This window comes from Ramlibacter aurantiacus (assembly GCF_016722895.1).
Classification (GTDB): Bacteria; Pseudomonadota; Gammaproteobacteria; order Burkholderiales; family Burkholderiaceae_C; genus Ramlibacter; species Ramlibacter aurantiacus.
Genome location: NZ_JAEQNA010000003.1, coordinates 111,059 through 167,120, shown reverse-complemented (window position 1 = coordinate 167,120; position 56,062 = coordinate 111,059). Strand labels below are relative to the sequence as shown.

Sequence of the window (56,062 nt, the reverse complement as noted above, 5' to 3'; positions counted from 1 at the left end):
TGCGGCCTACGAATCGAATGCCCTGGCGCGCTGCGACGTCTTCAAGGAAGAACAGGACAAGCGCGCGTGTCACGCGCGCGTGCTGGGCCCGGGCGAAACCAGCGGAAGCGTCGCCAGTGGCGGCATCTTGCGCAGCTACGACTACACGGTGCCGGCCGGACAGGCGATGGGTGCCGGCACGGAGCCCGCCGCCGCGCCGCCCACGTCGCTGGGCGCCACCCCGATCCCGCCGCTGGGAACTGGCGCGCTGCCGCCGGCCTTCCCTGTCTTTCCCAAGTGAAGGGTTGCCCATGGCCATCGATTCGTCCGAGCAGAACAAACCCGCCGACAAGGCGGCGCATGGCTACCGCAACGAGGTGAGCTGGGAGCACGGCAAGGGTCGCCAGCCCTACGAGAACCAGCGTGATGCGCCATCAGAGTCGCCGCCGGGCAGCCCCGAATGGGCCGAAGGCGACCGCGGCACCCACTCGGGCGAGAACCTCCAGCAGCTCGAAGACGTGAAGCGCAAGCCCTGAGCTTCAACCAGGAAGCACGTGTATAAGAGCGGTTCCCGAGCGCTTGCGGGGCCCGCGCGCCCTCGTACGAAACACCCCAGACGTTTGCATCCTGTCACAGCGAATCCGCGCTCAACGGCTGAAGAATCCCGCCGAGCTTGAGTTTGTACGGAGGAGCTGATGAACAGGACTCGAATCCCGGCGGGGCTTCGCCCGCTGGCCGGCGCAACGCTGCTGCTCTGGCTGGCCGCCTGTGGCGGCGGCGGCGGCACCGATGTGAACGCCTCGCGCGGCACGGTCGACGCGGCCGCACCGCCTGCCGCCGAGGCGCCGGCCACGCCCGTCGCGCCACCGGCTCCGGCCGCCAGCGATGCCGCCGCGCCGGTCCCCGCACCCGCACCCGCGCCCGTGTCCGTCACCGCCCAGGCGCCGTTGCTGGGCGATTGCGAGCTGTTCCCGGCCGATGCGGTGTTCAACACCCGCATCGACGACGCCTCGCGCTTCCCCGCGCATGCCGACAGCGCCCGCTGGATCAACCTGGTCGGCGGCTCGACGCGTTTTCGCGCCGACTGGTGGCGCAGCGAAGACCCCACCCAGCGCGATGCGTACTACGGCATCCCGGTCAACCTGGTGGACGGCACGTCCGCCAGCACCGACTGGGCGCCACTCTCCTATGACTTCCGCAGCTCCGGCGTGAGCAGCGACGTGGGCTGGCCGCACGAGAGCGACTGCGCCGTGGCCGAGGGCGATGGCTTCGGCATCGCCCGCAACTGCAGCAACGTGCCGTCGGGCTCGCGGCGCTTTCCCATCCCCAAGTTCGACCTGAAGAACGAGGGTGGCACCTGCAACGACCCCAACACCTGCGGCGACCACCACCTGCTGGTGGTCGAGCAGGGCGCCTGCCGGCTGTGGGAAGGTTTCGCCACCTACAAGCTCAACGGCAGCTGGTACTCGCTGGCCACGGCCGCGTGGAACCTCAAGTCGCTGGACCTGCGCCCCGACACCTGGACCGCCGCCGACGCGGCCGGCCTGCCCATCACGCCCTTCCTGGTGAAGGCGGCCGAGGCTTCGGCCGGCGAGATCCGCCATGCCTTGCGCGTCACCTTCCGCGACGCCGTGCTGGCGCGCCAGCACACCTGGCCGGCGCGGCACTTCGCCGGCGGCGACACGCCCGGCGGCATTCCCTTCGGCGCGGTGCTGCGTCTGAAATCCGACTTCGTCATCCCCGACCACTGGACCACGCAGGCGAAAGCCATCGCCACCGCGGCCAAGCGCTATGGGCTGTACGTGTCGGACATCGGCATGGACTTCTACGTGCAGGGCGAGCCCAGCGTGCAGTGGGACGAGCGAACCTTCGGCCAGGTGAGCGCCATCCCGCTGTCGCAGATGGAGTTCGTGGACCTCGGCGCGATCACGCGTGATCCGCGTTTTTCGAGGGACTCGATGGCGGCGCAGTGGCGGTGAGGCCAAGCCGAGAGAGCTTTCAATCCGACGGCCGGCCAGCCGCCGCTTCGCGCGCGCCCGACTCTGCGACCGCGTGCTCGCCGGCCGCGCGAATCAGGTTGGCATCGACGCCATCGGGGTGCGAAGTGCGAGTTCGGCCTGGCCGCCGCGGACCGTCCAGTCCGGGACGATGCGCAGCGATCGGAACAAGCCGATGAAGCCCTGCGTGGCGGGCCACGGTAAACCGCCGAGTCGTAACCGACTCCTGCGACCCCTTCCCAGCCGCACCTGCTTACCAGCCGCCGGGGTTTTCGGCGATCTGGGTGAGGACGTGGCGGACTCGCATCTGGATCAGGGACATGTCCACTCCGCCGCTCCTGACCGCGATGTCGCTGGCTACCCGTCGGGAGAGTCTCCCGACATCTTCCGGGCCGATCTCCCCACGCTCGGCCGCCTGCGCGAACAGGCGCGACACGTACGCCTCGACGTCTTCAAGCCCGAGCTTCCCCGGAAGCGGCGGGGCCGAGGGTCGGACCGGAGCAGCCGCCTTGCTCTCCCGAACAGGAGCGGCCGGCCCAGGCTCGCTCGCGGCGGCCGCCTTCTGCCGGGCCTGTCGTGACGTTGACTCGCTGATGCGCGCGGCGACCATCGCTTGAATCACGCTTGCATCGAGGCCGCGAGTGTTCACAAGAGCCAACTTCCGGACGTCCCTCATCAGGCTGTTCGAGATGCCCGGATCCACGCCGCCCCACCGGTGGACGAGCCGGGTCGCGTAGGCCTCAGCACGGTAGGGCGCGAGCAAACCCTGGTCCTTGAGGATGGCGCCGGGAACGAGTCTTTCGACCACGCTGTCCACCGCGCCCTGGATATCCCAGGAATTCATGGCGCTGCGCGGTGCCGCATTGACGTCGAGTGCCGTGCGGATGGCTTCTTGCGCTTGATCCTTGATCCCGGCCTCGGTGAAGACGAACTGAGCGTACTGGCGCCGGAATTCCTGAAATTTCTGCGCCGGGATCTTCCGATTGCCCGCAAATAGCTTCCGCAACTGCTGGGTTGCTGTTCGCCCGATTTCATCGTCGCCCTGGGTACCGGCGCGCCGTCCTGGTCCCTCTGCGGCGCCGCCGGCCTTGCGGTCGTCGCCGCCCCACGCCTGGGTGGGGGCCCTCGACTCGCAGCTGCGCGAGGTCACGGTGCGAGCCGGTGGTGCCACGGGATCCGCCGCCATTGCAGGGAGCACCTGTCGCCTGAGTGGTTGGGGCGTCACGCGCACTCGCGCCTGTTGAGGCGCGGCACCCGCGGGCGGGGGAGAAGTTCGGAAGCAGCAGAACATGTCTATGAGCCTTCAAGTAACGAGAGGGCTCGCGCCGACGCGCCCGTCGCGCCAGTTCAGCCCGCCTCCTGGGTGCCCAGGCCAGCCTGCGAAGCTGATGAGGGACTGACGCAGGGCAGCTCTCAGATCGCAACCAGCTGCCGCACGCCCTGCATCTGCGACCCCGGCCCCCGCGCGATCACCTCGCCACGCTCCATCACCAGGTAGTGGTCGGCCAGTTCCTCGGCGAAGTCGACGTACTGCTCGACCAGCAGCACCGCCATGGGCCGGCCGTCCAGGCCCTCGCGCGCCAGCCTGCGGATCACGCGGCCGATGTCCTTGATGATGTTCGGCTGGATGCCCTCGGTGGGTTCGTCCAGGATCACCACGCGCGGGTTCGCCGCCAGGGCCCGCGCGATCGCCAGTTGCTGCTGCTGCCCGCCGGACAGATCGCCGCCGCGCCGGTGCAGCATCTGCTTGAGCACCGGGAACAGCTCGAAGAGTTGCGGCGGCACCGGCGTGCCAGAGGGCTGGCTGGCCAGGCCCATGCGCAGGTTGTCCTGCACCGACAGGCGGGCAAAGATCTCGCGGCCTTGCGGCACGAAGCCGATGCCGGCGCGGGCCCGCTGGTACGGCGTCCAGCGCTCGATGCGTTGGCCGTCCAGTTCGATGGCGCCGCTCTTGATCGGCACCAGGCCCATGAGCGACTTGAGCAAGGTGGTCTTGCCCACGCCGTTGCGGCCGAGCAGCACGGTGACCTGGCCGGCGGGCACTTCCAGGCTCACGTCGCGCAGGATGTGCGAGCCGCCGTAGTACTGGTGGATGTTCTTGGCGATCAGCATGTCACCTCCCCAAATAGACCTCGATCACGCGCTCGTCGGCCTGCACCTCGTCCAGCGTGCCCTGCGCCAGCACCGAGCCGTCGCACAGCACGGTGACGATGTCGCTGATGCGGCGGATGAAGCTCATGTCGTGCTCCACCACCATCAGCGAGTGCCGGCCCTTGAGCGAGAGGAACAGCTCCGCCGTGCGCACGGTCTCTTCGTCGGTCATGCCGGCCACGGGTTCGTCCAGCAGCAGCAGCCTGGGCTGCTGCATCAGCAGCATGCCGATCTCCAGCCATTGCTTCTGCCCGTGGCTGAGCGTGCCGGCCTGGCGCGTGACGGCGTCGGCCAGGTGGATGGTGTGCAGCACCTCGGCCAGCCGGTCGGCCTGCGCCGAATCGATGCGAAAGCGCATGGAGGCCGCCACGCCCTTGTCCGTCCTGAGCGACAGCTCCAGGTTCTCATAGACGGTGAGTTGCTCGTAGACGGTGGGCTTCTGGAACTTGCGGCCGATGCCCAGTTCAGCGATCTGCGGTTCGGTGTGGCGCAGCAGGTCAATGGTGCTGCCGAAGTACACCGTGCCCGCGTCGGGCCGGGTCTTGCCGGTGATGATGTCCATCATCGTGGTCTTGCCGGCGCCGTTGGGGCCGATGACGCAGCGCAGCTCACCGGGCGCGATGTCCAGCGAGAGCCGGTCGATGGCCTTGAAGCCGTCGAAGCTCACGCTCACGTCTTCCAGGTAGAGGATGCGGCCGTGCGTCACGTCCACTTCGCCGGGTACGGCGGGGCGGGCGAAGCCGGCCTGCCGCCCGCCTGATTCGGTGGCATGCCGCGCGGCGGCTTCGTGGGTGGCCAGGCGCTGTGCGCCGGCTTCGAGCAGGTCGGGGGTCATGAACGATCTCCCCGGCGCAGCAGGCCCATGAGGCCGCGCGGCATGAACAGGGTGACGGCGATGAAGAGCGCACCCAGGAAGTACAGCCAGAACTCCGGCGCGGTGACGGTGAGCCAGCTCTTGGCGCCGTTGACCAGGAAGGCGCCGACGATGGGCCCCACCAGCGTGGCGCGCCCGCCCACGGCCGCCCAGACGGCGATCTCGATCGAGGCGGCCGGGCTCATCTCGCCCGGGTTGATGATGCCCACCTGCGGCACGTACAGCGCGCCGGCCACGCCGCACATCATGGCCGAGATGACCCACACCGCCAGCTTGTAGTGCACGGGGTTGTAGCCGGAGAACATGACGCGCGTCTCCGCATCACGCACGGCCTGCAGCACGCGGCCGAAGCGCTGCGTGACCAGCCAGCGCGACAGCAGCAGGAAGCCGAGCAGCGCGATCCCGGTGAGGACGAACAGCACCATGCGCGTCTGCGGCGTGGCGATGGCAAACCCCAGGATGCGCTTGAAGTCGGTGAAGCCGTTGTTGCCGCCGAAGCCGGTCTCGTTGCGGAAGAACAGCAGCATGGCCGCATAGGTGAGGGCCTGCGTGATGATGGAGAAGTACACGCCCTTGATGCGCGAGCGGAAGGCGAAGTAGCCGAACACGAAGGCCACCACGCCGGGCACCGCCAGCACCAGCACCAGGGTGGCGGCGAAGCTGTCGGAGAGTGCCCAGTGCCAGGGCAGCTCCTTCCAGTCGAGGAACACCATGAAGTCGGGCAGCTCGCTGCGGTAGTTGCCCTCGCGGCCGATCTGGCGCATGAGGTACATGCCCATGACATAGCCGCCGAGCGCGAAGAACAGCCCGTGGCCCAGCGAGAGGATGCCGGTGTAGCCCCAGATCAGGTCCATGGCCAGCGCACAGATGGCCAGGCACATGATCTTGCCGACCAGGGCGACGGCGTAGTCGCTCAGGTGCAGCGGGCTGTCCGGCGGCACCCACAGGTTCGCCACCGGCGCCAGCGCGCAGACCACCAGCAGCGCGAACAGGAAGGCCGCCCAGGCCGGCTTCGACAGCAGGGGCGCGCGGGTGGGCAGCCCGGTCGCCGCGCTCGGGGTGTTCACGATCCGGTCGGGAGCACGGTCCATGGTCAGGCCTCCCTGCCCTTGAGGGCGAACAAACCTTGCGGCCGCTTCTGGATGACCAGCACGATCATCACCAGCACCGCGATCTTGGCCAGCACCGCGCCGGCCCAGCCTTCGAGAAACTTGTTGATAACGCCCAGTCCGAGCGCGGCGTAGACGGTGCCGGCGAGTTGGCCCACGCCGCCCAGCACCACCACCATGAAGGCATCGACGATGTAGCTCTGGCCAAGGTCCGGTCCCACGTTGCCCACCTGGCTCAGGGCGCAGCCGGCCAGGCCGGCGATGCCCGAGCCCAGCGCGAAGGCCAGGGTGTCGGTGCGCGCGGTGTTCACGCCCATGCAGGCGGCGATGGGCCGGTTCTGCGTGACCCCGCGCACGAACAACCCCAGCCGCGTGCGCGCGATCAGCCAGGCGACGGCGGCGAGCACCGCCAGCGCGAAGCCGATGATGACGATGCGGTTCCAGGGCAACTGCAGGCTGCCCAGCACCACCACGCCGCCACTCATCCAGCTGGGGTTCTCCACGCCCACGTTCTGCGCGCCGAACACGCTGCGCACCCCCTGCATCAGCATGAGGCTGATGCCCCAGGTCGCCAGCAGCGTCTCGAGCGGACGGCCGTACAGGAAGCGGATCACGCCCCGTTCGAGGATGGCCCCCATCAGGGCCGAGGCGCCGAAGGCCACCGGCACGGCGGCCACCAGGTAGAAGTCGAACGCGCCGGGCGCGAAGCGCTGGAACAGCCCCTGCACCACGTAGGTGGCGTAGGCGCCGATCATCATCAGCTCGCCGTGCGCCATGTTGATCACGCCCATCAGGCCGTAGGTGATGGCCAGTCCCAGGGCCACCAGCAACAGGATGGAGCCCAGGCTGATGCCGGAGAACACCTGCCCGGCCCGCTCGGCCCAGGCCAGGCGCGATTCGACGCTGCGCAGCGCTGACTGCATGGCGGCGCGGGCCGCCGGGTCCCGTTCGGCCGCGATGCGTTCGAGCAGCAGGGTCCTGGTCGCCGGGCTGCGGCTCTCGGCCAGCGCCAGGGCGGCTTCGCGCCGCTTGGCGGCGTCGTCGCTGGCCAGCATCACGGCGGCGCGAAGCAGCTCGAGCTGCGCGCGGATGGATGCGTCGGTCTCGGCCTGCAGCGCCTTGTCGATGAGGGGCAGGCGGGACTCGTCGGGTTCGCTCGCCAGGGAACGAACGGCCTGCGCACGCTCGCGGGCATCCGTGGAGAACAAGCGGATGCCGGCCAGCGCGGTCTCGATCTCGCCGCGCATGCGGTTGTTGCTGATCACGTCCTCGGCATCGGCAGGCAGGTCCGCGGGCTGGCCGCTCACCGCATCGACCGCCTGCTCGCCGCGGACGATGAACACGCGATTGCCGGCCACTTTGACGGCGTCGTCGGCCAGGGCTTGCAGCAGCTGCGTGGCCTGTGGATCGGCGGCGCCTGCCGCCTGCTGCACGGCCTGGATGCGGGCATCGGTTTCGCCTGCGGCCATGGCGAGGGCCTGCTCGGGCGTGAGTGCGTGGGCCGCGCTGGAGGCGTAGATGGCTAGGAGCAGGAGAAGGATGCGGAACATGGGACCTTGGTTGGCGGGGGCTTCGACAGGCTCAGCCCGAACGGAGGGGGAATCAGCCGGAACGGAGGGGGGCTCCACTCGAACGGAGGGGGGCTCAGCTCGAACGGAGGGGGATACACACCCCCCGTTCTCCCTGAGCTTGTCGAAGGGCCCTTCACGCGGTGCATACCCGTTCTCCCTGAGCTCGTCGAAGGCCCCTTCACGCGGTGCATACCCGTTCTCCCTGAGCTCGTCGAGGGCCCATCACGCGGTGCATACCCGTTCTCCCTGAGCTCGTCGAAGGGCCCTTCACGGGGTGCAGGCTTCGACAGGCCTGTCCTGAGCTTGTCGAAGGGCCCAGCCCGAACGCGGCAGGACGCGGAGCACCCGTCCGACGGCAAGGCGGCCCTCGGCCGCTGACGCCCCCTCCAGGGCCACCGCGGAACCGGCTTTGCCGGGCCGCTGGTGGCGCCCCCTCGGGGGGAGGCGCCGAAGGCGCTTCGGGGGGGTCAAACCTTCGACTTGCCGTCCGGTTCGTCCTTCTTCTTGTCATTCCCCTCGATGAACGGAGACCAGGGCTTGGCCTTCACCGGACCCGGCGTCTTCCACACCACGTTGAACTGCCCGTCCGCCCTCACCTCGCCGATGAACACCGGCTTGTGCAGGTGGTGGTTCTTCTCGTCCATCTTGGCCATGAAGCCCGAGGGCGCCTTGAAGGTCTGGCCGGCCATGGCGGCGATCACCTTGTCGGTGTCGGTGCTCTTGGCCTTCTCCACCGCCTGCTTCCACATGTAGATGCCGATGTAGGTGGCCTCCATCGGGTCGTTGGTCAGCGGCTTGTCCTTGTGGCCGGCGATGTTCTTGGCCTTGGCATACGCGGCCCACTTCTTCGTGAACTCGTCGTTGGCCGGGTTCTTCACCGACATGAAGTAGTTCCACGCGGCCAGGTGGCCCACCAGCGGCTTGGTGTCGACGCCGCGCAGTTCCTCCTCGCCCACCGAGAAGGCGACCACCGGCACGTCCTTGGCCTTCAGCCCGGCGTTGCCCAGCTCCTTGTAGAAAGGCACGTTGGAGTCGCCGTTGATGGTGGAGATCACCGCCGTCTTGCCACCCGCCGAGAACTTCTTGATGTCGGCGACGATGGTCTGGTAGTCGCTGTGGCCGAAGGGGGTGTACTTCTCGTCGATGTCCGAGTCCTTCACGCCCTTGCTCTTGAGGAAGGCGCGCAGGATTTTGTTGGTGGTGCGCGGGTACACGTAGTCGGTGCCCAGGAGCACGAAGCGCTTGGCGCCTCCGCCATCCTTGGACATCAGGTATTCCACCGCCGGAATCGCCTGCTGGTTGGGCGCCGCGCCGGTGTAGAACACGTTCTTGGACAGCTCCTCGCCCTCGTATTGCACGGGGTAGAACAAGAGCCCGTTGAGTTCTTCGAACACCGGCAGCACCGACTTGCGCGAGACGCTGGTCCAGCAGCCGAACACGGCCGCCACCTTGTCCTGCGTCAGCAGCTGGCGGGTCTTTTCGGCGAACAGCGGCCAGTTGGACGCGGGGTCCACGACCACGGGCTCGAGCTTCTTGCCCAGCACGCCGCCCTTGGCATTGATCTCCTCGATGGCCATGAGGGCCGTGTCCTTGAGCACGGTCTCGGAGATGGCCATGGTGCCCGATAGGCTGTGGAGGATGCCGACCTTGATGGTGTTGCCGGAGGTCTGCGCCAAGGCGGCGGGAACGACACCGGCCATGGCCGCCATCGCGGCGGCCGCGGTGATGGCCTGAAGGGTGAAACGACGTTGCATGCGCACTCCTGGTGGGATGGATCAAGTGAAAGCTCGATCGCCGGGAGTGGCTTTCAGAAGAATGGCGGCGCCCCGACGATGGAACTCATCGTAGGAAGCAGCCGGGTTGCGGCCAATACGCCACCTGGCGTATGGCTGGTCGACGGGATGAGTGACAACAAGGACGCGATAGCGTCACTTTCTGGACGGGGCCGCGGTTCGCGACGCCTCGGCTATTGCCCATTCGATCATGCGATCGACAGGACCCACATCCACGAAATCGCGCTTATGGCCGAGGTGCGATACAGCGCGAAGGCGCGCACGTTCCGCACGGTTCGGATCGAGCTCGCCCCGCGCGACCGCCGCGTCGATCCGACTGTTGACGTATCCCCAGATGGCATTGCTCGGCATCTGCTGCGCAGGCGGTGGTTCATTGCCCTCGGTACGCCACCCCTCGACGTCGGCGAGACCGGACCGATCCGCGGTCGGACCGCCTGGCCCAGCGCTGCCCTTGGACTCGGCCCGACCGGCACCCGCCGAAGCCGAGTGGGAGGAAAGATGCAGGCGGGACACGCCCCCGTGCGGTGCCTCTGCCATCGGCTGGTGGTCGGCAGGACGGAATGGGTTCGAATGATCCGAGTGCACTTTCATCGAGGCCATCAGCCCGGTCGGAACGGCGGGATGCCGCGACCCGCCTTCACCGGCAACCGCGCGTGCCCGCGCCACAGGCAGTCCCGGCTGTTGCGAGTCGTACAGCGACGCACCTTCGTCGGCACGCTGTAGTCCGGGTGAATGAGTCAGCTCGAACATCGATGGGTGCCGTCTCAAATCGGCTACTGCGTTTCTGACGGATGCGGAGATCACCGCGAGAGGAAGGAAGTCAACGCAAACCCCGATGTGCACCAGCACGTGCTGACGGGCCTGGGCAAGGCGTGCCGAAGGGAGCTCGCCACGCTGTACAGCGGCATCTATCTCCTGGTGGGCAACCCCCATCACCTCGGAGCCGCGGACCATCCCCGCAGGCACGGGCGCAGTCCGCTCGGCGCGCCGCGCCGAGGCTGCAGGTGGCCCGCCTGCGTCCGGTGCCCGTGCCACCTGCTTGTGGTCCGCAGGACGGGAGGGAACTGGATGCTCCGAGGGCACTTTCATCGAGGCCATCAGCTCGGCCGGAACGGCGGGATGGCGCGACGCGCTCTGGCCGACACCCGCGCCTGGTGGCAAAGCTGGCCGGGCGAAGCGGCTGGAAGCGAAGAGGGAAGGGTCCGACTCCGCCTCGAGCTTGTCTTCTCCACCGCCCAGGGCCTGCTGGCGAGCGGCCGACAGGCGCTGCTGGACATCCTGGCCAGGGCCAGTTGGCACGCCAGGTTCGAGCTGCCGGACTCCCCGGCCGAGGGCCCCGGGAACTGCCGACGGATCAGCGGCTGCGGCTTCGGATCGAGGTACCAACGGCTGGGCCGGTTGTGCGTGAAGGCGCATGGATGTTTCCTTTAGGGTGACTGGGAGGGGCCGTGCACGAGCACGGCCGGCCCGAAAGCTGGCCGCGGTGCGTGTCACACCGCGCTGACTTGTTCCGTGGCTTTCGATCCGGGCGCGTGACGACACGTCCGCCGCCGCCTCAAGGGCTTCGCCCCGGCCGCCTGCGGCCGGCGCGTCAGCCCTGGAAGCCCGGGTGCATCTGCCGCACCCGGTCCAGCGCCATCGCCGCCGCCGCCGTGCGGGTTTCCACCCCCAGCTTGGCGAACACGCGCTCCAGGTGCTTTTTCACCGTGGCCGGGCTGGCGCCCACGATGTCGGCGATGTCGCGGTTGATCTTGCCCTTGACCACCCAGTACAGCACCTCGGCCTCACGCGCGGTGAGCTTGAAGGCCAGCCCCAGGGCCTCGATGACGGCGGTGTCCGACTCCTCGCGCATGACGATCAGCCATTCGCCGCCGGCGTCATCGTCGCCGGTCTGCCGGTGCAGCCGGAAGGTCAGGCGGCGCGCGCCGCGCTCGATGGACAACCGGGGCGGTTCGACCTGGCGCTCGGCATCGGGCAGGTGGCGGCGCAACCAGTCGACGACCGCCTGCGGCACGTGGGCCGGCCGGCGGCCGATCTCGTCGCCGAAGTAGGCCTGCAGCAAGCCCCGCGCGAGCGGCGTCTGCCACATGAGCCGCCCGTCGCTCGCGCGCACGGTGATGCTGGCGTAGCCGAAGGCGTCGAGGGCGTTGCGGGTCTGGCGCGCCAGCCGGGCATCGCGCAGGTGGACGCCCATGCGAGCCAGCACCTCCCGCGGCTTGATCGGCTTGGTGACGTAGTCCACCCCACCGGCCGCGAGCGCGGCTTCCAGGTGCTCGGTTTCGGTCAAGCCGGTCATGAAGACGATGGGGATGTGCGCGGTGGCCGGCAGTGCCTTGAGTTGCCGCGCCACCTCGAAGCCGTCCATGCCCGGCATGACGGCGTCGAGCAGGACGATGTCGGGCAGGGCCTGGGCGGCACGCTGCAGGGCGGCCTCGCCGTTGGTGGCCACCAGCACGGTGTAGCCGCTCTCGTCGAGCGCGTCGTGCAGCATGGCCAGGTTGTCGGGCACGTCGTCGACGATGAGCACCACCTCCGAGTGCGTGCGGTCGAGGGTTCGGCCCAGCGGCATCACGCGGTCTCCAGTCGTTGCACGATGGCATCGAATTCGAAGCGACGCGCCAGAGCCGCGATCTCCGCACAGAAGGCCGCGCAGTCCGGCTCCGCCCGCTCGATCTCCTGCAGGCGCCGGACGATGCCGCGCAGGTAGCCGAGGTGCACCAGATCGCGCAGGCCGTCGAGCGCCGCGGGGCTGGGCCGCGGCACCGCCCGAAGCACCGGCGCGGGCGACACGGGCGGCGGCGTGGCCACCCAGCGAAGGTCCAGCCGGCGTCCCAGCCAGTCCAGCAGCTCGACCTGGCGCACCGGCTTGACCAGGAAGTCGCCCGCGGCTATGCCCCCGTCGTTCTCCAGCCCCTTGTCGAAGGCATTGGCCGAGACGATGGCGACGGGCAGCGGTGATGGCGAGAGGCGACGGATGCGGCGCAGCGTCTCCCAGCCGTCGATGCCGGGCATGGCCAGGTCCAGGAAGATGGCGTCGGGCCACCAGCCGGCGGCCAGCAGGTCCAGCGCGTCGTGCCCGCTGGCGGCGGTGCGAAGCTCGAAGCCCAGGGGCGCCAGGCGCTGCACGATCAGCTCGCGATCGGGCTCCTCGTTGTCGACCACCAGCAGGCGCCGGCGCACGCCTTCGTACCCGCGTCGCGTCTCCAAAGCAGCGACCGGCTTCACGGCCCCATGCACCTGCGGCAGGAACAGGCGGATGCGGAACATGCTGCCCTTCCCGGGTGTGCTGCAGGCGGTGAGTTCGCCGCCCATCAGATCGGTCAGCATCTTGGCGATCGTCAGCCCCAGGCCGGCACCGGGCGCGGCGTGCGCGGCGCCTTCGCCCCGCGCGAAGGGCTCGAACACGCGTTCGAGTTCGTCGGCGCTCATGCCGGGGCCGGTGTCCTCGACCTCGATCTGCGCCATCTGCACGCCGTGGCGCACGCGGAAGGTGACGCTGCCCTCGGCGGTGAACTTGATGGCGTTGCCCAGCAGGTTGATCAGGATCTGGCGCAGCCGCTTTTCGTCGGCGCGCACCACCTGCGGCAGCTTGCCTTCGGCGACGAAACGAAAGCCCAGGTTCTTGGCCGCGGCCTGCAGCTCGAACAGGCCGGCGACCTCGTGCACGCAGTCGGCGAAGGCCATGGGCGCCATCTCCAGCCGCAGCTTGCCGGCCTCGATGCGGGCGATGTCCAGCGTGCCCTCGATCAGCGACAGCAGGTGCTCGCCGCCGCGCCGGATCACGTGTACCGCCTGCTGGCGATGGGCGGGGATCTGCGGGTCCTCGCCCATGAGTTGCGCGTAGCCCAGGATGCTGTTCAAGGGCGTGCGCAGCTCGTGGCTGATGGCGCTGATGTAGCGGCTCTTGGCCTGGTTGGCGAGTTCGGCCGCCCGCTGCGCCTGCTCGGCGGCCAGGCGGGCCTGTTGCAGCGCGCGATCGGTGGCGCGGTGCGATTCGATTTCGCGCACCAGCAGGTGGGTCTGGCGGTTCGACTCTTCCTGCGCCACCTGCCGCGTCTTGTGCGCGAGCACCAGCCACCAGGCGACGATGCCGGCCATCAGCACCAGCGCCACATAGGCCTTCAGGAACCCGGCCGTGAGCAAGGCGCGCAGGGGCTGCGCCGCGTGGCCCCACTCCTCCAGGGCCGCGGTCTCCTGCCGGTGCAGCAGCCCGAACACCGCCGCCAGCACCGGCGCGATGACGGCCATGAGCAGCACGAAGTGGCCCAGGCCGCCTTCCAGCAGGGGCCAGGCGCGGCGCGGCAGCAGCCACCGCAGCGTGGCGCGCCATTGGGCCGCCAGGCTCGCGTGCGGCTTGCACAGGTCACCGCAGCGCGCGTCCAGCGTGCAGCACAGGGAGCAGATGGCGCCGCCGTAGGCCGGGCAGTGCGCCATGTCGGGCGCTTCGTACGAGCGTTCGCAGATGACGCATCGGCGCAACGCCGTGGGCGAGTTGTCGGGCGCGGGGACGCGGGCCAGGTAATAGCGCCCCCGGGTGGCCCAGGCGATGGCCGGCGCCGCCGCGAAGGCGACCATCCCAGCGATCAAGGCCGAGAAGGCCTTGGCCGAGGGCCCGAACACGCCCAGCCAGGCGGCAACCGACAGGGCCGAGGCCAGCGCCATCGCGCCCACGCCCACCGGGTTCACGTCCCACAGGTGGGCCCGCTTGAACTCGATGCCCTTGGGGGACAGGCCCAGTGGCTTGTTGACCACCAGGTCGGCCACCACCGCCATGAACCAGGCGATGGCGATGTTGGCGTACAGGCCCAGCACCTCGCCCAGCGCCTGGAACAGGTTCATCTCCATCAGCATGAAGGCGATCAGGGTGTTGAACACCACCCAGACCACCCGGCCGGGGTGGCTGTGGGTCAGCCGCGAGAAGAAGTTGGACCAGGCCAGCGAGCCGGCATAGGCGTTGGTGACGTTGATCTTGAGCTGCGACACCACCACGAAAAGGGCCGTGGCAGCCACCGCCCAGCCGTGGTGCGGGAACACGTATTCATAGGCCACCAGGTACATCTGGTTGGGATCGACCGCCCGGTCGACCGGCACCATGTGGCCGATGGCCAGGTAGGCCAGCAGCGCCCCGCCCAGCATCTTGAGCACGCCCACCACCACCCAGCCCGGGCCGCCCACCAGCACCGCCGTCCACCAGCGGGCCCGGTTGGCCGGCGTGGGCGCGGGCATGAAGCGCAGGTAGTCGGCCTGCTCGCCCATCTGCGTGACCAGTGCCACGCCCACCGTGAGCGCGGCACCGAACAGGTGCAGGTCGAACCCCGGGGCAGTGGCACGCTCACCTACATAGTGCGCGACGCCGTGGAACGCACCAGGATCGCGCATGAGCACGTAGGCGAAGGGCAGGACCAGCATCACCAGCCACAGCGGCTGCGTCCAGGCCTGCAGCCGGCTGATGGCCGAGACCCCGTGCGTCACCAGGGGAATCACCACCACCGCGCAGATCAGGTAGCCCCAGGCCGGCGGGATGTCCAGCGCGAGCTCGAGCGCGTAGGCCATCACGGCCGCTTCGAGCGCGAAGAAGATGAAGGTGAAGGACGCGTAGATCAGCGAAGTCAGGGTCGAGCCGATGTAGCCGAAGCCGGCGCCGCGCGTGAGCAGGTCCATGTCGACGCCGTGGCGGGCCGCGTAGATGCTGATCGGCAGGCCCGCCGCGAAGATGATGAGCCCGGTGGCCAGGATGGCCCAGAAGGCGTTGATGAAGCCGAACTGCACCAGCAGCGTGGCGCCCACGGCTTCGAGGATCAGGAACGACGACGCGCCGAACGCGGTGTTGGCCACCCGGAACGGCGACCAGCGCCGGAAGCGCTGGGGGGTGTAGCGCAGGGCGTAGTCCTCCAGGGTCTCGCGCGCGACCCAACGGTTGTAGTCGCGGCGGACCTTGACCACGCGCTGGGGGGCGGCATCGGAATGGATGGGAATGGTTTCGCGCACGCGCGGCGGTGAGTGCAAGTTCCGCACCACGGGCGCCGGGCACGCGGCTTGCAACGCAGCGCCGCATGGACCTGACCCCGCGCGAGAAAGACAAGCTGTTGCTGTTCACCGCCGCCCTGCTCGCGGAGCGGCGCAAGGCCCGTGGGCTCAAGCTCAATCACCCCGAGGCCGTGGCCCTGATCTCGGCAGCCGTGCTGGAGGGCGCCCGCGACGGCAAGACCGTGGCCCGGCTCATGAGCGAAGGCCGCGAGGTGCTCACCCGCGAAGACGTGATGGAGGGGGTGCCGGAGATGATTCCCGACATCCAGGTCGAAGCCACGTTTCCGGACGGCACCAAGCTGGTCACGGTTCATCAACCGATCACTTGACCCCCCCGAAGCGCCTGCGGCGCCTCCCCCCAAGGGGGCACAACCAGCGGCCCGGCAAAGCCGGTTCCGCGGTTGCCGCTGGAAGGGCCACTTCGACCGGCTCAGGACAGGCCTGGCGCTGCGCGCCGGCCTGTTGGGCGCCACCCGACTCGCGCATCCATCCTGGAGAACTGAGAAACATGAAACTTCATCGAATTTCCGCCGCCACCGTTGGCGTTCTCGCCTCCACCCTGGCCATCGCCCATGAGGGCCATGGGCTAAGCGGCGGCTCGCACTGGCACGCCACCGACGTGTTCGGCCTGCTGCTCGCGGGCGGGCTGGCCGCACTGGCGTGGTGGTTCTTCCGGGGCGGCAAGTGACGCTGGTTCCTGGTGAGCTGCTGCCTCGGGACGGCGAGCTCGACATCAATCCCGGGCGGCGCACCTTGGTCGTGGTGGTTCGCAACACCGCCGACCGGCCGATCCAGGTGGGCTCGCACTACCACTTCGCCGAGACCAACGCGGCGCTGGACTTCGACCGCGAGGCCGCGCGCGGCATGCGGCTGAACATTGCATCAGGCACGGCGGTGCGCTTCGAGCCGGGGCAGCAGCGCACGGTGGAACTGGTGGACTACGCCGGGGCGCGGGCGGTGTACGGCTTTCGCGCAGGGGTGCAAGGAGTGCTGTGAGGTCTCAACGTGTCCCGTCTACCCCCGGAAGGGTCAAGATCCACTTGTCGCCCTGCTGGACATACAGAGACCGGAGCCACACGTTGAGGTCATTGCCGGACACAAACCGCTCGGGCTGATCATCGGACGAGGAGGCCTGCGCCGGAGCCACGCCCGCTGCATCGACCGGTGCGAGGCCACGAGCCGATGACGCAAGCGGTGTTGCCGCACGCGATGTCTCAGCTGGTGCCACAGAGGTGATCCGGGAGTCGATCTCCCTCGGAATCCGGGCGCCGGCGGCATCGAGCGGCACCACCCGCCGCTCGGTCACCCGCACCGTCGGCGCATCGGTGGAACCGTAGCCCGTGGCGATGAAGCGGGAGTTCTCCTGTGAAGATGGTGTTCGTGCTGCCTGGCGCTGCGCCGCGCCAGCCGTCGAAGAGGCGCCATCGTGCCCTGTCGGGGCGCATTGCGAGCGTTGGCTGCCGAAGCAGCCGCAGAGTCTGTGCATGGGGGTTCAGCCTTCAAGTGTTCGGCTGCCACGCCCGGGACGGGCGAAGCGGCCCGCCTCAATAGGAACCGCCGAGGCCGTTTCAGCTGACGAGACGCTGAATGTGCTCGCGGCTGCATGGCCGCCGTCGCGCTCGGGCACCCGGCGCAGCACGGACCCTGCCGCCGGCACGCCGCTTGCATGCTGCGGTCCGACAGACACCCACCAGCCCCATGGCCCCGGAAGCTTCCACATGACCCGCATCACCCGCCGCGCCTACGCCGAGATGTTCGGCCCCACCACCGGCGACCGGGTTCGCCTGGCCGACACCGGCCTGGTGATCGAGGTCGAGGACGACTACACGCTGCGCGCCGGCGGCTATGGCGAAGAGGTGAAGTTCGGCGGCGGCAAGACCATTCGCGACGGCATGGCTCAAAGCCAGGCCAGCCGCGCCCAGGGCGCGATGGACACGGTGCTGACCAACGCGCTGGTGCTGGACCACTGGGGCATCGTCAAGGCCGACATCGGCCTGAAGGACGGCCGCATCGCCGCCATCGGCAAGGCCGGCAACCCCGACGTGCAGCCGGGCGTGGACATCGTGATCGGCCCGGGCACCGAGATCATTTCCTGCGAAGGCCACATCGTCACCGCCGGCGGCATCGACAGCCACATCCATTTCATCTGCCCGCAGCAGATCGAGGAGGCGCTGGCCTCGGGCATCACCACCATGTTCGGCGGCGGCACCGGGCCGGCCACCGGCACCTTCGCCACCACCTGCACGCCGGGCCCCTGGAACATCGAACGCATGCTGCAGGCGGCGGACGCCTTTCCCATGAACCTGGGCTTCATGGGAAAGGGCAACACCAGCCAGCCGCAGGCGCTGCGCGAGCAGATCGAGGCCGGCGCCATCGGCCTGAAGCTGCACGAGGACTGGGGCAGCACGCCCAGCGCCATCAGCAACTGCCTGGACGTGGCCGACGAGATGGACGTGCAGGTGGCCCTGCACTCGGACACGCTCAACGAGTCGGGCTTCGTCGAGGACACCATCGCCGCCACCAAGGGGCGCGGCATCTGCGCCTTCCACACCGAAGGCGCGGGCGGCGGCCATGCGCCGGACATCCTGCGCGTGGTGGGTGAGGCCAACTTCCTGCCCTCCTCCACCAACCCCACCATGCCCTACACGGTGAACACGCTGGACGAGCACGTGGACATGCTGATGGTGTGCCACCACCTCGACCCCGCCATCCCCGAAGACCTGGCCTTCGCCGAGAGCCGCATCCGCAAGGAGACCATCGCGGCCGAGGACATCCTGCACGACCTGGGCGCGATCAGCATGTTCAGCTCCGACTCGCAGGCCATGGGCCGCGTGGGCGAGGTCATCCTGCGTTGCTGGCAGACGGCGCACAAGATGAAGCAGCAGCGCGGCGCATTGCCAGGCGACGGCGAGGGTCACGACAACTTCCGCGCCCGGCGCTACGTGGCCAAGTACACGATCAACCCGGCGCTGGCGCACGGCATCGCGCACGAGGTGGGCAGCATCGAACCGGGCAAGTGGGCCGACCTGGTGATCTGGAAGCCGGCCTTCTTCGGCGTGAAGCCCAGCACCGTGCTCAAGGGCGGCTTCATCGCGCTGGCGGCCATGGGCGACCCCAACGCGTCCATCCCGACGCCGCAGCCGGTGCACTTCCGGCCGATGTTCGGCAGCTTCGGCGGGGCGCTGGCGCGCAGCTCGATCACCTTCGTTTCGCAGGCGGCGCTGGATGCCGGCGTGCCGCAGCGCTTCGGGCTGGCCAAGACGGTTCGCGCGGCGAAGGACATCCGGCGCGTGCGCAAGGCGGACATGGTGCACAACGGCTGGCTGCCGCGCATGGAGATCGACCACCAGACCTACGCCGTGCGGGCCGATGGCCAGCTGCTCACGTGCGAGCCGGCTTCGGTGCTGCCGATGGCGCAACGGTACTTTCTGTTTTGAAGGGCCGGGGCGCAGGTTCCAGAATGCAGCTCATGTCCACACCCCACCCAGACGCCCACTCTTCCACCCCGCTCCGCCTGGTCGCCAGCAAGCTGCTGCCGGGGGGCCAGGGCTTGGCTGCGGCCTTGCTGCGGCGGGCCGCGACCGTCGAACTCGACTGGGACTGCCGGCAGAAGAGCCGCTTCCAAGCCGTGGACTCCAGCGGGCGCGCGCTCGGCGTGTTCCTGCCGCGCGGCACGGTCGTTCGTGGCGGCGACGTGCTGGTGGCCGAGGACGGCTCGCTGGTGCGGGTGATCGCCGCGCCGCAGCCGGTGCTGGTGATCCGCCCCTGCGCCACGCACGGCGGCCCGTTCGAGCTGACCCGGGCGGCCTATCACCTGGGCAACCGGCACGTGCCCATCGAGCTGCAACCCGACCACCTGAAGATCGAGCCCGACCACGTGCTGGCCGAGCTGCTGCGCGCCATGCACCTGGAGGTGCAGGACACCCGCGCCGCATTCGAGCCCGAGGGCGGCGCATACGGCAGCCACGGGCACGGGCACGGACATGGCCACCTCGCGCACGAACACCCGCGTGACGACCCTCACGAGCACAGCCACGATGGCCATGAACACGGACACGCCGCCTGCACCCACCGGCACGGCTGACGCCGACGACCGGGCCCTGCTGCAACTGATCTGGCTGGCCTCGCCGGCGCTGCCGGTCGGTGGCTTTTCCTATTCGGAGGGGCTGGAGTCCGCCGTCGAGGCCGCACTCGTGGTCGACGAGACCTCGGCCGGGGACTGGCTGCTGGACCAGCTGCACCTGGCCCTGGCCCGCTCGGACCTGGCGGTGCTGGCGCAGGCGCTGCATGCCTGGCGCGCAGGCGACACGGCCCGCGCCCTGGCGCTGGACGCGTGGGTGCTGCGCACCCGCGAAAGCAGCGAGCTGCGGCAACAGACGGAGCAGATGGGCCGCTCGCTGCTGGAGTGGCGCAAGTCGCTGCACCCCGGCACCGCGCCGGCGGCTCGCCACCTGAGCTACCCGGTGGCTTACGCGCTGGCGGCCTGCGACGGCGGCGCCAGCGGGCGCCAGGTGCTGCTGGCCTTTGCTTTCGGCTGGGCCGAGAACATGGTGCAGGCGGCCATCAAGTCCGTGCCCCTGGGCCAGGGCGCGGGCCAGCGCATCCTGGGGCGCCTGGCCACCGATATCCCGGCGGCCGTCGACCACGCGCTGGCGCTCGACGATGCCGGCCGCCAGTCCTTCACGCCCATGCTGGCCATCCTCTCGGCCCGCCACGAACACCAATACTCCCGACTGTTTCGATCATGAAGACGCTGCACCACATCCCCCATCGCACCAAGCCGCTGCCGCCCCTGCGCGTGGGCATCGGAGGCCCGGTGGGCTCGGGCAAGACAACGCTGCTGGAGATGCTGTGCAAGGCCATGCGCGAACGCTGGGACCTGGTGGCGATCACCAACGACATCTACACCAAGGAAGACCAGCGCCTGCTCACCGTGAGCGGGGCGCTGCCGGCCGAACGCATCATGGGTGTGGAGACCGGCGGCTGCCCGCACACCGCCATCCGCGAGGACGCCTCCATCAACCTGGAGGCCATCGACCGCATGCTGGTGGAGTTTCCCGACGCCGACGTGGTGTTCATCGAGTCGGGCGGCGACAACCTGGCGGCCACCTTCAGCCCCGAACTGAGCGATTTGACGATCTACGTGATCGACGTGGCCGCCGGCGAGAAGATTCCGCGCAAGGGCGGCCCGGGCATCACCAAGAGCGACCTGTTCGTGATCAACAAGACCGACCTGGCGCCGCACGTGGGCGCCGACCTGTCGGTGATGGACGCCGACACCCGGCGCATGCGCCCCGGCAAGCCCTTCGTGATGACCAACCTGCGCACCCGCGAGGGGCTGCAGCAGGTGGTGGAGTTCATCGAGCGCAAGGGGATGCTGGTGCAGTGACGCGCTCGATCCGCGAGGCGGGCCGTTCAGTCGGTCGGCCCTTCGCCGGGCGTGCCGCGATGGCTTTGCGGCGACTTCGACGGGGTCATGAACTCGAGCTGGCGAGCCACCCGGTCCAGCCAGGCCGAGCCGGGCTCGGACTCCGTGCGTTCCGAGTCGGACAAGCGCCTGCGGGAATCGGAAAGCTCCTCTGCGATGGTTTCGAGTGCAGGTGCAGCCAGGGCCCGGGATTCGGAGGCGCGCGTGGCGCGACGCGCCTCACTTCGGCCTGGCCCTGGTGACCGCGCAGGGCTGGCGGGCAAGGCGTGGGCCTGCATGGCTTGTGCGGCGTAGGCGAGCACGGTCCTCGGATCCGGCGGTGTGCCGCGGCGCCCCTCGCACAGCCGGATGCTGGTGCGGAAGCGGCTCAGCGCCTGCCTTCTCTCGGCCAAGGGCAGGCCGTCGACCTTGGCCAGCATGACGCCCAAGGCGAAGAGCCGGAACTCCACCTGGTCCTCGTAGTCGACGAACTGTCCGCCGGCGACCAGCCGACAGATCTCCGCGGCAAGTTCGCGCGCCTTGGCATCGGCCCGATCCACTTCGCGCGACAGGTCTTCGACCGTTTGCTCGAAAACCTCCCTCGGAAGCGACGCAAGCTGCCGTGTGTCCTGCTTCCAGAGGGTGGACACGGTGTCCGCGGCGAGGAAGTGAGGCAGCCAGCTGCCCCATTCGCCCAGCACCCGCGTCATCAGCGCATCGAAGCGGTCGCGGCGGATTTTCAGCGGAGACGGCACCAGCCGCACGCTGCCGGGACGCACCGCTCCCAGCGCTGCATAGGCGGCGTCGAGAACCTCATGCGGCGACAGCCACCGACCATCGGCCTTCGCCGACTTGACCGCCAGACGATCGTTCACCTCGATGCGCAGCCGCGCCAAGCGGGCCCCACACGAGCGCGCCGGTGCGGTGCTGGCGACCGGCTGGTCCAGCAGCTGCAGCAGCGTGCCCTGCGCGTACAGGCGAAAGTGCTGCTCGTCGCTGAACGCCGGAGACCTGTCCCCCTGCCCCACGGATTGCGCCGCCTGCCGGGCCTGCCGCTCGATGGCTTCGAGCCTGCGAAGGCCGGCGCCCAGCATCCTGTGGAACTCCAGGTCGGGCTTGCCCGTGAGCTCCTCCAGGTCGAGATTCCGGAGCTGGGCCAGGTCGATGCGGTCCTGCTCGGTGCGCACCGGGTGCCGGTCGAACCAGTCGCCCAGTTCGTCGGACAGCCGATTTTTCAGGCTCACGAGCGGGACGGTGCGACTGAGCTGAACCCGCAGGCGCGCCACCGAAGCCGCGTAGGGGTCTCGGGGGTCGAGTTGCTCGGCTCTGGGCAGGCTCAGGCTGCGGGCGGGCGAGCGACCCGGACCCGCGGCGGACTTGTGATCGGCGCTTGTCCTGGTGGGGCTCGGCGAAATGAGGCTGTGGATTCGGGACCGCTGGACTGGGCTGAACACGGAAGACTGCTCCTGGAAAGGCAAGGCGATGAAAGAGGACGCGCAGCGACCGATGCCGGCGCCACGCGGCGGCGATCCTTGCTGATCAGTCAGCCGTCCGCTGAAGGCGCACTGACGCCGTCGGCCGATGCCTTTTCGAACTGAAGCGGATCCTGCTCGCGGGTGACTGGCTGTCGCGGCAGGCGGCGCATCGATGGGCTGTCCGGCGCCTCCACCGGTGCGGCCTGGCCAGGCATGCGGGACGAGCCGTCACCCCCACCGTGCAGCGACGCACTGGGCGAAAGCCGCGGTGCTTCGGCAGGCTGCTCGGGCGGCAGGTGGTGCGTGACGGCCTGCTGCGCGATGGCGCGCACCTCCGCCATCGTGCGTGGCCCGCGCGCGCCGAGCTTGCCCAGCTCCGTCCAGAAGTGGGCGAGGACCCGCGATCGCAGGCTGGACGACGGAGAAGGGGTCCGGGCCTGCAGGAACTGGCACACCACGCCGTAGCCGGCGAGCTCCAGATTCTTCGCATCGATCCGATCATCGTGTTCATGTTCTCTGACCCAGGCCTGGGCAAGTTCGTGCCGGGTGAGCAGGAACTCCGCCGCCGCGGAGACCAGGCCGCGCACCGCGCCGTTGGACAAATTGGAGTTCCGATCCAGCAGGAACATCAACGATTCGGCCGCAATTCGGTCCTTTGCATGTTTGTCGCCCAAAGAGGGGGGGGCATACAGATCTGCGAGGTGCTGGCGCAACCCGACCAGCAACTCACGGCGACGCCGCAAGGGCTCCACGCGAGTGCGCTCCTGGTCGGCGATGCGCTGCAGTTCCACCGCGCTCACGCACCCCAGGCAGCTGCGCCACCGCGGCAGCGGGGCCGGCGCTTCGGGTACGTGCAGGCCCGACAAGTCGACGCGGCGGTCACCATGAGCCACGGCGCCCCAGTCCTCGAAGCCGAGGCCGGAGTGGGTGATGAGGTAAGACTGCCGGCCGGCGGCGGATGGATGCATGGGACAGGCCTTGTGTGCGAGCGTTGGGGACCCCTGCCCGGGCAACGCGACTGACCTGGCGCGCCCGTGCGACGGAACGCGATGGATACCCGAGGGCTTCACACCCGGGCTGAACCCGGGCTGACGCCGCCTCGTGCGGCCGCTGCGGCAGCAGCTTTTCGCAGTCCGCCCGCGTGTGGAAGGCTCCGCGCTCGATCAGCTCCAGCCGAGCCGCTGCACGATGGCCGCGACCCAGATGCCACCGGCCAGAAGACAGCTGAGGAGCACCGCCGCGCTGCCCATGTCCTTGGCCTGCTTGGACAGCGCGTTCCACTCCAGCCCCACCCGATCGACCACGCTTTCGATGGCTGTGTTGAGCAGCTCCACGATCATGACCAGCAGCACCGAGCCGACCAGCAGCGCGACCTCGATCCAGCTGCGCCCCAGCCAGAAGGCGGCCGGCACGAGCACCACCGCGAGCAGCGCCTCCAGCCGGAACGCCGCGTGGTCCCAGGCCGCCCGCAGGCCGGCCAGTGAGTAGCCGGCGGCATGCCAGAGCCGGCGCCAGCCGCGGCGCAGCTTCTGCGGATTGACGGAGGCCCGCTCATGAGTCATGCCCGCGATTGTGGGCCCTCTAGAATGGCGGGCTTGCCGCGGAGGCGTGGCAGAGTGGTCGATTGCACCGGTCTTGAAAACCGGCAACGGGCAACCGTTCGTGAGTTCGAATCTCACCGCCTCCGCCAGGAAGCACGCCTAAGTCATTGCATTGAAATGGCTCAGGTCGATCGCCGCCGGCAGCAACCGTCCCCCGCGCAGTCCCACACCGGCCTACGAAGGCGCGGTGGTCGATGCGGTGCGCGGCTTCCAACAGCGGCATGGGCTGGCGGTGGACGGGGTCGTCGGTCCTGCCACGCTCCAGGCGTTGGAGCGAACGCCGTCGCAGCACGTGCGCCAGATCGCGCTGACCATGGAGCGCCTGCGGTGTCGCGGCCGCCGTGCCAGCGCCGTCGTTGCCGGCACCCGCCCGGACGGCGCCGCGGCATGCGGCCATGCACCACCTGCACACGCGCGAACACATCGACCTCGCCTATGCGCGAGGTGCGTGCCCAACACCTGCGGCACGGCGTGCAGCCGGTCGTGCAGCCGCGGGTCGATCCCGGTGCGGATGGCGCATGCAACCCACTTCGGGCTAATCGGGAGGGTGGGCCGCGCCAGGGTGGGAGACACTCGGGCCCCGATGCAAGCGAGCAAACCGACCAACCTCCAACTGGACCTCACATCCGACCTCACGAAATGGCGAGCCTTCCTCGCCATCGCCGAGCTTGGAAGCCTCACCCGTGCCGCACTGTTCCTGGACAGCAATCAATCGCTCCTGAGTCGGCACCTGAACGCCCTGGAGCGCGAGTGCAATGCGCGCCTGTTCAACCGCACGGGCCGCGGCGTGGCGCTGTCGGACGTGGGCGAGCGCATCTTTCCCCACGTGAAGGCCCTGCTGGCCGATGCCGAGCAACTGGAGAACGAGATCCGCGGCGAGGCGCGCGAACCCATCGGCCGCGTAACCATCGGCGCCCTGCCCTCGATCACCAATCCCATCGTGGGACGCCTGTTCAAGCAGTTGCGCAAGCGCCACCCCGGCATCCAGCTCAAGATCCTCGAAGGCTCCAGCGGGCAGGTCGAGGAGTGGTTGGCCGATGGGCGCATCGACATCGCGATCCTCTACCGCTACGGCAAGTCGCCACCCGAGCAGGAGCAGGCCCTGGCGATCGTCGACAGTTACCTGATCGGCGCACCCGGCGACCGCCTCACCGCCGGTGACGACGTACCGTTCGCGGCCCTGCACGACCTGCCCTTCATCCTGCCCAGCGTTCCCAACGGCTTGCGTACCGCGCTGGATGCCGCGGCACGGGCTCAACGCATCAACCTCACACCGGTGATCGAGGCCGATTCGCTGCCGCTGATGCGCTCGACCGTGGCCGAGGCAAACCTGTTCACCGTGCTGCCCATCCACGCGGTCTGGAGCCAGGTACACGAAGGCCGCTTGCAGGCGGCACGCATCGTCTCTCCGGGGCTGCAGCGCATCGTCTCCATGGCGCTGGCCCGCAGCAAGGGGCCGGCGCGCGCCGTGTCGGCCGTGGCCGCGGAGATCGTCGCCATCGTCGAGGAGGCTGCACGAAGCGGCATGTGGCAGCTGGGCACCGCGCGGCCGGACCCCGACTGAAGCCGAGCGGCCTTGTGGCCGCCTGCATAACAGGGTTGCGCAGCGGGGCACGCAGGCTCCCGCGTCCGCCAGCTACGCTTGCCAGTTCGCCATCACTTTCGGCGCCACGCCGCCTGCTGCCATGCCCCGCATTTCCTTTCCCACGCCCGACCAGATGGATGCCGCGCAACGCGCGGTCTACGAGAAGATCGTCTCCGGTCCGCGCGGAAAGATCCAGGGTCCGCTGCGGGCCGCGCTGCACAACGCCGAGCTGGCCGACAAGTGGCAGCAGCTGGGTGCACTGCTTCGGTACCGCACGGGGCTGCCACCGCGTTTGAGCGAGCTCGCGATCCTGGTCACCGGCAGGGCCTGCCAGTCGCCGTTCGAGTGGCATGCCCATCGCATCGAAGCCGAAAAAGCCGGCCTGGAAGCTTCCATCATCGAAGCCCTGCTCGCCCGCACGCCGCCCCCCAGCCTGTCCGAGGACGATGCCGCCGTCTACCACTATGCAGTGGAGCTCAACCAGCATAAATCGGTGTCCGACGCCACCTATGCCCGCGCCCTGGAACGCTTCGGCGAACGCACGGTGGTCGAGCTCACCGCGCTGATCGGCTACTACACCATGGTCGCCATGACGCTGAACTGCCACGAGGTCCCGCTGCCCGAAGGCACGACGGCCGCCTTTCCCCTGCCGCAGCACGGGGAGCTGGCGTGAGTCGCGCGGCACCGCAGCAGCTGCCCGGCCGCTGGGACTGCCATGCCCATGTCTTCGGGCCCTACGAACGTTTTCCGCTCGCCCCGGAGCGCAGCTATACGCCGCCCGAGGCCGTCGGCTCGCAGTACCTGGCCTTGCTGGAGCGCCTGGGACTGACGCATGGCGTGCTGGTGCATCCCAGCGCCTATGGCGATGACCACTCGCTGCTGCTGCACGCGCTCGAGCACCACCAGAACCTGAGGGGTGTGGTGGTGGTGCGACCCGGCAGCCAGCTGCCGCTGGCCGGGCTGCGCGAGCACGGCGTGCGGGCAGCCCGCTTCAGCCATCGCGCAGGCGCCGGCGCCAACTTCGCCGGCAGTGCCTCCTTCGAAGACCTGATCGCCCTGGCCCCGGCCCTGGCCGATGCCGGCCTGCACGCCGAGTTGTGGACCGACTGCCAGGTGCTGCCGCAGATCGCCGAGCGGATCCGTTCCCTGCCGGTGCCGGTGGTGATCGACCACATGGGCGGCTTCGATGCGCAGGCTGGCATCGACGAGCCGGGTTTTCGCAGCCTGCGCGAGTTGCTGGCCACGGGCCGGGCGTGGGTCAAGCTCTGCGCCTACCGAAACCTGCTCCAGGCCGAGGACAAGCAGGTCGGACGCCCGTTCCAGCAGGCGCTGGTGCAGGCCAACCCGGAGCGCCTGGTGTGGGGCAGCGACTGGCCGCACCTGCGCGTGAGTCCGGTGCCCGACGCCGCGGACCTGCTTGCGCTGTTCGAAGACTGGGCCGGCGCGGCCTCGCTGGTGAAGCGGGTGCTGTCCACCAATCCCGAGGCACTTTACCGTTGACCCCCGGCTGCGGCAGCAGCCGCGGCCTATCGTTTCTCCAGCAGGCCCAGGGTTCCCAGCAGCTGGCTCATCGCGGCCTTGTCCCGTTGCACGAAGGCCGTGGTCTCCTGCGGCGACAGGTCCATGCGCTCCGCGCCCAGCGCCGCCAGCGCCTGGCCGTATGCCGTATCGGCCCCGGCCTGCGCCACGGCCGCACGCAAGGCCTCGACCACGCGATCGGGCGTGCCCTTGGGCGCCGCCAGCGTATACCAGGTGGCCGTGGCGGTGTTGCCCCAGCCCAGTTCGGCCAGCGTCGGCACGCCGGGCAGCAGCGGCGTGCGCTGGGCGCCGCCATAGGCCAGCGCCTTGAGCTTGCCTTCGGCGATGAAGCCCTTGGTGGCCGACAGATTCAGCATGCCCAGTTGCACCTGGCCTCCGACCAGGTCCTTCAGGGCCGGCGCCGCTCCGGCGTAGGGCACGTGGGTCAGCTTGATCTGCGCGGCCTGGGCGAAAGCTTCGGCGCCGAGGTGGGTCGCCCCGCCCATGCCGGCCGAGGCGTAGTTGAGGCGGCCCGGCTCCTTGCGCGCCATCGCGATCAGGTCCTGCACGCCGTCCACTCCCAGCGAGGGGTGGGCCACCAGCACGTTGGGCTGGCTGGCCACCACCGCGATGAAGCGGAAGTCGCCGATGCCGTCGTAGGCGATGCGCTGCATCAGCGGCGTGACCACATGACCCGCCGACGTGCCCAGCAGAAGGGTGTAGCCGTCCGGCTTGGCGCGCGCGACCGCGGCCGTGCCGATGGTGGCGGCGCCACCGCCCCGGCCATCGACCACCACCGGCTGCTTCAGGCGCGCTTCCAGCTGTCGACCCAGGGCCCGCGCCAGGGTGTCGGCCGGCCCGCCCGGTGCATAGGGGTGAATCAGCGTGATGGGACGCTCGGGCCATGCCTCCTGGGCGTGCAGTGCCGGCCACAGGGCCAGTGCCGCCAGGCCGAACAGGCTGCGACGGGCGACCGGGGTGGTGAAGGGGTTCATGCGTTTGTCTCCTGTGCCTTGGGGGGAAATCGTTCTCAGAAAGTCTTGGATGGCGGGGTCCAGCCTTCGCCGCCGGGTGGCTTCTGCAGCATCGGCCGGTTGTAGATCTCTCCGAGCGCGGCATAGAAGGGACCGCCCAGCCGGGCGATCGGCCGCATGGCCGCGCTGTCGACGCGTCGGCCGTCGTACACCGCGTCGGACAGGTGGAAGGCCACCACCTCGCCGATGTAAAGCGTGTTGATGCCGCGGCCCAGCGTGATCACCTGGTCGAGGCGGCACTCCATCTGCACCGGCGAAGCCGCGATGCGAGGAACCCTCACGTGCCGGCTATCCAGCAGGGGAATGTCCAGCGCCTGCGCCTCGCTGACCCCCGGCGGAAACTCCTGGGCCGTCCGGTGCATCAGCTCCATGTTGTCCTCGGTGGTGACGTTGACGACGAACTCGCGCGTGAGCGCGATGTTGCGTGCCGTGTCCTTGGTGTGGCCGCTGCCAGGACGCTTGGCGATGTTCACCGCCAGCATGGGGGGGCTGGTGGCCACGTAGTTGTAGGAGCTGAAGGGCGCGACGTTGACCACGCCCTGCTCGTCGACCGAGGTGATCCAGGCCACCGGACGGGGAGCAACACAGCCAACGAGCAGGCGGTACGCCGTCTCGGTGTCCAGGCGCTCGCCGTCGACGCAGCTGAAATGTTCGTGAACCATGTCCATGCCTCCTCATACCCCTGTGGTAGTGGGTGTTGCGTTTTTCGAGGAAGGCACGCATGCCCTCCTTCTGGTCTTCGCTGTCGAACAGCCGCTCGAAATAACGGCGCTCCAGCGCAAGGGCTGCCTCGAGCGGCAGGTCGCCGCACAAGCGCACGGCGCCAGCTTGGCCGCCATGTTCAGCGCGTTGCGGCGCTGCGGCCAGTCGATGGTCAGCAGGGCCGCCGGTCCCTGCCGCTCCACCAGGAGCACGGGGGTGCCGGCGCTCATGCCGAGCCTTCGGCCTGCACGGCGCGCTGCAACCACACGCAGGCGCGGTAGCGGTCTTCGGCATACGTACTCGACAGATGCCGCAGCGCTTGCAGCACCAGGGGCAAGCCGATGCGCCGGCCCCAGGCCAGCGGCCCGAGCGGGTAGTTGACGCCCATGCACATGGCGGCGTCCACGTCCTCCTCGCTGGCGACGCCCTGGTAGAGAGCCTCGGCGGCCTCGTTGACCAGCATGGATACGGTGCGCATGACGGCCATGCCGGGCACGTCCGCGAGCACCGACACGCGTTTGCCCAATGCCGCGAACAAGCCCGCGGCCCGCGCCACGCCGGCCTCCCCGGCGTGCTGCGAGGCCGCCAGGGCGACGCGGGAGCAGTCGGCGTAGTCAAGCGCGAGGTCGAACAGCACCACCGGCTCGCCCAGGATGCCCGCGCGCTCGGTGGCGGTCCGGCCATCGCTGAGGGCCAGCGCCAGGCCGTCCACCCGAAGCAGGCCGTCGCCGGGCCGACGCTCGACCGCCAGGCCCGGGCAGGCCGCGATCAGCCCGGCCAGCGCCTGCGCCGGCCCCAGGTCGCCTTCGATGCACACCGCCCCGGGAGGCGGGCCCCCAGCGAACTCCTCGGCCCGCACCGGTGCAGCCTCCTCGGCGTAATCGAAGAAGCCGCGGCCGCTCTTGCGGCCCAGCCAACCGGCATCGACCAGGTCCTTCTGCACCAGCGATGGCTTGTAGCGGGCATCCTGGAAGAAGGCCTCGTAGACCGAGCGTGTGACGGCGAAGTTGACGTCATGGCCGATGAGGTCCATCAACTCGCAAGGGCCCATCCGGAAGCCGCCGCACTCGCGCATGACCGCATCGAGCGTTGCCGGCCCCGCCGCCTGCTCCTGCAGCAGCCGCAGGGCCTCGCCATAGAACGGCCGGGCCACGCGGTTGACGATGAAGCCCGGCGTGGAGCGGCAGGCCACAGGCGTCTTGCCCCAGGCCCTGGCAGTGGCCGCCGTCACGGCGGCGACTTGCGGCGAGGTGGCGTGGCCGCTGACCACCTCGACCAGGGGCAGCGTCGGCGCAGGATTGAAGAAATGCATGCCTACCACGCGCTCGGGGCGACCGAGACGCCCGGCCAGCGCCGTGACCGAGAGCGACGAGGTGTTGGTGGCCAGGATGGCATCGGGCGGCAGGCGGTCGGCCAGCGCGGCGAAGACGGACACTTTCGCCTCCAGGTCCTCGCAGATGGCTTCGATGGCCAGCCCGATCGCGTCCCAGCTGCCATCGGGCAGGCCAGGTCGCAGCCGCGCCAGGACCGCGTCGCGCTCACCGGCAGTGAGCTTGCCCCGCTGCACGCGCCGCTCGAGGCTGCTGCGCACCAGGCCAAGGCCGCGGTCGATCGCGGCGGCGCCGGTATCACTGAGGTACACCAGGTGCCCCGCCGCGGCCGCCACTTCGGCGATGCCGCTGCCCATGGTGCCGGCGCCGATCACCAGCACCGCCCTGTCCCTTGGGAGCGGGATCGGTTCAGCCATCGACCGGCTCCGTGTCGCGGATCGAAGGGCGTTCACGCAGCCGCTCGTACCAGGCCGCCAGCCGCGGCGCCTGCTGGCGCCAGCCGAATGCCGCGAAGCGGTAGTCCATGTAGCCCAGCGCGCAGGCCAAGGTCAGGGGGCCGATGGAGAACGGAGCCAGCGCCAGCGCCGGCGCCTCGGTGTCGAGTTGTGCGAGGCTGGCTCTCGCCTTCAGCTCGAAGGCGTCGAGCAGCGCCTGCAGGGGCTGCTCGCGTTCGCGCTCGTTGCGCCACAGGATCAGCGCATCCAGCAGTCCATCGCCGAACGCGTGCCAGCGCAGGGCCTGCCACCTGGCATCGCCGGCTGCGGGAAACAGCGGACCGTCGACGAGCTCGTTGAGGTATTCGCAGATCACCACGGAGTCGAACAGCACCAGGCCGTCCTCGCGCACCAGGGTCGGAATCTTGGACAAGGGGTTGTCCGCCATGATCTGCGCGTTGGGCTGGAGCATGGCCGCGACCGATCGCACCAGCTCCAGCCGGTCCAGCAGGCCCAGCTCCTGGGCGCAGACCATCACCTTGCGCACATAGGGCGACTTGGGCGACCAATGGAGCCTGAGTTTCTGCTGCATCAGATCGCTCCTGCATGGCGCAAGGCGCCGATCTGGTCTGCGCCGTAGCCCAGTTCGGCCAGGATGGACTCGCTGTGCTGCCCCAGCAGCGGCGGTGCATCGCAGGACGGCAGCACGGCCTCGGCGAAACGCATCGGGCTGGCCACCTGGGGCACGTCCACGCCGCTGGGATGCGGCACGTGGCGCAGCATGCCGCGCGCCTTGACCTGCGGTTCCTCGAAAACGTCGGCCACCGAATTGATCGCGCCGCAGGGCACGCCAGCGGCATCGAGGGCGGCGATCAGCTCCTGGCGCGAGCGCCGCGCGAACTCGGCGCGCAGCAGGGGCGACAGCTCATCGATGTTGCGCACCCGCTGGGCGTTGGTGGCGAACCGCTCGTCCCGCGTCCACTCGCCGCGGCCGAAGACCTCGCACAGCCTGCCGAACTGGCTGTCGTTGCCGACCACCAGGATGACGTCGCCGTCGGCGCAGGCGTACACGTCCTGCGGCTGGATGTTGGGGTGCACGTTGCCGTTGCGTTGAGGCACCTTGCCCGACACCAGGTAGTTCATGGCCTGGTTTGCCAGCGTGGCCACCTGCACGTCGAGCATGGCGATGTCGATGTAGTCGCCGCGTCCGGTCTCGTTGCGCCGCGCCAGTGCCGCCAGGACGGCGACGGCGGTGTACATGCCGGTCATCAGATCGACGATGGGCACGCCCACCTTCTGCGGCCCGCCGCCGGGCCGCCCGTCCTTCTCGCCGGTCACGCTCATGAGGCCGCCCATGGCCTGGATCAGGAAGTCATAGGCCACCTGGTCACGGCGCGGACCGCTCTGGCCGAAGCCGGTGACCGAGCAGTAGATCAGGCGGGGGTTGACCTTGCGCAACGATGCCTCGTCCAGTCCATAGCGCGCCAGCGTGCCGCACTTGTAGTTCTCCAGCACGATGTCGGCACGCGCCGCGAGCTGCTTGACGATCTCCTGGCCCTCCGGCTTGTCCAGGCTCACCGTGATGGAGCGCTTGCCGCGGTTCACGGCCAGGTAATAGCCGGCCTCGCGGGTGTCCTGCCCGTTCGCGTCCTTGAGGAAGGGCGGCCCCCAGGAGCGCGTATCGTCGCCGGCACCCGGCCGCTCGACCTTGATCACTTCGGCGCCCAGGTCGGCCAGGATCTGGCCGGCCCAGGGCGCGGCCAGGATGCGGCTCAGGTCGAGCACCCGCACATGGGACAGCGGGCCTTGGAAGGTGGTCATCTGGAAACGCTCCTGGAAGTCTTGCGGCAATTCTGTACAGGCTCCCGCCTCTCGCCTACGGGCGCGGCCGCAACGCTGTCATGCGGCACGGCGCAAGGCTCATGCCCGCACGGCCCAGTCGGACAGCGCGTGTGCAACGGCCTCGGGCTGCTCGGCCGGGAGGGCGTGGCTCGCGTCCGGGACCACGTGCACCGTGACCTTGTCGCCGAGCACCTCGCGCAGTTCATCGCGCGTACCCGGCGGCCGCCACGGGTCGTGCGCCGCCTGCAGGTCCAGCACGGGCGCATGGCTGACGGGCCACCACAGATCCTTGGCCGGCATGCTGCCGGCGCGGCGGTAGGCGGCCGCCAGGTGCGGATGCCAGCCCTCCAGCCAGGCCGACGCGTCGTGCCCCGGCGCAAAGAACGCGTGCTGCAGCGCGGCCACCCGCTCCTGCCTTGGGCGCTCCGGGTCGGCCGCCACGTCCAGCGCTTGCGCGAGCCCCTTCGGAAAGACCCGCGCCGCCCCGGCGATCACGGCCACGCCGCAAACCCAGCGGGGATGCTCCAGGTCCGCGACGCGCGCGATGAAATGTCCGAAGGCATGGCCCGCGACGATGGCGGGGCGCCCCAGCAGCCGTTCGATCGCACAGGCCACGTCGGCGGCCAGCGTGTGCAAGCTCAGGTCCGGACCCGGCGCGCTGCTGCGGCCCATGCCGCGCGGCAGCGGACGCAGGACGGTGTGGCCCCGGCGCTGAAGCGCCTTCGCGAGCGCCTGCAAGTCGTGCGCGTCGCGCTGCGAGGAAGGCAGCAACACGAAGGCAGGCGCCGCGCCGGCGGCGGCTTCGTCGACCAGGACTTCCAGCCAGGCCCCCGCCTCACGCGGCAGCAGCTGCGAGGCGGTACCCATGGCCTGATCAGTCCGCCGTGGCACCCGACTTCTTCACGATCTCCGTCCACTTGGGAATTTCGCTGCGGATCAGCGCGGCGAAATCCTCGGGCGTGCCGGACGTCGGCTCGATGCCCAGCCCGATCATCTGCTGCCGCAGCGCCGGCGTGGCCATGGCGCGGGCGATCGCACCATTGAGCCTGGCGATCACATCGCCAGGCGTGCCGGCCGGAGCCAGCACGCCCAGCCAGTTCGCGACTTCGTAGCCCGGCAGGCCCGACTCCGCGATCGTGGGCACGTTCGGCAGCGAGGCCATCCGGTTCCTGGAGGTCACGCCCAGGGCCCGCACCTTGCCGGCCTTGATGTGCTCCTCATAGACCGCGTAGGAGTCGAACGTCATGTTCACGCGGCCGGCCAGCACGTCCGTCATCAAGGGCGCGCTGCCCTTGTAGGGCACGTGCAGCAGGTTCACGCCGGCCTGCGATTCGAATAGCGCGCCCGACATGTGGCTGGAGCTGCCGCTGCCGGCCGAGCCGTACGACAGTTCGCCCGGCCTGGCCTTGGCCAGCGCCACCAGCTCGCGGATGCTGTTCGCCGGCACCGAGGTGTGCACCACCAGCACCCGGGGCGTGGTGTGGGTCAGGCTCACGGGCGCGAAGTCCTTGACCGGGTCATAGCGCAGGCGCTTGTAGAGCGCAGCGTTGATCGCCTGCGTGCCCATGGTGCCGAAGAACAGGGTGTAGCCGTCCGGCGCCGACCTGGCCGCTGCTTCGGCCGCGGTGGTGCCACCGGCGCCCCCGCGGTTCTCGATGACGACCTGCTGGCCGAGCTCGCTGCCCATGCGGCTGGCCATGCTGCGGGCCATCGCATCGGCTGCGCCGCCGGCGGGAAAGGGCACGATCAGGCGGATCGGCTTGTCGGGAAAGGCGGCACGGACCGGGCCCGCGGCCGAGAGGGCCCAGGTGCCTGCGAGGCAGGCCGAGAGGAAGCGGCGTTTGTTCAGCATATGTCTCCGTGCGGTGTGCGTTGCGCCGCGAGACTAGCCCGCACGAGGCCGCGTGACTGCGCGTACCCCGGCATTTCTGGTTTGCCGGCCCGGACATGGCTGCTCTTCGACGGCTTAGCCATCCTGGGCCTCAGCCGCATGCGCTCGGGGCATCGCGCTCGACATCCATGCCGCCGCCGGCGCGAGATCTTCGAGCAGCTGCTGGGCCGCGCCGACGGGATTCGCACCGCGAAGGCGCGCGCGGCGATGCATAGCTGATTTGCGGCGGCGGTGGGTGTGCCAGGCGCCTCCCCGTCCGTAAATTTCGGCGAACGGTCACGACGGACCGCGCCAGACGAGGAGACCCTTTCCATGACCTGCCTGACAGGTGTTCGCGTGCTCGACCTGAGCCGCGTGTTTTCCGGGCCGTGGGCGGCCCAGATGCTGGCCGACTTCGGCGCCGATGTGATCAAGGTCGAGCGGCCCGGGCGCGGCGACGACGTGCGCCAGCAGGGCCTGCGGGCGCGGGATGCCGAAGGCAACGAGACCCGCGAGACCTCGTCCTTCCTCGCGATGAACCGCGGCAAGCGCTCCATCACGGTCGACATCGCGCGGCCCGAGGGCCAGGCCCTGGTGCGGCAGCTGGCCGCCGGCAGCGACATCGTCATCGAGAACTTCAAGGCCGGCGACCTTGCCCGCTACGGCCTGGACCATTTCGCGCTGCGCGCGCTGAACCCGCGGCTGGTGTACTGCTCCATCAGCGGGTTCGGACAGACCGGCCCCTATCGCCACCTGCCCGGCTACGACCCGTTGTTCCAGTCCATGAGCGGGCTCATGAGCATCACCGGCCATGCCGACGATGAGCCCGGCGGCGGGCCGATGCGCGTGGGTTATTCGGTGGGGGATATCACGGCCGGCTTCTACGCGATGGCCGCCATCCTGGCTGCCCTGCGCCACCGCGACTTGGTTTCGGGCGAGGGCCAGCACATCGACCTGGCCCTGCTCGACGCACAGCTCGCGTCGATGTCGCACGTGGCCATGATGTACCTGGTCTCGGGCCGCCAGCCCCCGCGCCTGGGCAATGCCTCGCCCATCACCTGCCCCTGGCAATCCTTCGAGTGCGCCGATGGCCAGCTGGTGGTGGCAGTGGGCAACGACCCGCAGTTCGCCGCCTTCTGCCAGGTGCTGGGTCATCCCGAATGGGCCGCCGACGATCGCTTCGCGACCAACCCGCAGCGTGCCAGGAACCGCCAGGTGCTGGTGCCCATGCTGGCCGAGGTGCTGCGCCGGCGCCCGGTGGCCGAGTGGCACCAGCGCTTCGAGGCCGCCGGCGTGCCGACCGGCCCGATCAACGACTTCGAGCAGGTGTTCGCCGATCCGCAGGTCACGCACCGGCAGATGCGGCTGACGCTGCCGCACCCCACCGCCGGGAGCGTCCCGCAGGTGGCCAACCCGGTGAAGTTCTCGCAGACGCCGGTGCAGTACCACCGCGCGCCGCCGCTGCTGGGCGAACACACCGTGGAAGTGCTGCGCGAGCGACTGTCGTTGGACGATGCGCGCATCGCGCAATTGCGGCAGGACCAGGTGATCTGACATGGGCGATCTGGAATCGATCCGGATGTTCCGCGACAGCGCCGCCGCGTTCCTGGGCGCGACCGACCAGCGCCAGCGCGTGCGCGCGCTGGAGGACGGCGGCGGCGGTCTCGACCGGGCGACCTGGCACCAGCTCGCCGGGCTGGGATGGTTGTCGGTGCTGGTGCCGCAGGACGCCGGCGGGTTGGGACTGGGCATGGCAGAAGCCGCCGTGATCGCCGAGGAAGCCGGCCGGCACCTCCTGCCCGAACCGCTGGTCGACGCGGGCGTGCATCCCGTGGCGCTGCTGGCGCGGCTGCCCGCCAGCAGCCTGCGCCAGGAACTGCTGGACGCCATCCAGTCGGGCGAGATCGTGGCCGGGGTGTCCTGGCAGGAATGTGCCGGCGAGCTCGAACCTGGCTGCGGCATGGCCTGCGCGAGCCGGCACGGCGAGGGGGACGGCGCCGCGGTCACCGGACACAAGCGCTTCGTGCGGCCGGGAGGCGCCGACGGCTGGATCGTGGCCGCGAGCCTGGACGACGAGCCGGCGTTGTTCTGGGTACCGGCGCAGACACCCGGCCTGTCCACACGGCACGAGGCCGGCGTGGACGGCAGCGCCATCACCACCTTGTTCCTGGACAATGCCGCCGGCCGCCTGCTGGCGGTGGGCGAGGCGGCGCTGTCGGCTCTCAAGCAGGCCGAGGACCTGGCCCGGATCGCCCAGGGCGCGGAACTGGTGGGCATCGCCCGCCGCAGCCTGGAAATCACGCGCGACCACCTCTGTACCCGGGTGCAGTTCGGCAAGCCGATAGGCAGCTTCCAGGCCTTGCAGCACCGCCTGGTCGATGGCCTGATCCAGGTCGAGCTGGCCACCGCCGTCCTGCGCGAGGGCCTGCTGTCGCTGGACCCGGACAACCTGGCGGCCACCGCGAGCCGGATCAAGGCGCGCTGCGCCCATGCCGCGGTGGAGATGACGCGGATGGCGATCCAGCTGCATGGCGCCATCGGCACCACCAACGAGTACGACATCGGCCTCTACTTCAAGCGCGCGATGACGCTGGCCAGCCGGTCGGGACATGCGGCCTCGCATCGCCGGCGCTGGCAGCAGCACGCGGCGCAGGCCGCGGCGCGCGCGCCGGCCGCGGCGGTTCGCGGCGATGTCGACCTCTCCCCCGAGCAGGACTGGGAGCGCATGCCCGAGCCGCAGTTCCGCGAGCTGGTGAGGGCCCTGTTCGCGCGGCACTACCCGGCCGAGCGGCGCCACATGCCCTATCGCCAGACCTGGGCCCAGTCGCGCGGGTGGTACCTGACCTTGTCCCGCCTGGGCTGGCTGGCGCCCGCCTGGCCCCGGCAATACGGCGGCATGGGGCTGCCGGCGGACAAGCTCATCGCCTACATCGAGGAGAGCGAGGCCTGGGGCGTCGCGCGCCCGCCCGACCAGGGCCTGGTGATGATCGGCCCGATCCTGATGCGCTTCGGCACGGAGGAACAGCGCCAGCGCTTCCTGCCCAAGGTGCTGGCCGGCGAGCATGTCTGGACCCAGGGCTATTCCGAGCCCGATGCCGGCTCCGACCTGGCCGCGGTGCGCACGGAAGCCGTGCTCGAGGGCGACCACTTCATCGTCAACGGCCAGAAGACCTGGACCACCTGGGGTGCCGACGGCACCCACATGTTCATGCTGGTGCGCACCGACAAGACCGTGAAGAAGCAGGCGGGCATCAGCTTCCTGCTGGTGGACCTGAAGACGCCGGGCATCACGGTGCGCCCGATCCGCAACATCGCCGCCGAGCGCGAGTTCTGCGAGGTGTTCTTCGACAACGTGCGGGTGCCGCTCGCCAATCTGGTGGGCGAGCTGAACCAGGGTTGGACCGTGGCCAAGGCGCTGCTGGGATTCGAACGCCTGTTCACCGGCAGCCCCAAGCACTCGCAGCACACCCTGCACCAGCTCGAGAAGCTGGCCCGCCAGCGCGGGCTGCTCGAGGACCCGGCCTTCGTCGCGCGGCTCGCGGAGCTGCAGCTGGACACCGCCGACCTGGCCGCGGCCTACGCGGGCTTCGCCGCGATGGCCAAGCGCGGCGAGCCGATCCCGGCCACGATCTCCATGCTGAAGATCTGGTCCACCGAGACCTACGAGCGACTGGCGCTGCTGCTGATCGAGTCGGCGCAGGACTATGGCGCGATGCGCGACCACTGCCACACCGACGAGATCGACCTGCACGTCGTGGCGCCCTTGTTCAACGCCCTCGGAGCCAAGATCTTCGCGGGCAGCAACGAGATCCAGCGCAACATCCTGGCCAAGGCCGTCCTGGAGCTGCCCTCATGAGCGACACCGCGACGGCTGCCGTCCCATGGCTGCTGGAGACCCCTGCCGGCCGCGGCAAGGGCCCGAACTTCGGCTCCGATCGCGTGCGCTACACAGCGCCCGTGCCCGTGGGCTCGCGGGTTCGCCTGCACCAGAGCGTGCCGAGCGCGTGGGCGCCGCGACCCACCTCACCACCCTGTGCGAATTCGAGATCGAGGGCAACAGCCGCCCGGCGGTCCTTGCCGAGTTCATCCTGCTGATGCACGGCGTGTAGTCGCAGGCCCCGCGTTCCTTCCACCACACCACGGAGACACTCCATGAAAAAGCGTTCCCTGCTCGCGTTCGCGCTCATCACCGCCACCGGCTTGGGCAGCCTGTCGGCACCCGCCCATGCCCAGGGCAACTGGCCCGCACGGCCGGTCAAGCTGATCGTGCCCTATCCGGCCGGCGGCCCGGTGGACCAGTTGGCGCGAACGATTGCGCCGCGCCTGGGCGAGGTGCTGGGCCAGAGCATCGTGATCGAGAACAAGTCGGGCGCCAGCGGCGTGATCGGCATGGACGCGGCCATCAAGGCCGAGCCGGATGGCTACACCTTCGGCTTCGGCGTTCCGGGTGGCATCACCGTGCTGCCGCACCTGCAGAAAATGCCCTACGCGGTGGACGAGATCAACTACGTCAGCCTGGTCGCCCGCATTCCGCAGGTGATCACCGTGGGGCCGCAGGTGCCGGTCAGCACCCTGCCCGAGCTGGTGGCGATGGCCAAGGCGCAGCCGGGCAAGATCAACTACGGCTCGGCCGGCAACGTCACCACGCCGCACCTGGGCGCCGAGCTGCTCGCGCAGGAGACGGGCATCAAGATGCAGCACGTGCCCTACAAGGGCGCGGCCCCCGCGGTGACGGGACTGCTCGGCGGCGAGATCCAGGTGCTGGCGGCCGACCTGCCGGCAGTGATCGGCTTCTCCTCGCGGGGCGTGAAGATCCTGGCGGTGGCCAGCCCCCGCCGCTCCGAAGCACTGCCCGACGTTCCCACCACCGCCGAGGTGGGGCTGCCCGGGGTGGTGAACGAATCCAGCTACGGCCTGATCGCCCAGAAGGCGACGCCGCCGGCCATCACCCAGAAGATGCGCGAGGCGTTGATCACCACGCTGAACACGCCGGCGGTGAAGGAGCAGTTGGCCAAGCAGGGCGCCGTCGCCACCAGCACGACGCCGGATGAATACCGCAAGCTGATGCAGAGTGAATCGGCCAAGTGGGGCGCGCTGGTCAAGAAGGCCAACATCACCCTGAATTGAGCGCGGCTGGCCGGGCCTGCACGGCGCGGGCATGGCGGCCCCGTGCATGCAGCGCCGGGATTACCGGCCGTTGAACACGGGCGCGCGCTTTTCGGCGAAGGCGCGCTGGGCTTCCCGGGCGTCCTCGGTCCGGGCGATCTGTGCCGTCATGTCCTGCTCGTAGCGGTAGCCGTCGCGCAGGCTCATGTCCTCGATGACGTTGAGCGTGTGCTTGAACATGCGCGTGGCGACCGGGCTCTTGGCGGCGATGGTCCGGGCGATGTCGAGCGCCGAGGGCATCAGCTCCTCGGGCGCCACGCAGGCCTCCACGATGCCCAGGCGGTACAGCTCCGGTCCGCCGACGCGCATTCCGGTGAGGGCCATGCGACGCAGCCGCGAATGGCTGAACAGCCGCATGGCATGGCGGCCACCGCCCAGCAGGCCGACATCCACCTCGGGCATGCCGAGCGCGGCCTTGTCGGAAGCCACCAGGATGTCCGCCGATGCGCACATCGCCAGGCCCGATCCGAGGGCGGCGCCGTTGATGGCGACGACCACCGGCTTGGCACACTCGCGGATCGCATGGAAGCACTCGCGCGTGCGCCGGGAGTGCGCGGGCAGATCACCCGGCCCCTGGATCACCGAGGAGCGGCCCTTCAGGTCGGCGCCGGCGCAGAACACCTTGCCGGCGCCGGTGAGCACCACGGCCCGCACCTCGTCCATTTCCGAGATGCGGTCGAGGGCCAGCGTGAGCTCGTCGTTGAGCGTGCGCGTCAACGCGTTCACCGGCGGGACGTCCAGGGTCAGGGTGGCGACGAAGTCGTCGAGTCGATAGCGCAACTGGGTCAGGTCGTTCATGGGGTTCCCTCAGACACGTTCCAGGACGATCGCGATGCCCTGGCCGACGCCGATGCACATGGTGCACAGCGCATAGCGGCCACCGCTGCGATGCAACTGATTGACGGCTGTCATGGCCAGGCGGGCACCGGAGGCGCCGAGCGGATGGCCGAGCGCGATGGCGCCGCCGTTCGGATTCACGCGAGCATCGTCGTCGGCGAGTCCCAGCAGGCGAAGCACCGCCAGTCCCTGCGCGGCGAAGGCCTCGTTGAGCTCGATCACGTCGATCCGATCCAGTGAAAGGCCGGTGAGCGCCAGCACCTTGCGCGTCGCCGGCGCGGGGCCGATGCCCATCACGCGCGGCGGCACGCCAGCCGTGGCCATGCCGACGACGCGGGCGCGCGGTGTCAGGCCGTGCCGGCTGGCGGCCTGTTCGCTCGCGAGCAGCAGGGCGCAGGCGCCGTCGTTCACGCCGCTGGCATTGCCGGCCGTCACTGTGCCATCCGGCCGCACGACGCCCCTGAGGCGCGCCAGCGCCTCAAGCGAGGTCTCGCGCGGATGTTCGTCGCGGCTCACGGGAACGGGCTCCCCCTTGTTCTGCGGCACGCTCACCGGGACGATCTCCGCATCGAAGAAGCCGGCTTGCTGCGCCGCCACCGCCTTGCGCTGCGATGCGAGGGCCATTCGATCCTGCGACTCCCGCGTGATGGCGTAGTCGGTCGCGACGTTCTCGGCGGTTTCGGGCATGGAGTCGACGCCGTACATCTGCTTCATCAGCCGGTTGACGAATCGCCAGCCGATGGTGGTGTCGTGGATGGCGTTCTGGCGCGAGAAGGCCGTCTCGGCCTTGGGCACGACGAAGGGCGCGCGGCTCATGCTCTCCACGCCGCCGGCAATCATCATCGAGGCGTCACCCGAGCGGATGGCCCGCGCCGCCGTGCCCAGCGCATCCAGCCCCGAGCCGCAGAGACGGTTGACGGTGCTGCCCGGCAGCTCGAACGGCAACCCGGCCAGCAGGCTGGACATGCGCCCGACATTGCGGTTGTCCTCGCCGGCCTGGTTGGCGCAGCCGAAGACCAGGTCCGTGACGGCCTGCCAGTCCACGCCCGGGTTGCGCGCCATCAGCGCCTTGAGCGGGACCGCGCCAAGATCGTCGGCACGCACCGAGGACAGGGAACCGCCGTAGCGACCGAAGGGCGTGCGAATCGCATCGCAGATGTAGGCGTGCTGGCTCATGGATGGCGACGCTCACTCGTTGGTCGTGATGTTCGCCTGCTGGGCCAGTGCCCGCCATCCCTGCGAATCTGCCTGGACGAAGCTGGCGAATTCGGCGCCCACCAGCGGCGCGGGCTCGACGCCCTTGTCTTTCAGACTCTTGAGGAAGGCCGGATCGGCCAGGATTTCGCCCAGCGCGCGGCGCAGGGTTTCCGTCGAATCGGCGGGCATGCCCGCGGGCCCCGCGATGCCGAACCAGTTCACGACCCGCAGCTTGGGATGGCCCAGCTCGGTGGACGTGGGCACCTGCGGGAGCAGGTCACTGCGGCGCTCGTCGAGCACGGCGAGCACCTTGGCCTTTCCTTCCTGCGCCAGGGCCCGGATCGACCCGGGGGACACGATGCTCGCGTCCAGGTGACCGCCCTGCAGGTCGTTCAGGACCGGGGACATGCCTTTGTACGGAATGATGTTGAGGTCGATGCCCAGCTGCTGCTGCAGCATCGCGGCGCCCATGTAGTCGAGCGATCCCACGCCGGAGGCGCCGATGCGGATGCTGTCGGGCTTGGCCTTGGCCAACTTCACGAACTCGGCGAAGGTGTTGGCAGGAAAAGCGTTGCCCACCGTGAGGGTGAACGGGGTCGTGGCGATCCGCGCGATGAAGGTGAAGTCGCGCTCGACCGAGTAGCGAACCGCCTTGCTGATGGCTGGCAGGATGCCCATGCTGGCCGTTGCGCACAGCAGCAGCGTATTGCCATCCGTCGGCTTGGACTGCACCACGGCCTGCGTGCCCAGCATCGAGCCGGCGCCCGGGCGGTTCTCCACGATCCAGCTGCGCCCCAGCTTCCTGCCCAGGGCGTCGGCCACCAGACGGCCAACCGCGTCATTCGAAGCACCTGCCGGAAAGGGAACGACGATGCGCGAGACCGGCTGTGACCACGCGCGCAAGGGCGCGAAGGAGGCCAGCGCCAACAGGCCGGCGGACTGCACCAGGGTGCGGCGGGTGAGCGGGAGGTTTTGTCTCATGGGTGGGTCCTCATGCGGAAGAACGAATCGGCTCAGCGAGGAAGTCGAGCACGATGCGGTTGAACGCATCGGGACGTTCCCAGTTGATGGAGTGGCCTGCATCGCCGATCTCGGCGAAACGGGCGTCAGGCAGGTGGCGTGCCCAGGCCCGCATCAGCGCGGGCGGCGCCAGCAGGTCGGCGCCGGCCATGACGATCAGCGTGGGCGCCGCGATGGTCGAGACCTTGGCGAAGGTGTTGGGCGTGCGCAGCGGCTGGGCCGGGGCCTGCGGCTGCCGAGCTGCGTGCTCCATGGCGATGAACCGCTGGAAACCGTCCGGGTCCTCAGCGCGGTAGGCCGCGCCGACTTCCAGATACGGCCGCACCTCCAGCCGACCCGTGAGCCCGGGCACTGCGATGCGCGCAGAGAACGCCTGCATCTCCGACTCGCTGAACTGCCCGTTGCTGGCCGCAACGATCAGCCTGGTCACGCGCGAGGGCTGCCAGGCGGCGTAGTCCAGGGCGGCGAAGCCGCCGCCGGCCACCCCCAGGAGGTGGAAACGATCGAGCCCCAGTTCACCGGCCAGAGCCTCCAGGTCTTGCGCGATGGTGCCCGGCTGCTCGCCGGTCGCGGGCTGCGCCACGCTCAGGCCCCAGCCGCGGCGATCGAACGCGATGACGCGATGACCCGCCGCATGGAACGCGGTGAGCTGGGGTTTCCAGGATTCCACCGTCGAGGTGTTGGCATGCAGCAGCACCAGCGGCGTTCCGCCGCCGCCGGTGTCGACCACGAACAGGCGGGCACCGGGCACCGCGATGCTTGCTGCCCCGAAGGGGGTGTCGGCCCAGCATGGGAGATCAGTGGGGTCAGGCATGGCGGCATTGGGAACGGAGCAGCCATTGTGGGAAGCCGATCGCGTTCGCGATATGGCCTGGCGTGCAATCCAGAGTTGCACGGCGGACCCTGAGTTCGCAGGGCAGTGGCCGCTCGTCCAAGCCCGTGCGGAGCAACCGCTCGGATCGGCTGTCTCAGCCGCGCAGCAGGTCCTGCACCGCCTGGGCGAGTTCCGGGCCCACGTCGATTCCGTTGGTGGGATGGGGCAAGGTGTTGCAGGTGACCACCCGCGCCGCACCGGCTTCCTGCAGGACCTGCATGGCGTCGGGCGAGAACACCGCATGCACGCCCACGCAGACCGGCGCCACCCCCAGCGACTCGCGAATCCGCCCGGCGGCGACGGCCATGGTGCGGGCGCTCGAGATGATGTCGTCGATCAGCACCGGCGTGCGGCCGGCATGGGCTCGTGCGTCGGGCAGGCTGATCTCGACCTGGCGATCACCCAGCCGGGTCTTGGCCAGCACGAGCGACGGGCAGCCGACACGGCGCGCCACGTCCGCGGCCCACTGCTCGCTCTCCGAATCCGGACCGACCACCAGCGGCGCCGGCACGTTCGCCTGCACCCAGCGCGCAATGGCCGGGGCGCTCGCCACGACGCGCGTGGGCACCGTGTAGATCTCCGACAGCGAGGCATGGCGGTGCAGGTGCGGATCGACCGTGGCCAGCCAGTCGAACTGCTGCGAGATGAACCGCGCGAACAGTCCGGAGGTGACGGCCTCGCCGGGCTGGAAGCGGGCGTCCTGCCGCATGTACGGCAGGTAGGGCGCGACCAGCCCCACGCGGCGCGCGCCCAGCTCGCGCGCGGTGGCGGCGAGGAACCACAGCCCGAGAGCCTGCGGGTCCGGGTCGCGCAGCGACGAGACGACCACGACCTCGTGGCCAGCCACGTCGTCGCGCAGCCGCAGGTAGCTTTCGCCATCGGGGAAGCGGCGCGACTCGACGCTGCCCTGCCGGGCCTGCAAGTGAGCGGCCAGTCCGGCCGCCGCGGCCTCGGCGCCCGGGGCGGCGACCACCATCACGCTCATGACACCTCTCCGACAGTGATAAGGCCCGCCTGCGAGGCCACATAGGCCTGCGCATACGCCAGTTCGCCTCGGCTCTGCGCGTGCAGGCTGAACAGCGGCTGCCCGCGCTGGACAGGGTCACCCAGCCTCACCGCCATGGCGACGCCGGCGGCGGGCGCCGCCGGTGCGCCGGCCAGCTTGGCGGCCATGGCGATGCGACGGTTGTCGATGGCCAGCACCGTGCCGGCAGCGGGCGCCAACCAGGGTTCGACGAAGGCCGCGACGGGTGGCTGGCGCAGGCCGCCTTGCGCGGCACAGATGGCCTGGAACTTCGCCCAGGCGCGACCGCTGTCCAGCGTCCGGCGCGCCATGTCCAGGCCGGCGCCGGCAGGGCACAGGTCCGCCATTTCGAGCACCCCGGCGGCCAGCAGCAGCGCACGATCGCGCAGGTCTCGAGGGGCCTGGACTTCGCAGCGCAGCACGGCCAGCAGGTCCCAGGCCTCGAGCGCCGGGCCGATGCCTCGGCCGACGGGCTGCGAGCCATCGGTCTGAACCGTGTGGACCTGCAGGCCCACCGCGCTGCCCACCTCGGTCAGCGCACCGGCAAGCACATCGGCCGCTGCCGCACTGCGGACCTTGGCGGTGGGGCCGACAGGAATGTCGATCAGCACGCGCTGCGAGCCGGCGGACGCTTTCTTGGACAGGACCGACGCCACCATCTGGCCCGTGCTGTCCAGGTCCAGCGGCCGCTCGACGCGAATGAGCACGTCATCAGCCGGGCTCAACTGCACCGCTCCGCCCCACACCAGGCAGCCGCCCTCTCGCTCGACCACCCGGCGCAGGGTCGCCAGGTCGAGGTCGACCGGTGCCAGGGTCTCCATGGTGTCGGCCGTGCCGGCGGGCGAGGTGATGGCGCGCGAGGAAGTCTTGGGCATGACCGCGCCACAGGCCGTGACGATGGACACCACCAGGGGCGAGGTGCGGTTGCCGGGAAGGCCACCGACGCAGTGCTTGTCCACCACCGGGCCCCGCGACCAGGCGAGCCGGTGGCCGACATCGATCATGGCCCGGGTGAGCGCGATGGTTTCGCTGCGGTTCAGCCGATCACCGGCGCAGGCGCTCACGAAGGTGGCCAGGTGCAGGTCGGACAGGCGGTTCGCCGCGACGTCGCGCATGATGACCAGCAGCTTGTCATGGTCCAGCGGCACGCCGTACACCTTGCTGCGGATGTGGCGCTCGGACTCGAGCACGGGCGGATGGCGCACGTCCAGGGGGTCACCGTCACGCAGCCCCATCGAGCGCCAGGCCGATTCGGACAGACCGGCTTCACCGGGTTGCAGCCAGTCGGCCAGCACGTGGTGCACGGTGGCGATCAGGCTGCGCCCGCCGGCACCGATTTCGACCCGGGCCTGCGAGCCGAAGCCTTCGGCCCGGCAGACTTCGCAGTCGGCGCGCATGTAGACGATGGCCGCCTGGTAGGTGTCGATGCCGGCGCGGCGCGCGATCAGGCGGGCGGCGCCGGTGGGGTTCGGGTCCTCGCTGCCGGAGATGAGCGCCGCACGGGTCTCTTGGGCTGCGGCAGAGGAATGGGCATGGACGGTCATGGGAGGCGAGCCGCGTATGGGCGCGACGATCCTACCCGAGCGCTGAATGCACCAAGGGCCACGAGTCGCCTCGTGGCCCTTGGTGGTGGGGGCTATCGGATCGTGATCAGAAGGTCAGCGCGCCGCAGGCCGCTGCGGTCGGCTGCACGTACAGCTGGTTGTTGTTGTTCAAGTTGTCCAGCAGATCCTTGAGCGTCTCCTGGTACGCACGCTGCGCGTGGCCGGAGAGCGTGACCGAATCGGACACCAGTGATGCGTTGGCCAGGTTGATCAAGGCTTCGACGGTGATGAAGCCAGAGTCATTCACGCCGGTGAAGGCTCCCGGGCCAGCGTAGACCAGCCCATTACGGTCGACACCGCCGGCACGGGTGTTCAGCCACATGGTCGCCATCTGAACCGACAGCATGTGGGCCATGTTGGTGGCGCTGCCACCGAGCAGGAAGGCCCTGAGTTCCTCGTGCGTGGTCGGGTTGACGTCCTCGCCGTTCGCATCGCGCAGTGTCAGCGTGCCGAGCCCGGCGTAGATATCTGCCGCGTTCTCGATGGCAGCCTTGCCGTTCTTGTTTTGCCAGAAGCCCAGCGTATGCCCGTTGCCGGCGCCGAGGCAGACGTTGCCGAACTTCACCGTCGCGGTCGGAGAGCCGGAGGAAATCGTCACGGGCACGCTGTTCAGGAAGTCCGGGTTCGTGGAGATGTTGATGGGCGAGGCGGTGCCTGCCACATACGCGTTCGTGGACACCCACACGGCGGCGCTGGTCGGCCGGTATTCACGGGCGAGGAAGGTGCCGAAGCCCAAGCTGTCCAGGCTGTCATAGACCGCCGCAGTGAACTTGAACGCGAAACCTTCCAGATCGACCTTCCAGCCGCTGATCAGCTCCTCGCCCGCGTCCCACTGGCCGTTGGTGTTCGCGTCATACCACTTGTTGATGGTGATACGGGCGGCCGGATCGGGCGTCGACGTCCCGGTGCGGATCATGAAGTTGTCGGTCTTGCTTTCCGAGTTCTTGAACTTGTCGGAGAGGCTCACCCAGACCTTGTAGACGCCGTTGGGCGAGTCGGCGAATCCCGGCAGGCCGTTGTTCTCGACCACCGAGATCAGCTGCCGGCACTGGAGCTTGCCATTGCCATCCGAGGTGACGGTCCCGGAGGGCGTGCCCAACACGGCACCTGAGGGATCGGTGACCTGCACGTAAAACGTGCTGTTCGGCTCCAGGCCCGCGGAGCCAGGCTGCACCGGACCGCCGCTCAGGTAGACCTGGTCCTTGCTCGCATACGAATTGGCGTTGGTGACGCTGCAATCGGCCACGCCAGACGTGAAGATCGCACCGGACAAGTTCGCCTTCGCCCCTACCTCCGGCACGAAGTAGCCGCTGGCCATTTCCACCGAACCACCACCGGCCGCCGTGCTGTCGCTGCTGCCTCCACCGCACCCCGCCAATACTGCGCCGGCGAGCGCCGCGAGAGCAAAACCGCGAACGCGTCCAAAGTTAGAGATCAATGTCATGACACACCTCGTTACAAGCCAGGTGCGAACTCTAACAGTAAATGTGTTTCCTGTTGCAAGCTGTAACTTGTAACAGCCGCCAATCTGCACTAGTGCAGCCGCGCCGTGGTTCAACCGGGAAGGAAAAGCGCCTGTAAGTCGGAAAGAAAATCGAAGCCGCGCACGGTGGGGCGGACGCGATCCAGGGTGCGCTCGACCAGCCCTTTGGACTCGGCATCGGCCAGCCCCTGCTGCAGCACGGTCGGTGGCAGCCCGGTGCGATCGCTGAAGTCCCGCAGGCTGAAGCCCTCCTTCAGCCGCAGGGCGTTCATCACGAACTCGAACGGCAGGTCCGCCCGCGCGACTTCGTGCTCCTGGGCCACCGGCGTGCCGGACAAGGCCTTGTCCATGTACAGCTTGGGCTCGCGCCAGCGCACCTGGCGGACGACGCGGTGCGGGAAACTGAGCTTGCCGTGCGCGCCCGCGCCCAGCCCCAGGTAGTCGCCAAACTGCCAGTAGTTGAGGTTGTGCCAGCAGCGATGCCCCGGCTTGGCGTACGCCGAGACTTCGTAGCGCGCCAGCCCCGCCGCCTCGGTCATCTCGGTGATGCGATCGAGCATGGCGTAGGCGGTGTCCTCGGGCGGCAGTTGCGGCGGGAACTTGGCGAAGTAGGTGTTGGGTTCGAGCGTGAGGTGGTAGATCGACAGGTGCGGGGGCAACAAGGCCATCGCCTGGGTCACGTCGGCCTCGAGCTGCGCCAGGCTCTGGCCGGGCAGCGCATACATCAGGTCGAGGTTGAAGGTGTCGAAGGCCAGCTGCGCCTCTTCGCAGGCGGCGATGGCCTGCGCCCGGTCGTGCACCCGGCCGAGCGCGCGCAGGTGCGCGTCGTTGAAGCTTTGCACGCCGACCGACAGGCGGGTGACACCGGCGGCCCGAAAGGCCTTGAAGCGGTCCTTCTCGAAGGTTCCGGGGTTGGCCTCGAGCGTGATCTCGCATTCGGCATCGAGCTTGAGCCGCGCGCGCATGTCACCCAGCAGCCGGTCGATGCCGGCTGGCGAGAACAGGCTGGGGGTGCCGCCGCCGATGAAGATGCTGTGCACCGTGCGCCCCCACACCAGGGGCAAGGCCTGTTCGAGGTCCGCCACGAGCGCATCGAGGTAGCGCTGCTCGGGCAGTTCGCCGGAGCTCGCCTCGTGCGAGTTGAAGTCGCAGTAAGGGCACTTGCGCAGGCACCAGGGCAGGTGCACGTAGACCGATAGCGGCGGCAGGGCCGGCAGCTGCAGGGTGCCGGGGCGCAGATAGTGCTGCACGTCGGTCATCGCGACCTCCTTCTCAAGCCCAGCGCTCTTTCATGAGCGCCACCATCTGCCGCGCCGCCAGGCCGCGGTGGCTGTTGGCGTTCTTCACCTCCGGCGGCAGCTGGGCGAAGGTCTTGCCGAAGGCCGGGATGTACATGACCGGATCGAACCCGAAACCATGCTCGCCGACGGGCTGGCGGGTGATCTCACCCACCGCGCGCCCCACGGCAATCAAGGGCTCGGGATCATCGGCGCTGCGCAGCGCCACGAGCGTGCTGACCAGCGCCGCGCGCCGGTTGTCCACGCCCTGCATCTGCTCCAGCAGGGCGCGCACATTGTGGTCGTCACCCTTGGGATAGCCGAACTGGGTGGCGTAGTAGGCGGTGTCCACGCCGGGCAGGCCGCCGAAGGCGTCGACGCACAGGCCGGCGTCGTCGGCCAGGGCCGGCAGCCCGCTCTCGCGCGCCGCATGGCGCGCCTTGGCCAGCGCGTTCTCGACGAAGGTGCGATGGGGCTCCTCGGCCTCACCGATGCCGAGTTCGCCCTGGGCCACCAGCTCGATGCCCAGCGGAACCAGCATGGCCTGCAACTCGGCCAGCTTGCCCCGGTTGTTGGATGCGAGCACCAGGCGCGGCGGCATGGTCAGCCTGCGCCGAGGGGCAGCGCGAGCGCCTGGCGTTGGGCGTCGATCAGTTCGGAGATGCCTTTTTCGGCCAGCCGCAGCAGTTCGTTCATCTCGGCGCGGGTGAAGGGCACGCCTTCGGCGGTGCCCTGCACCTCGACGAAGTGGCCTTCGCCGGTCATCACCACGTTCATGTCGGTGCCGCAGGCCACGTCTTCGGTGTACTCGAGGTCGAGCAGCGGCGTGCCTTCGACGAGGCCGACCGACACCGCCGCCACGGGGCCGCGGATCGGCGAAGCCGCCAGCTTGCCGCGCGCGAGCAGCAGGTTGACCGCGTCCTGCGCGGCGACGAAAGCGCCGGTGATGGCGGCGGTGCGGGTGCCACCATCGGCCTGCAGCACGTCGCAATCGAGCGCGATGGTGCGCTCGCCCAGCGCCGACAGGTCGAACACCGCGCGCAGCGAGCGCCCGATCAGGCGCTGGATTTCCTGGGTGCGTCCGCTTTGCTTGCCGCGCGCGGCTTCGCGGTCGCCACGCGTATGCGTGGCGCGGGGCAGCATGCCGTATTCGGCCGTCACCCAGCCTTCGCCGCTGCCTCGCTTGTGGGGCGGCACCTTTTCTTCGACGGACGCGGTGCACAGCACGCGGGTCTGGCCGAACTCGACCAGCACCGAGCCTTCGGCATGGATGGTGAAGCCGCGCGTGAGTCGAACGGGGCGAAGCTGGTCGGCGGCACGCTGGCCGCTGCGGATGAAAGAAGTCATGACAGAAGGAAAACGGGGGAAGCTAGCCCTTGCGGGCCGCGGAGCGCCGGATGGCCTCGTTGATCTCGGCAATGGACCGCTCGATGGCGGCATCGTCCAGGTCGTCGACCAGCGTGTCGAGCACGCCCGCCTGGATGGTGGAGGCGAACACGCCGTTGCTGATGCTGTCGGTGGAGACGCCGTGGGTGGACTCGAAGGTGTCGGGCATCTCCCACTCGACGGCGATGACCGTGACGTTGTCCGAATGCGGGCCGCCGCTGCGCAGTGCGGATTCAACCAGGTCGGGCACGGCCTGGGCCACCGGCTGGTCGGACAGCTGCTGCACGATCTCGGTGTCGGGCAGGCTGCCCCACAGACCATCGGAGCACAGCATGATCTTGTCGCCCTGCTGCAAGGCCATGGGCCCGCTGATGTCGTACACCGGCTTGCTGGGCGAGCCCAGGCAGGTGAACAGGATGTTGCGGTTGATCTGCTCCATGCGGATCACACCGGCGGCATGCTGCTCCATGTAGGAGTGGTCGCGGGTGCGGGTGACGAGCTGGCCGTTGCGCACCACATAAAGCCGCGAATCGCCGCAATGCACCCAGGTGGCGGCCGAGTCCTGGACGACAGCGGCCACCAGCGTGGTGCGCGGGGTGTCGAGCATGCCGCGCTCGCTGGCGTAACGCACGATCTGCGTGTGCGCCGCCATCAGCGCGGCGGACAGGAACTCTACGGGGTCCCGCACGAGCGGGCGCGCCTCGCGCTGGAACAGCGCGGAGATGGTTTGCAGGGCGAGCTGCGCGGCCACTTCGCCTTCGGGATGTCCGCCCATGCCATCGGCCAGCAGGAACAAGCCCGACTCGCGCGTGTAGGCGTAGCCCATGCGGTCCTCGTTGCGCTCACGACCGCCTTTGCGGCTCACCTGGAAAACCGAGAACTTCATCGAGCACTCCTGATACCGAGGGCTTTGCTCCCGGCCACGCCGTGCCCGACATCGCCGCCTAAGCCTGGCCGCACGAGGCCGCCGCGCAGCGGCAGGCCCTTCCAGTGCCACCGGTGAACCGGCTTCGCCAGGCCCCTGGCGGCGCCCCCCTGGTGGGGGAGAGGGCACCGCCCGAGGGGGCACGGCGAAGCCGCTTCGGGGGACATCATCTCTTGCCGAAGTTGGTGCCCATACGAACCGTCTTGCGGGTGTCGGACACGATGTTGTCGAACTGCAGCCGCATCTTCTCGGCCACGCTGAGCTTGGTGTAACGGCGCTCGCCTTCCCGGCTCAGTTCCTTTTGCAGCGCGAACACCGATTGAGGACGGGACAGTGCGTCGAGCGACATGCACCATTCCACCACCTCGATCAGGTTGTCGGAGTAGACGCCGCGCAGGCGCGACAGCGCCAGGCCCAGGCGGTCCTTCTCGAGTCGCTGCGGCGCGTCGTTGGGCGGGTAACCCTGCATGCAGGCATAGATGCAGGCGCCGATGGCGTAGATGTCGGTCCAGGGGCCCATGGACGAATCCCGCCGGTACATCTCAGGCGCGGCGAAGCCGGGTGTGTACATGGGCCGGATGAAATTGCCTTCCTTGGAGAGCACTTCGCGGGCCGCACCGAAGTCGATCATCACCGCCCGGTTGTCGTCGGTGATGAAGATGTTGGCCGGCTTGATGTCCAGGTGCAGCATCTTGTGCTGATGCACGATGCGAAGCCCGCGCAGGATCTCGTCGAACAGGGAGCGGATGGTGGACTCGCGGAACACCTTCTGCTTCTTCAGTTCGCGCGCGGTGATGATGAAGTCCTGCAGGGTCGCGCCCTCCAGGTAGTTCATCACCATGTAGACGGTTTCGTTCTCGCGAAAGAAATTGAGCACGCTCACCACTGAAGCATGCGAGATCTGCGCCAGGGAGCGGCCTTCCTCGAAGAAGCTCTTCAGGCCGAGGCGGTACAGGGAGAGTTTCTCGGGGACGACCTGGGGGAGCAATTCGCCCGGCTGCCGGCTGGCGAGCGACGACGGCAGGTACTCCTTGACCGCGACCTGCTGGCCTTCGCTGTCGATGGCCAGGTAGACCATTCCGAAGCCACCTGCGGAGAGCTTGCGTACTACCCTGTAGCCACCGATGACGGTGTCGGGCGGCAGGGGCGCAGGTTTGACCTTTGACATAATTTGGGGCTTGGCGCGGTTGTGGCGAGGGCCCGTCGACTACAGCCAGCCCGCCCCCTACGACAGCGAAACGACTCCTGAGAATCCTCGATGCCAGTTTACAGCATGACCGGTTACGCAAGCGCCCAACTCAACGGGCCGCAGGCGCCGGTTGCCGGGGACGCAACACCTGCGCCAGGGCGGGTCCTGGGCATGGAGATCCGCTCGGTCAACAGCCGCTTCCTCGACCTCACGTTCCGCTTGTCCGAAGACCTGCGGGCGTTCGAGCCGCCGTTGCGCGAGCTGCTGCAATCGAGGTTGAAACGCGGCAAGGTCGAAGTGCGCGCCGGGCTCGAGGCCACGAGTGGCGAGGGCCTGCGCGAGCCGGGCGCGCGCCAATTGCAGCGACTGGGCGCCTTGCAGGACATGGTGCTCGGCTGGCTGCCGCAGGCCCGCCCCCTGAGCGTGGCCGACGTGCTGCGCCTGGCCACCCCGGAGACCGGCGCGGCCGACTGGGGGCCCACGGTGCAGTCCCTGGCAGCGCGCACGCTGGACGACCTGGTCGCCGCCCGCGCCCGTGAGGGCGAACGGCTGGTGCAGATGCTGCGCGGCCACCTGGCCCGGTTGCGCGATCTCGCCGCGCAGGCCCGCCCGCTCGTGCCGCAGCTGGTCGAGCAGCAGCGGCAGCGATTCCTGGAGCGCTGGCGGGAAGCCATGGCCCTGGGCGGCAGCGCCGGCGCGCCCACGCAGGCCGAGGCCGCGCAGGACCGCGCCCTGTCCGAGGCCACCGCGTTCGCGATCCGCATCGACGTGGCCGAGGAACTGACCCGGCTCACCGCGCATCTGGACGAGATCGCGCGCCTGTTGGACAAGGGGGGCGAAGTCGGCAAGCGGCTGGACTTCCTGATCCAGGAACTGCACCGCGAGGCCAACACGCTCGGCTCCAAGTCGGCCACGCTGGAACTCACGCGCATCTCGGTGGACATGAAGGTGCTCATCGAGCAAATGCGCGAGCAAGTCCAGAACATCGAATAGGACCCCCTGTGGAATACCCCGGCAACCTCTTCGTCGTCGCCGCTCCGAGTGGCGCGGGCAAGTCCAGCCTGGTCAAGGCGTTGATGGAACTCGATGCCCAGGTGCAGCCCTCGGTCTCGCACACCACCCGGCCTCCGCGGGGGCAGGAAAAGCACGGACGCGAGTATTTCTTCGTATCGCCGCAAGAGTTCGACGCCATGGTCGCGGGCGGCGCCTTCATCGAATGGGCGCACGTGCACGGCAACCGTTACGGCACCTCCAAGAAGGCCGTGGAGGATCGCATCGCGGCCGGGGCCGACGTGATCCTTGAGATCGACTACCAGGGTGCGCTGCAGATCAAGCGCATCTTCGCCAACGCGGTGCTGATCTTCATCCTGCCGCCCAGCTGGGACGAACTGCGCGCCCGCCTCGAGCGCCGCGGCGAGGATTCGGCCGAGGTGATCGAGACCCGCCTGACCAACGCCGCCGAGGAGATGGCCCAGGCCCGTGAATTCGACTATGTGATAATCAACGAGCTTTTCGAGCGCGCGCTGTTCGACCTCAAAGCCATCGTCCACGCCCAACGACTGAAGTTCTCGTCGCAGCGGCGCATCCGGGCCGACACCTTCAAGGCCCTCAACATCATCTGAACACCCAACGGAGTCGCTTCATGGCCCGCATCACCGTCGAAGACTGCCTGAACAGGATCCCCAATCGCTTCCAGCTCGTGCTGGCCGCCACCTACCGCGCACGCATGCTGAGCCAGGGCCATACGCCCAGGATCGAGAGCAAGAACAAGCCGGGCGTCACTGCCTTGCGCGAAATCGCCGAAGGCAAGGTGGGTCTGGAGATGCTCAAGAAGGTCCCCGGCTGACCGCCCGATACAAGTTCATGAAAAAGGCACCGCGCGCGGTGCCTTTTTCATGGGCGGGACTGGCCCGGCGAGCCCCACGCTACATTTAGGGCATGAGCGCCGTGCTCGACTCCTCCTCCGACAAGCGCAAACGGACCGCCACCGCCGGCGCGCCCGATCGACCCACTGCGGCCGCCGCGCACGCCGTGGCCAACGCGGCGGCAGCAAGCTTCGCCGCCCTGACCGCCAAGCTCGACTATCTGGACCCCGCCGATGTCGAGCAGGTCCGTCAGGCCTACCGCTTCGCCGACGAGGCGCACCTGGGCCAGTTGCGCGCCAGCGGCGAACCGTACATCACGCACCCCATCGCGGTGGCCGCCCAATGCGCCGAGTGGAAGCTCGACGCCCAGGCCTTGATGGCGGCCCTGCTGCACGATGCGATCGAGGATTGCGGGGTCACCAAGCCCGAGCTCATCGAGCGCTTCGGCGTGCAGGTGGCCGAACTGGTCGACGGCCTGACCAAGCTCGACAAGCTGCAGTTCGACACCCGCGAGGAGAACCAGGCCGAGTCCTTCCGCAAGATGCTGCTGGCGATGGCGCGCGACGTGCGGGTCATCCTCATCAAGCTGGCCGACCGCACGCACAACATGCGCACGCTGGAGGACATGCCGCGTGCCAAGTGGTCGCGCATTTCCTCGGAGACCTTGGACATCTACGCCCCCATCGCGCACCGGCTGGGCCTGAACCAGACCTACCGCGAGCTGCAGGAGCTGGCGTTCCGCTACCTCATGCCATGGCGGCACCAGGTGCTGAGCAAGGCCGTGGCCAAGGCGCGCAACCGCCGACGCGACCTCATCCAGAAGGTGCAGCGCGAGGTCGAGCAGGCCTTCGATGCCGCCGGCATCCGCATCGGGCTGGCTGGCCGGGAGAAGACGCTCTATTCGATCTACTGCAAGATGGACGACAAGCACCTGAGCTTCGCGCAGGTGACCGACATCTACGGCTTCCGCGTGATCGTGCCATCGGTGATCGAGTGCTACACGGCCCTGGGCGTGCTGCACCAGCTGTACAAACCGGTACCCGGCCGGTTCAAGGACCACATCGCCATTCCCAAGGTCAACGGCTACCAGTCGCTGCACACCACGCTGGTCGGGCCATCCGGTGTCAACGTCGAGTTCCAGGTCCGCACCGAGGCCATGCACGTCGTGGCCGAGTCCGGCGTGGCCGCGCATTGGCTCTACAAGGCCAGCACCGGCGAGCACGACGGGTCGGCCGATCGCCTGGGCACGAAGTGGCTGCAATCGCTGCTGGACATCCAGCACGAGACGCGCGATGCCGCCGAGTTCTGGGACCACGTCAAGATCGACCTCTTCCCCGACGCCGTGTACGTGTTCACACCGCGCAGCCAGATCATGGCGCTGCCGCGCGGAGCCACGGTGGTCGATTTCGCCTATGCGATCCACAGCGACATCGGCGACCGCACCGTCGCCGCCAAGATCAACGGCGAGCAGGTTCCGCTGCGCACGGAGCTGAACAACGGCGATGTCGTCGAGGTGGTCACCGCGTCGGTTGCCGCGCCCAATCCGGCGTGGCTGGGTTTCGTGCGCACCGGGCGGGCCCGCTCCAAGATCCGCCACCAGCTCAAGGGGCTGGCACAGGCCGAGTCGCGCGACCTGGGCGAGAAGCTGCTCACGCAGGCCCTTCGGGCCGAGGGCTTCCAGCGACTGCCGGCCGCCGACGCCGACAACCAGGTGCTGTGGGACAAGCTGCTGCGCTTCACCGGCAACCGCACCCGCGACGAACTGCTGACCGACCTGGGCCTGGGCAAGCGCATCGCGAGCATCGTGGCCAAGCGGCTGGTGAACCTGCTGGCCGAGACCGGTGGCAAGCGCGACGCCCTGCTCATCACCCGCGAGCGCTTCACCGCGCACGAGAACGTGTCGCAGGGAGCGGTC

52 protein-coding genes, 1 tRNA gene and 1 pseudogene (2 of these 54 cut by a window edge) are annotated in these 56,062 nt (G+C 69.2%); 22 read left to right on the top strand and 32 right to left on the bottom strand.

From position 1 onward, the window contains the following. The 3 genes from JI739_RS10775 to JI739_RS10765 all read left to right on the top strand — a co-directional run. A protein-coding gene (locus JI739_RS10775) for a hypothetical protein (protein WP_201683900.1) crosses the window boundary here: on the top strand, positions 1-280 show its 3' portion. It extends 242 nt beyond the left edge of the window; only the last 280 of its 522 coding nucleotides appear in the window; the start codon falls outside the window, past its left edge; the stop codon is at positions 278-280. Between the two features lie 10 nt (positions 281-290). Further along, on the top strand, positions 291-515 hold the full coding sequence (locus tag JI739_RS10770) for a hypothetical protein (protein WP_201683899.1): 225 nt from the start codon (positions 291-293) through the stop codon (positions 513-515). Positions 516-674: 159 nt separating this feature from the next. Further along, positions 675-1,958 (top strand): hypothetical protein, encoded by a 1,284-nt coding sequence (locus tag JI739_RS10765; protein WP_201683898.1) that lies wholly within the window; start codon positions 675-677, stop codon positions 1,956-1,958. 271 nt (positions 1,959-2,229) lie between these two features. On the opposite strand, the gene JI739_RS10760 is transcribed toward JI739_RS10765, so the two are convergent. The 9 genes from JI739_RS10760 to JI739_RS10720 form a co-directional block, all read right to left on the bottom strand. Next, a complete protein-coding gene (locus JI739_RS10760; RefSeq protein ID WP_201683897.1) occupies positions 2,230-3,126 on the bottom strand; it encodes a hypothetical protein in 897 nt (298 codons plus the stop codon). Positions 3,127-3,389: 263 nt separating this feature from the next. After that, the gene (gene urtE / locus JI739_RS10755; RefSeq protein WP_201683896.1) at positions 3,390-4,088 is read right to left on the bottom strand and encodes an urea ABC transporter ATP-binding subunit UrtE; all 699 of its coding nucleotides are present in this window, start codon (positions 4,086-4,088) and stop codon (positions 3,390-3,392) included. Between the two features lies 1 nt (position 4,089). Then, positions 4,090-4,962: an urea ABC transporter ATP-binding protein UrtD gene (gene urtD / locus JI739_RS10750; RefSeq protein ID WP_201683895.1), complete on the bottom strand. Its 873-nt coding sequence runs from the start codon at positions 4,960-4,962 to the stop codon at positions 4,090-4,092. Next, the gene (gene urtC / locus JI739_RS10745; RefSeq protein ID WP_201683894.1) at positions 4,959-6,092 is read right to left on the bottom strand and encodes an urea ABC transporter permease subunit UrtC; all 1,134 of its coding nucleotides are present in this window, start codon (positions 6,090-6,092) and stop codon (positions 4,959-4,961) included. The genes urtD and urtC overlap by 4 nt, the downstream gene beginning before the upstream one ends. Before the next feature lie 2 nt (positions 6,093-6,094). After that, positions 6,095-7,660 carry an urea ABC transporter permease subunit UrtB gene (gene urtB / locus JI739_RS10740; protein WP_201683893.1) on the bottom strand — a complete coding sequence of 522 codons (1,566 nt, stop codon included), beginning with the start codon at positions 7,658-7,660 and terminating at the stop codon, positions 6,095-6,097. Between the two features lie 488 nt (positions 7,661-8,148). Continuing rightward, entirely contained in the window at positions 8,149-9,435 is a 1,287-nt protein-coding gene (gene urtA, locus JI739_RS10735; RefSeq protein ID WP_201683892.1) for an urea ABC transporter substrate-binding protein, read from the bottom strand. A gap of 174 nt (positions 9,436-9,609) precedes the next feature. Then, positions 9,610-10,224, bottom strand: coding sequence for a hypothetical protein (locus tag JI739_RS10730; RefSeq protein ID WP_201683891.1), 615 nt, complete (start codon positions 10,222-10,224; stop codon positions 9,610-9,612). Between the two features lie 841 nt (positions 10,225-11,065). Next, positions 11,066-12,043 (bottom strand): response regulator transcription factor, encoded by a 978-nt coding sequence (locus JI739_RS10725; RefSeq protein ID WP_201683890.1) that lies wholly within the window; start codon positions 12,041-12,043, stop codon positions 11,066-11,068. Beyond that, entirely contained in the window at positions 12,043-15,489 is a 3,447-nt protein-coding gene (locus JI739_RS10720) for a hybrid sensor histidine kinase/response regulator (RefSeq protein ID WP_435531600.1), read from the bottom strand. Before JI739_RS10720 ends, JI739_RS10725 begins: the two co-directional genes overlap by 1 nt. A 38-nt stretch (positions 15,490-15,527) precedes the next feature. On the opposite strand from JI739_RS10720, the gene JI739_RS10715 reads away from it, so the two are divergent. From JI739_RS10715 to JI739_RS10705, 3 genes are all read left to right on the top strand, one after another. Further along, on the top strand, positions 15,528-15,830 hold the full coding sequence (locus JI739_RS10715; RefSeq protein ID WP_201683889.1) for an urease subunit gamma: 303 nt from the start codon (positions 15,528-15,530) through the stop codon (positions 15,828-15,830). Between the two features lie 179 nt (positions 15,831-16,009). After that, a complete protein-coding gene (locus JI739_RS10710; RefSeq protein ID WP_201683888.1) occupies positions 16,010-16,189 on the top strand; it encodes a hypothetical protein in 180 nt (59 codons plus the stop codon). Between the two features lie 2 nt (positions 16,190-16,191). Further along, positions 16,192-16,497 carry an urease subunit beta gene (locus tag JI739_RS10705; RefSeq protein WP_201684117.1) on the top strand — a complete coding sequence of 102 codons (306 nt, stop codon included), beginning with the start codon at positions 16,192-16,194 and terminating at the stop codon, positions 16,495-16,497. A 4-nt stretch (positions 16,498-16,501) separates the two neighbouring features. Here the strand turns inward: JI739_RS10705 and JI739_RS10700 are convergent, their stop codons facing one another. Beyond that, positions 16,502-16,987 carry a hypothetical protein gene (locus JI739_RS10700; RefSeq protein ID WP_201683887.1) on the bottom strand — a complete coding sequence of 162 codons (486 nt, stop codon included), beginning with the start codon at positions 16,985-16,987 and terminating at the stop codon, positions 16,502-16,504. Between the two features lie 232 nt (positions 16,988-17,219). On the opposite strand from JI739_RS10700, the gene ureC reads away from it, so the two are divergent. Genes ureC through ureG form a run of 4 tightly spaced genes read left to right on the top strand, consistent with a single transcriptional unit; the run spans position 17,220 to position 20,890 of the window. Next, entirely contained in the window at positions 17,220-18,938 is a 1,719-nt protein-coding gene (ureC, locus tag JI739_RS10695; protein ID WP_201683886.1) for an urease subunit alpha, read from the top strand. 32 nt (positions 18,939-18,970) lie between these two features. Further along, complete coding sequence (ureE, locus tag JI739_RS10690) at positions 18,971-19,585, top strand: urease accessory protein UreE (RefSeq protein WP_236589480.1); 615 nt, start codon at positions 18,971-18,973, stop codon at positions 19,583-19,585. Further along, on the top strand, positions 19,545-20,249 hold the full coding sequence (locus tag JI739_RS10685) for an urease accessory protein UreF (RefSeq protein ID WP_201684116.1): 705 nt from the start codon (positions 19,545-19,547) through the stop codon (positions 20,247-20,249). Before ureE ends, JI739_RS10685 begins: the two co-directional genes overlap by 41 nt. Then, the gene (gene ureG, locus JI739_RS10680; protein ID WP_201683884.1) at positions 20,246-20,890 is read left to right on the top strand and encodes an urease accessory protein UreG; all 645 of its coding nucleotides are present in this window, start codon (positions 20,246-20,248) and stop codon (positions 20,888-20,890) included. Before JI739_RS10685 ends, ureG begins: the two co-directional genes overlap by 4 nt. A 26-nt stretch (positions 20,891-20,916) precedes the next feature. Here ureG and JI739_RS10675 read toward each other — a convergent pair whose 3' ends face one another. The 3 genes from JI739_RS10675 to JI739_RS10665 all read right to left on the bottom strand — a co-directional run bounded on the left by JI739_RS10675 (position 20,917) and on the right by JI739_RS10665 (position 23,945). Continuing rightward, positions 20,917-22,152, bottom strand: coding sequence for a hypothetical protein (locus tag JI739_RS10675; protein WP_201683883.1), 1,236 nt, complete (start codon positions 22,150-22,152; stop codon positions 20,917-20,919). A gap of 299 nt (positions 22,153-22,451) precedes the next feature. After that, positions 22,452-23,174 carry a hypothetical protein gene (locus JI739_RS10670; protein WP_236589479.1) on the bottom strand — a complete coding sequence of 241 codons (723 nt, stop codon included), beginning with the start codon at positions 23,172-23,174 and terminating at the stop codon, positions 22,452-22,454. 372 nt (positions 23,175-23,546) lie between these two features. Next, complete coding sequence (locus JI739_RS10665; protein WP_201683881.1) at positions 23,547-23,945, bottom strand: diacylglycerol kinase; 399 nt, start codon at positions 23,943-23,945, stop codon at positions 23,547-23,549. 40 nt (positions 23,946-23,985) lie between these two features. On the opposite strand from JI739_RS10665, the gene JI739_RS10660 reads away from it, so the two are divergent. The 5 genes and pseudogenes from JI739_RS10660 (at position 23,986) to JI739_RS10645 (ending at position 27,069) form a co-directional block, all read left to right on the top strand. Continuing rightward, positions 23,986-24,073, top strand: a tRNA-Ser gene (locus JI739_RS10660). A gap of 23 nt (positions 24,074-24,096) precedes the next feature. Beyond that, a pseudogene (locus JI739_RS24845) lies at positions 24,097-24,243 on the top strand (peptidoglycan-binding protein); the annotation flags it as partial. Between the two features lie 324 nt (positions 24,244-24,567). Then, the gene (locus JI739_RS10655) at positions 24,568-25,548 is read left to right on the top strand and encodes a LysR substrate-binding domain-containing protein (RefSeq protein WP_236589478.1); all 981 of its coding nucleotides are present in this window, start codon (positions 24,568-24,570) and stop codon (positions 25,546-25,548) included. A 121-nt stretch (positions 25,549-25,669) separates the two neighbouring features. Continuing rightward, the gene (locus JI739_RS10650) at positions 25,670-26,242 is read left to right on the top strand and encodes a carboxymuconolactone decarboxylase family protein (protein ID WP_201683879.1); all 573 of its coding nucleotides are present in this window, start codon (positions 25,670-25,672) and stop codon (positions 26,240-26,242) included. Then, positions 26,239-27,069, top strand: coding sequence for an amidohydrolase family protein (locus JI739_RS10645; protein WP_354003707.1), 831 nt, complete (start codon positions 26,239-26,241; stop codon positions 27,067-27,069). Before JI739_RS10650 ends, JI739_RS10645 begins: the two co-directional genes overlap by 4 nt. Positions 27,070-27,095: 26 nt before the next feature. On the opposite strand, the gene JI739_RS10640 is transcribed toward JI739_RS10645, so the two are convergent. The 7 genes from JI739_RS10640 to JI739_RS10610 form a co-directional block, all read right to left on the bottom strand. Beyond that, a complete protein-coding gene (locus tag JI739_RS10640) occupies positions 27,096-28,082 on the bottom strand; it encodes a tripartite tricarboxylate transporter substrate binding protein (protein WP_201683878.1) in 987 nt (328 codons plus the stop codon). Between the two features lie 35 nt (positions 28,083-28,117). Then, positions 28,118-28,783, bottom strand: a complete 666-nt coding sequence (locus tag JI739_RS10635; RefSeq protein ID WP_201683877.1) for a flavin reductase family protein — start codon at positions 28,781-28,783, stop codon at positions 28,118-28,120. 266 nt (positions 28,784-29,049) lie between these two features. Continuing rightward, positions 29,050-30,570, bottom strand: a complete 1,521-nt coding sequence (locus tag JI739_RS10630) for a 3-hydroxyacyl-CoA dehydrogenase (protein ID WP_201683876.1) — start codon at positions 30,568-30,570, stop codon at positions 29,050-29,052. Next, on the bottom strand, positions 30,563-31,180 hold the full coding sequence (locus JI739_RS10625; RefSeq protein WP_201683875.1) for a glutathione S-transferase family protein: 618 nt from the start codon (positions 31,178-31,180) through the stop codon (positions 30,563-30,565). The genes JI739_RS10630 and JI739_RS10625 overlap by 8 nt, the downstream gene beginning before the upstream one ends. Continuing rightward, the gene (locus JI739_RS10620) at positions 31,180-32,409 is read right to left on the bottom strand and encodes a CaiB/BaiF CoA transferase family protein (RefSeq protein ID WP_201683874.1); all 1,230 of its coding nucleotides are present in this window, start codon (positions 32,407-32,409) and stop codon (positions 31,180-31,182) included. The genes JI739_RS10625 and JI739_RS10620 overlap by 1 nt, the downstream gene beginning before the upstream one ends. A gap of 99 nt (positions 32,410-32,508) precedes the next feature. After that, a complete protein-coding gene (locus tag JI739_RS10615; protein WP_201683873.1) occupies positions 32,509-33,297 on the bottom strand; it encodes an alpha/beta fold hydrolase in 789 nt (262 codons plus the stop codon). Positions 33,298-33,304: 7 nt separating this feature from the next. Beyond that, positions 33,305-34,282, bottom strand: coding sequence for a Bug family tripartite tricarboxylate transporter substrate binding protein (locus tag JI739_RS10610; protein WP_201683872.1), 978 nt, complete (start codon positions 34,280-34,282; stop codon positions 33,305-33,307). 351 nt (positions 34,283-34,633) lie between these two features. Here JI739_RS10610 and JI739_RS10605 point away from each other — a divergent pair, with 351 nt between their 5' ends. The 3 genes from JI739_RS10605 (at position 34,634) to JI739_RS10595 (ending at position 39,427) form a co-directional block, all read left to right on the top strand. After that, a complete protein-coding gene (locus tag JI739_RS10605) occupies positions 34,634-35,854 on the top strand; it encodes a CaiB/BaiF CoA transferase family protein (protein WP_201683871.1) in 1,221 nt (406 codons plus the stop codon). 1 nt (position 35,855) lies between these two features. Continuing rightward, a complete protein-coding gene (locus JI739_RS10600; RefSeq protein ID WP_201683870.1) occupies positions 35,856-38,156 on the top strand; it encodes an acyl-CoA dehydrogenase family protein in 2,301 nt (766 codons plus the stop codon). 296 nt (positions 38,157-38,452) lie between these two features. Next, positions 38,453-39,427 (top strand): Bug family tripartite tricarboxylate transporter substrate binding protein, encoded by a 975-nt coding sequence (locus JI739_RS10595; protein ID WP_201683869.1) that lies wholly within the window; start codon positions 38,453-38,455, stop codon positions 39,425-39,427. Positions 39,428-39,487: 60 nt separating this feature from the next. On the opposite strand, the gene JI739_RS10590 is transcribed toward JI739_RS10595, so the two are convergent. The 12 genes from JI739_RS10590 to JI739_RS10535 form a co-directional block, all read right to left on the bottom strand. Continuing rightward, positions 39,488-40,264 carry an enoyl-CoA hydratase/isomerase family protein gene (locus tag JI739_RS10590; protein ID WP_201683868.1) on the bottom strand — a complete coding sequence of 259 codons (777 nt, stop codon included), beginning with the start codon at positions 40,262-40,264 and terminating at the stop codon, positions 39,488-39,490. A gap of 9 nt (positions 40,265-40,273) precedes the next feature. Then, entirely contained in the window at positions 40,274-41,479 is a 1,206-nt protein-coding gene (pcaF, locus tag JI739_RS10585; RefSeq protein WP_201683867.1) for a 3-oxoadipyl-CoA thiolase, read from the bottom strand. A 12-nt stretch (positions 41,480-41,491) separates the two neighbouring features. After that, the gene (locus tag JI739_RS10580) at positions 41,492-42,481 is read right to left on the bottom strand and encodes a Bug family tripartite tricarboxylate transporter substrate binding protein (protein ID WP_201683866.1); all 990 of its coding nucleotides are present in this window, start codon (positions 42,479-42,481) and stop codon (positions 41,492-41,494) included. Positions 42,482-42,491: 10 nt separating this feature from the next. Continuing rightward, the gene (locus JI739_RS10575; RefSeq protein ID WP_201683865.1) at positions 42,492-43,334 is read right to left on the bottom strand and encodes an alpha/beta fold hydrolase; all 843 of its coding nucleotides are present in this window, start codon (positions 43,332-43,334) and stop codon (positions 42,492-42,494) included. A 154-nt stretch (positions 43,335-43,488) separates the two neighbouring features. Beyond that, positions 43,489-44,379: a ribose-phosphate pyrophosphokinase gene (locus tag JI739_RS10570; protein WP_201683864.1), complete on the bottom strand. Its 891-nt coding sequence runs from the start codon at positions 44,377-44,379 to the stop codon at positions 43,489-43,491. Then, positions 44,376-45,962: a thymidine phosphorylase family protein gene (locus tag JI739_RS10565; RefSeq protein WP_201683863.1), complete on the bottom strand. Its 1,587-nt coding sequence runs from the start codon at positions 45,960-45,962 to the stop codon at positions 44,376-44,378. Before JI739_RS10565 ends, JI739_RS10570 begins: the two co-directional genes overlap by 4 nt. Positions 45,963-46,068: 106 nt before the next feature. Beyond that, the gene (locus JI739_RS10560; protein WP_201683862.1) at positions 46,069-47,466 is read right to left on the bottom strand and encodes a hypothetical protein; all 1,398 of its coding nucleotides are present in this window, start codon (positions 47,464-47,466) and stop codon (positions 46,069-46,071) included. A 110-nt stretch (positions 47,467-47,576) separates the two neighbouring features. Next, positions 47,577-48,764, bottom strand: coding sequence for a radical SAM family heme chaperone HemW (gene hemW / locus JI739_RS10555; protein WP_201683861.1), 1,188 nt, complete (start codon positions 48,762-48,764; stop codon positions 47,577-47,579). 13 nt (positions 48,765-48,777) lie between these two features. Continuing rightward, positions 48,778-49,383, bottom strand: coding sequence for an RdgB/HAM1 family non-canonical purine NTP pyrophosphatase (gene rdgB, locus JI739_RS10550; RefSeq protein WP_201683860.1), 606 nt, complete (start codon positions 49,381-49,383; stop codon positions 48,778-48,780). A 2-nt stretch (positions 49,384-49,385) separates the two neighbouring features. After that, entirely contained in the window at positions 49,386-50,129 is a 744-nt protein-coding gene (rph, locus tag JI739_RS10545; RefSeq protein WP_201683859.1) for a ribonuclease PH, read from the bottom strand. A gap of 22 nt (positions 50,130-50,151) precedes the next feature. Next, complete coding sequence (locus JI739_RS10540; protein WP_201683858.1) at positions 50,152-51,054, bottom strand: PP2C family protein-serine/threonine phosphatase; 903 nt, start codon at positions 51,052-51,054, stop codon at positions 50,152-50,154. 205 nt (positions 51,055-51,259) lie between these two features. Further along, complete coding sequence (locus JI739_RS10535) at positions 51,260-52,261, bottom strand: serine/threonine protein kinase (RefSeq protein WP_201683857.1); 1,002 nt, start codon at positions 52,259-52,261, stop codon at positions 51,260-51,262. Between the two features lie 90 nt (positions 52,262-52,351). Between JI739_RS10535 and JI739_RS10530 the strand changes: the two genes are divergently transcribed. The 4 genes from JI739_RS10530 to JI739_RS10515 form a co-directional block, all read left to right on the top strand. After that, entirely contained in the window at positions 52,352-53,275 is a 924-nt protein-coding gene (locus JI739_RS10530; protein ID WP_201683856.1) for a YicC/YloC family endoribonuclease, read from the top strand. Between the two features lie 8 nt (positions 53,276-53,283). Then, positions 53,284-53,904, top strand: coding sequence for a guanylate kinase (gmk, locus tag JI739_RS10525; protein ID WP_201683855.1), 621 nt, complete (start codon positions 53,284-53,286; stop codon positions 53,902-53,904). Between the two features lie 20 nt (positions 53,905-53,924). Then, the gene (gene rpoZ / locus JI739_RS10520; RefSeq protein WP_201683854.1) at positions 53,925-54,128 is read left to right on the top strand and encodes a DNA-directed RNA polymerase subunit omega; all 204 of its coding nucleotides are present in this window, start codon (positions 53,925-53,927) and stop codon (positions 54,126-54,128) included. A gap of 92 nt (positions 54,129-54,220) precedes the next feature. Next, positions 54,221-56,062 carry the 5' portion of a RelA/SpoT family protein gene (locus JI739_RS10515; protein WP_201683853.1) on the top strand. It continues 447 nt past the right edge of the window, so only the first 1,842 of its 2,289 coding nucleotides appear in the window; it begins with the start codon at positions 54,221-54,223; the stop codon falls past the right edge of the window.

Excerpts from the sequence above, each read along its gene's own strand:
- urtC (WP_201683894.1), bottom strand. The coding sequence starts at position 6,092 with ATGGACCGTGCTCCCGACCGGATCGTGAACACCCCGAGCGCGGCGACC.
- urtA (WP_201683892.1), bottom strand. The coding sequence starts at position 9,435 with ATGCAACGTCGTTTCACCCTTCAGGCCATCACCGCGGCCGCCGCGATG.
- JI739_RS10610 (WP_201683872.1), bottom strand. The coding sequence starts at position 34,282 with ATGCTGAACAAACGCCGCTTCCTCTCGGCCTGCCTCGCAGGCACCTGG.
- JI739_RS10770 (WP_201683899.1), top strand. The coding sequence starts at position 291 with ATGGCCATCGATTCGTCCGAGCAGAACAAACCCGCCGACAAGGCGGCG.
- urtB (WP_201683893.1), bottom strand. The coding sequence starts at position 7,660 with ATGTTCCGCATCCTTCTCCTGCTCCTAGCCATCTACGCCTCCAGCGCG.
- ureG (WP_201683884.1), top strand. The coding sequence starts at position 20,246 with ATGAAGACGCTGCACCACATCCCCCATCGCACCAAGCCGCTGCCGCCC.
- JI739_RS10685 (WP_201684116.1), top strand. The coding sequence starts at position 19,545 with ATGAACACGGACACGCCGCCTGCACCCACCGGCACGGCTGACGCCGAC.
- ureC (WP_201683886.1), top strand. The coding sequence starts at position 17,220 with ATGACCCGCATCACCCGCCGCGCCTACGCCGAGATGTTCGGCCCCACC.
- JI739_RS10570 (WP_201683864.1), bottom strand. The coding sequence starts at position 44,379 with ATGAGCGTGATGGTGGTCGCCGCCCCGGGCGCCGAGGCCGCGGCGGCC.
- JI739_RS10565 (WP_201683863.1), bottom strand. The coding sequence starts at position 45,962 with ATGACCGTCCATGCCCATTCCTCTGCCGCAGCCCAAGAGACCCGTGCG.
- JI739_RS10710 (WP_201683888.1), top strand. The coding sequence starts at position 16,010 with ATGAAACTTCATCGAATTTCCGCCGCCACCGTTGGCGTTCTCGCCTCC.
- urtD (WP_201683895.1), bottom strand. The coding sequence starts at position 4,962 with ATGACCCCCGACCTGCTCGAAGCCGGCGCACAGCGCCTGGCCACCCAC.
- JI739_RS10765 (WP_201683898.1), top strand. The coding sequence starts at position 675 with ATGAACAGGACTCGAATCCCGGCGGGGCTTCGCCCGCTGGCCGGCGCA.
- JI739_RS10530 (WP_201683856.1), top strand. The coding sequence starts at position 52,352 with ATGCCAGTTTACAGCATGACCGGTTACGCAAGCGCCCAACTCAACGGG.
- JI739_RS10635 (WP_201683877.1), bottom strand. The coding sequence starts at position 28,783 with ATGGTTCACGAACATTTCAGCTGCGTCGACGGCGAGCGCCTGGACACC.
- JI739_RS10590 (WP_201683868.1), bottom strand. The coding sequence starts at position 40,264 with ATGAACGACCTGACCCAGTTGCGCTATCGACTCGACGACTTCGTCGCC.
- JI739_RS10715 (WP_201683889.1), top strand. The coding sequence starts at position 15,528 with ATGGACCTGACCCCGCGCGAGAAAGACAAGCTGTTGCTGTTCACCGCC.
- JI739_RS10700 (WP_201683887.1), bottom strand. The coding sequence starts at position 16,987 with ATGCACAGACTCTGCGGCTGCTTCGGCAGCCAACGCTCGCAATGCGCC.
- rpoZ (WP_201683854.1), top strand. The coding sequence starts at position 53,925 with ATGGCCCGCATCACCGTCGAAGACTGCCTGAACAGGATCCCCAATCGC.
- JI739_RS10620 (WP_201683874.1), bottom strand. The coding sequence starts at position 32,409 with ATGACCACCTTCCAAGGCCCGCTGTCCCATGTGCGGGTGCTCGACCTG.
- JI739_RS10540 (WP_201683858.1), bottom strand. The coding sequence starts at position 51,054 with ATGAAGTTCTCGGTTTTCCAGGTGAGCCGCAAAGGCGGTCGTGAGCGC.
- pcaF (WP_201683867.1), bottom strand. The coding sequence starts at position 41,479 with ATGAGCCAGCACGCCTACATCTGCGATGCGATTCGCACGCCCTTCGGT.
- rph (WP_201683859.1), bottom strand. The coding sequence starts at position 50,129 with ATGACTTCTTTCATCCGCAGCGGCCAGCGTGCCGCCGACCAGCTTCGC.
- JI739_RS10725 (WP_201683890.1), bottom strand. The coding sequence starts at position 12,043 with ATGCCGCTGGGCCGAACCCTCGACCGCACGCACTCGGAGGTGGTGCTC.
- JI739_RS10615 (WP_201683873.1), bottom strand. The coding sequence starts at position 33,297 with ATGGGTACCGCCTCGCAGCTGCTGCCGCGTGAGGCGGGGGCCTGGCTG.
- JI739_RS10625 (WP_201683875.1), bottom strand. The coding sequence starts at position 31,180 with ATGCAGCAGAAACTCAGGCTCCATTGGTCGCCCAAGTCGCCCTATGTG.
- hemW (WP_201683861.1), bottom strand. The coding sequence starts at position 48,764 with ATGACCGACGTGCAGCACTATCTGCGCCCCGGCACCCTGCAGCTGCCG.
- JI739_RS10665 (WP_201683881.1), bottom strand. The coding sequence starts at position 23,945 with ATGACTCATGAGCGGGCCTCCGTCAATCCGCAGAAGCTGCGCCGCGGC.
- JI739_RS10595 (WP_201683869.1), top strand. The coding sequence starts at position 38,453 with ATGAAAAAGCGTTCCCTGCTCGCGTTCGCGCTCATCACCGCCACCGGC.
- ureE (WP_236589480.1), top strand. The coding sequence starts at position 18,971 with ATGTCCACACCCCACCCAGACGCCCACTCTTCCACCCCGCTCCGCCTG.
- JI739_RS10535 (WP_201683857.1), bottom strand. The coding sequence starts at position 52,261 with ATGTCAAAGGTCAAACCTGCGCCCCTGCCGCCCGACACCGTCATCGGT.
- JI739_RS10575 (WP_201683865.1), bottom strand. The coding sequence starts at position 43,334 with ATGCCTGACCCCACTGATCTCCCATGCTGGGCCGACACCCCCTTCGGG.
- rdgB (WP_201683860.1), bottom strand. The coding sequence starts at position 49,383 with ATGCCGCCGCGCCTGGTGCTCGCATCCAACAACCGGGGCAAGCTGGCC.
- JI739_RS10560 (WP_201683862.1), bottom strand. The coding sequence starts at position 47,466 with ATGACATTGATCTCTAACTTTGGACGCGTTCGCGGTTTTGCTCTCGCG.
- JI739_RS10605 (WP_201683871.1), top strand. The coding sequence starts at position 34,634 with ATGACCTGCCTGACAGGTGTTCGCGTGCTCGACCTGAGCCGCGTGTTT.
- JI739_RS10640 (WP_201683878.1), bottom strand. The coding sequence starts at position 28,082 with ATGAACCCCTTCACCACCCCGGTCGCCCGTCGCAGCCTGTTCGGCCTG.
- JI739_RS10730 (WP_201683891.1), bottom strand. The coding sequence starts at position 10,224 with ATGTTCGAGCTGACTCATTCACCCGGACTACAGCGTGCCGACGAAGGT.
- JI739_RS10600 (WP_201683870.1), top strand. The coding sequence starts at position 35,856 with ATGGGCGATCTGGAATCGATCCGGATGTTCCGCGACAGCGCCGCCGCG.
- urtE (WP_201683896.1), bottom strand. The coding sequence starts at position 4,088 with ATGCTGATCGCCAAGAACATCCACCAGTACTACGGCGGCTCGCACATC.
- JI739_RS10580 (WP_201683866.1), bottom strand. The coding sequence starts at position 42,481 with ATGAGACAAAACCTCCCGCTCACCCGCCGCACCCTGGTGCAGTCCGCC.
- JI739_RS10655 (WP_236589478.1), top strand. The coding sequence starts at position 24,568 with ATGCAAGCGAGCAAACCGACCAACCTCCAACTGGACCTCACATCCGAC.
- JI739_RS10650 (WP_201683879.1), top strand. The coding sequence starts at position 25,670 with ATGCCCCGCATTTCCTTTCCCACGCCCGACCAGATGGATGCCGCGCAA.
- JI739_RS10630 (WP_201683876.1), bottom strand. The coding sequence starts at position 30,570 with ATGGCTGAACCGATCCCGCTCCCAAGGGACAGGGCGGTGCTGGTGATC.